Origin of the sequence: Amycolatopsis sp. NPDC051106, assembly GCF_040682775.1 — a bacterium.
Classification (GTDB): Bacteria; Actinomycetota; Actinomycetes; order Mycobacteriales; family Pseudonocardiaceae; genus Amycolatopsis.
Window position 1 is genome coordinate 1 of record NZ_JBFBBQ010000005.1, and the last position, 57008, is coordinate 57008.

The window sequence follows — 57008 nt, forward strand, 5'->3', positions numbered from 1 at the left end:
CCCGGGCCCGGGAACGCCGAAGGGCCCCGCACCTGCCGGTGCGGGGCCCTTCCGGTCGTAGTACTGCTACTTCTTCTTGGCGGCCGACGTGCGCTTGGCCGGAACCTTGGCGGCGGCGGGCTTCTTCGCCGCGGCGGTCTTCGTGGCGGCCGGCTTGGCGGCGGCCTTCGCCCGCGTGGTGGTGGCCTTCGCGGTGGTGGCCTTGGCCGCGGCGGTCTTCGCCGCGGCGGTCTTCGGGGCCGCCTTGGTGGCGGTGGCCTTCGCGGCCGGCTTCGCCGCGGTGGCACGGGTCCGGGACGTGGTGGCCGGCTTGGCCGCGGCGGCCCGCGTGGTGGTGCGGGTCGTGGTCGCCTTGGCCGGAGCGGCGGCGGCAGCGGTCTTCGTGGCGGTCGCGCGGGCCGCGGTGGCGCGCTTGACCGGGGTGGCCTTGGGCAGCTTCTTGGAGCCGGAGATGACGTCCTTGAAGGTGGTGCCGGCGCGGAACGCGGGCACGTTGGTCTTCTTGACCTTCACGGCCTCACCGGTGCGCGGGTTGCGAGCGGTACGCGCCGCGCGGGCCCGCTTCTCGAACACACCGAAGCCGGTGATGTTGACCTTTTCGCCCTTGTTGACCGTCCGGATGATGATGTCCACGAGACCGTCGACGGCCTGCGCAGCCACCTTCTTGTCGTCGCCCAGGCGCTCCGACAGCGCCTCGATCAGCTGGGCCTTGTTCGTCATTCCAGTCCTCCATAGTGGAACCAACAGTCAGGCCCATCTCGGCCGACGTCACACAGAGTATTACCAGGACGGCCGAAAATCCAAACAGGGGTGGCCGAAACTTCGTTGTGTCGCCGAAGAAGTCCGGGCTCGACGTCGCCGGCCTCAACCCTCCCCATTCGGCACGATCAGTCAATGATCGGGCGCTGACCTGCGCACTTGCCGGGAAAATGAGCGGCATGTCCATATAGGACAGGGCCGGGACGGGCTTTCCAGTCGCTCAGTTGTTCGACCATGACGACGCGAAAAACCCAAGCGGCTCAACGGAGAACCTCGCTGCTCGGCCGGCGCCGATCCGCGCACCCCTCGTCGACCGGCTTGGCGTGAGGCCGCGAGCAGAGCCGGCGCGGCTGCGTCAGCCGGTCCGGCGGACGATCGCGGCCGGCCGAAGAGCCACGCTCGACGAAGCCACGCCGTTCCCGCACCGCCGGCCGGCAGCCGTCCCAAGTGGACTTCACCGACCTGACCCGGGGCGGTCGAGATGCCGGGCGCCGGCACGCCGAAGCGCGCCGCCCGGTGCGCGACGCTGCCCGGCGGGGGCGGTCCGGACCCGGGCGGTCAGGCGGGCACCGGCTCGGACGGCGACCCGGTCCCGGACGGCACGTTCCGCGCCGTCGAACCCGGCGGGCACGGGGTGGCTTCGACGGCCGTCCACCGGGCCGCCGCCCTCCTGGTGACCGGCGGCGACCTCGTCCCCGCTGACGCGGCGACGTGCCCGGCGCGCGGGCATCTCCCGGCGGATCGGCAGGTCCTCCCTACCGTCCGGATAGGACGTTCCGCCGGCCGGCCGGATCGTCGTGCTGGTGGTGAATACCGGTTCGACCGGCGCGCCCGACAATTCTCCGAGGCGGGTTCCCTGTTTCCGATACTGGCGAGGAGATATCTCCCCAAACCGACCGGTATGGATATACTCCGCGGGGGAGCGGCACATTCGTGCGCTCGGTCACCGCCACCGGTTTACTGGTATATACCGTTTCAAGGAGCAGGAATGGCCCAGAAGGTCCTCGTCGAGATGCTCGACGACATCGACGGAACGCCCGCCGCCCACACCGTCCCGTTCACCCTCGACGGCGTCATGTACGAGATCGACCTCTCCGACGAAAACGCCGCCGCCCTGCGCGACGAACTCGCCCGCTACATCGCCGCCGGCCGCCGCACCGGCGGGCGCAAGGTCCGCGTCGCGACCGGCCAGTCGACGACGACCAGCACGAGTGACCGCGAGCGCAACCAGCAGATCCGCGCCTGGGCGAACGCGAACGGCTACGAGGTCTCCGAGCGCGGCCGGCTGTCGTCCGAGGTGATCGCCGCGTTCGAAGCCGCTCAGGCCGCCGAGGCCGCGGCGCCGGCACCGGCCGCGCGCAAGCGTGCCCCGCGCAAGAAGGTCGCCGCCGTCAAGAAGTAGCCATGGTGACGGCAGATCACTGGGGAGAGATCACCGCGGTCGTTCCGTCGGCCCGTCGGCGGCGAAGAAACCCACCTTCGTCGCCGACGGCTGCTTCTCCGCCCGTCCGGCCGGACGAGCCCCTGAACCGCACCACCATCGTCCACCGGCCCCGAGGCACCCGAGGCGTCCCTGCCGGGCTTCTCGCCCGAGTGAAGCCCCTTGAGCCGCGAGTGGGATCTTCGTCTTCCAGCGCACCAAAAAGCCCGCCTGACCTGGGTCAGACGGGCTTGGGTGGTAACTGCTGGTACCCCCGATGGGATTCGAACCCACGCTACCGGCGTGAGAGGCCGGCGTCCTAGGCCGCTAGACGACGGGGGCTTAGGATCTTCCCTGGTTTCCCAAGGGCTTTTCAGTTTTTCTTGCTGGAGAGAACTTACCAGAGGCGATTTCTCGCTCTGCAGGGGGGTTACTCTCCGCAGCTGGGGTACCAGGACTCGAACCTAGACTAACTGGACCAGAACCAGTCGTGCTGCCAATTACACCATACCCCAGTGAGGTACCCACCGACCCGATCAGGCCCGGCCGGTTCAGCACCGCACGAGGAGAAATACTAGAGCACGCCGTTCCGGACGGTGAACGCGGGGGTGCCACTTCCGCGCTGGGCGGGGACACCGATCGTCGCGTACTCCGAAACCAGCAGCTCAGGCAGCTCGGCCAGACCGGCCACCCGGTGGACGCCCTCGGGCACGCGCTCGCCGATGTCGTCGCGGTCGAGCCAGACCGCGCCGAGGCCGGCGTCGCGGGCGCCGATCGCGTCCGTGTCCAGTTTGTCGCCGACGTGAACGGCCTGGGCGGGTGCGCAGCCCAGGCCGAGGCAGACCGTGTGGAACATCACCGGATCGGGTTTGGCCACCCCGAGTTCCCCGGCGATGGCGACGTGGTCGAAGAACGGCGCCAGTCCCAGGTCGGCGATTTTCTTCCGCTGGTGACCACCCGACGCGTTGGTCACGGCGGCCAGCATCAGGCCGGCGGCGCGCAGCCATTCCAGGCAGTCGAGGACGTCGCCGAACAGCTGCCACGAATGGTCGAGCAGCTCTCTTCGGCGCCGTTCGAACGAGCTCACCTGCTCGTCGTCGGCGAGGATGCCGAGCTCCGCGAGGAAGCAGCCGGTGCGCCGCTGGTGCATCGTCGCGTAGTCGAGGTCGCCGGCGACGACGAGCGCGACGTGCTCTTCGGTGATCAGGTCCCACAACGGCCACAGGTCGCCCCGGCCGGTCAGGATGTGGAGGCTGCGGCGGATCGCGGCGGTGCAGTCGATCAGGGTGTCGTCGATGTCCAGGCACACCAGCCGCAGCTCCGGCGGCGCCCAAGGTTCGGACGCCGCCTCGGCGGGGACGGTTCGCGACGGGGTCCGGGGTGCCAGGGCGAAATCCACCCAGTGAGGCTAGGGCAACCGCAGCGTTCGCGACGCTGCCAAAGAGGTGATTGCCGCGCCCCCGTTCCGGCGCACCGGCTCTACTCCCAGTTGGCGAGCCGTCTTCCTTCGGTTATCCGACCAATGCGCGGCGAAGACGTCCCAACGAGACATCGCGGCCGAGCAGTTCCATCGATTCGTACAGCGGAGGGGAAACCGTCCGTCCGGTCACGGCGACCCGGACCGGCGCGAAAGCCTTGCGGGGCTTGAGACCCAGACCGTCCACAAGGGCGTCCTTGAGCGCCTGCTCGATGGCTTCGGTCTCCCACGACGGCAGCGCCTCGAGCGCGGCGACCGCCGCGGCGAGCACCGGCTGCGCGGCTTCGCCGAGGTTCTTCGCCGCGGCGTCCTCCTCGGGCGCGAACGCGTCTTCCGCAACGAAGAGGAACCGCACCATCGGGGCCGCGTCCGAAAGCACCGTGACGCGTTCCTGAACCAGCGGCGCGATCGCGTCCAGCCGGGTCAGCTGGTCCTCGCCCGGCGATTCCGGAAGGACACCCGCGGTGACGAGGTAGGGCGTGACGCGCTTCACGAACTCGGTCGCGGGCAATGCCCGCACGTGGGTGCCGTTGATCGCTTCGGCCTTTTTGAGGTCGAAGCGCGCCGGGTTGGCGCTGACCTTGGTGACGTCGAAGGCGGCGACCATTTCCTCGACGCTGAAGACGTCGCGGTCGTCGGCGATCGACCAGCCGAGCAGGGCCAGGTAGTTGAGCAGGCCCTCGCGGATGAAGCCGCGGTCGCGGTAGTTGAAGAGGTTCGACGAAGGGTCGCGTTTGGACAGTTTCTTGTTGCCCTCGCCCATGACGTACGGCAAATGGCCGAACTGCGGCGTGAACCCCGCGACGCCGACGCGCTCCAGCGCGGCGTAGAGCGCGATCTGCCGGGGCGTCGACGGCAGCAGGTCCTCGCCGCGCAGGACGTGCGTGATCTTCATCAGCGCGTCGTCGACCGGGTTGGTCAGCGTGTACAGCGGCTCACCGTTGGCGCGGACCAGCACCGGGTCCGGGATGGTGTTCACCGGGAAGGTGATGTCCCCGCGCACCAAGTCGGTCCAGCCGAGGTCGGTGTCCGGCATGCGCAGCCGCAGCACCGGCGCGCGTCCCTCGGCGCGGTAGGCGGCGCGCTGCTCGTCGGTGAGGTCGCGGTCGAAGTTGTCGTAGCCGAGCTTCGGGTCCAGGCCGGCGGCCTTGCGCCGCGCCTCGACCTCCTCGTTGGTGGAGAACGCCTCGTACAGCTCGCCCGCCTCGAGCAGCTTCGCGGCGACGTCAGCGTAGATCGCGCGCCGCTCGCTCTGGCGGTACGGCCCGTACTCGCCGCCGACCTCGGGACCCTCGTCCCAGTCGATGCCGAGCCAGCGCAGCCCGTCGAGCAGCTGCTCGTAGGACTCCTGCGAGTCGCGGGCGGTGTCGGTGTCTTCGATCCGGAACACCAGTTGCCCCTGGTTGTGCCGGGCGAAGGCCCAGTTGAACAGCGCCGTGCGGATCAGCCCCACGTGCGGGGTGCCGGTCGGCGAAGGACAGAAGCGCGCGCGAACCACCGATGTCTCACTCATAGCCCGATCAGCGTATCCGCCGCCACATCGCTTGACGCCGGGGACTGGGCGGGTGCATCCTCGGCTTATTCAACAGGCGATGAATAGATGGGGAGATGGTGGAGATGACCGAGCGCACGAGCTGCGTCGTCATCGGTGGCGGGCCGGCCGGAATGGTCACGGGGCTCCTGCTGGCCCGGGCCGGCGTCGAGGTGACGGTGCTGGAGAAGCACGCCGACTTCCTGCGGGACTTCCGCGGCGACACCGTCCACCCGTCGACGCTCACGCTGCTGGACGAGCTGGGTCTCGGCGAGAAGTTCCACGCGCTGCCGCACAGCGAGCTGACCGCGGCCGGGTTCCCCCAGGAAAACGGCGAGATGATGAAGCTCGCCGACTTCACCCGGTTGAAGGTCGCCCACCCGTACATCGCGATGGTGCCGCAGTGGGACTTCCTCGACCTGCTCGCCGAAAGCGCCCGCAAGGAGCCGACGTTCGTCCAGCGGATGGAGACCGAGTGCACCGGCCTGGTCCGCGAACACGGGCGGGTCGCCGGCGTCACCTACCGCACGACCGCCGGGGAGACCGGGGAAATCCGTGCCGACCTGGTGATCGCCGCAGACGGCCGCTGGTCGCTGGCCCGCCGCGAAGCCGGTCTGGTGCCCCGCGAATACGACTGCCCGTTCGACGTCTGGTGGTTCCGGCTGTCGCGGAAGGAGGGCGACGTCGCCACGATGCTCCTGCCGAAGATGCGGGACCGCCGCTTCGCCGTGCCGCTCCCCCGGCCCGACTTCTTCCAGGTCGCCTACCTCGGCCCGAAGGGTGATGATCTGCGCAAGCAGGGCATCGAGGCGTTCCGCGACAACGTCACGCAGATCTGCCCGGAGTTCACCGACCGGGTGCACGAGCTCGAGACGATGGACGACGTCAAGTTCCTCGACGTGCGGCTCAACCTGCTGCGCAAGTGGCACGTCGACGGGCTGCTGTGCATCGGCGACGCGGCGCACGCGATGTCGCCGATCGGCGGGGTCGGCATCAACCTGGCGGTGCAGGACGCGGTCGCAGCGGCGACGCTGCTGGCCGAGCCGCTGCGCCGAGGCCGTCCCACGGACGCGGATCTCGCGAAGGTGCGCTCCCGGCGGCTCGCGCCGACGCTGCTGGTGCAGGGGCTGCAGCGGCTGCTGCACCGCGGCGTGATGCGCGCGGTGATGGCGGGCAAGCGCAACGGCCCGCCGGCGCCGATGATCAAGCTGTGGAGCCGGTTCCCGGTGCTGTCCTACATCCCGGCGCGGCTGCTGGGCCTGGGCCTGCGTCCGGAGCACGCCCCGGCCTACGCCCGGCGTCCGATGGAGCCGGTCCAGCGGTGAAGCCTCTGAAGGCCACCATGAGGGCATCCAGTTCCCTCATGGTGGCCTTCAGAGCACGTCAGATGTTTTCGACCGGGTTGGTCAGGGTGCCGATGCCTTCGATGGTGATCGAGACGCTCTGGCCGCCCTCGATCGGGCCGACGCCCTCGGGCGTGCCGGTCAGGATGACGTCGCCGGGCAGCAGCGTCATCACGCCGGAGACGAACTCGACCAGCTCGGGGATCTTGTGGACCAGGTCGGACGTGCGGCCGTCCTGCTTGAGCTCGCCGTCCACCTCGGCCCGCAGCGCCAGGTCGGACGCGTCGAGCGACGTCTCGATCCACGGCCCGAGCGGGCAGAACGTGTCGAAGCCCTTCGCGCGGCCCCACTGGCCGTCGGACTTCTGGAGGTCGCGCGCGCTGACGTCGTTGGCCACGGTGTAGCCGAGGATGGCGCTCGCGGCGCGGGCGGCGGGCACGTTCTTCACCGGCTGCCCGATGACGATGGCCAGCTCGCCCTCGAAGTCGACGCGGCCGATGCCGGACGGACGCCGGATCGGCGCGTTCGGCCCGACGACCGTGGTCGACGGCTTGAGGAACAGCATCGGGGCGCTGGGCACCTCGTTGCCGAACTCGGCCGCGTGCTTGGCGTAGTTCCGGCCGACGGCGATCACCTTCGACGGCAGGATCGGCGCGAGCAGCCGGACGTCGGCCAGCGGCCACCGCTTGCCGGTGAAGTTGGGCTGGCCGAACGGGTGCTCGGCGATTTCCAGGACCTGGGCGTCGTCGCCGTCCCCTTCGACCGAAGCGAACGCGACACCACCGGGATGAGCAATACGGGCTAGGCGCACGCGGTCAGTCTACGTCTGCCCACCCAACGGCTTTCGGGGGTTCCGGGTGGCGGAGCCCCCGGCCCGGGCCGAAGGCCCGGATGTCACTGTGCCTTTCGGGGGTTCCGGGTGGCGGAGCCCCCGGCCCGGGCCGGGGGCCCGGATGTCACTGTGCCGGGGCCACGGTGCTGCTCTTGTGCACGAGCGCGTCACAGAGGGCCAGCCAGCTGGCCTCGACGATGTTCCCGTGCACCCCGACCGTGGTCCACTCGCGCTCGCCGTCGGTGCTCTCGACCAGCACGCGCGTCACGGCGTCGGTGCCCGGGTGGCCCTGGAGGATGCGGACCTTGTAGTCGGCGAGCTCCACACTGTCCAACCAGGACAGGTGCGGGCTCAGCGCCTTCCGCAGGGCGGCGTCGAGCGCGTGCACCGGGCCGATGCCCTCGGCGGTGGCGATGACGCGCTGGCCGCCGACGTGCACCTTGACCGTCGCCTCGGACACGACCTCGGCGTCGGCGCGGTGGTCGAGCACGACCCGGTAGGACTCGAGCTCGAACGGCGCCTCGGCGGGCACGTCGGCCTCCTGGCGCAGCAGGAGCTCGAGGGAGGCGTCGGCGGCCTCGAAGGACCAGCCCTCCGCCTCGAGGCGCTTGACCTTCGTGATGGCGCTCGTCAGCGCCTCGGGCCGGCCGGCAAGGTCGACCCCGAGCTCACGTCCCTTGAGCTCGAGGCTGGCCCTGCCGGCCATCTCGGTGACCAGTACCCGCATGTCATTGCCGACGGAAGACGGATCGATGTGGTTGTACAGCAACGGATCCACCTTGATCGCGCTCGCGTGCAGTCCCGCCTTGTGAGCGAAAGCCGACGCCCCTACGTAAGCCTGGTGGGTGTAGGGGGCGAGGTTGGCGATTTCGGCAAGGGCATGGGAGACCCGGGTGAGCTCGGCGGCACCTCCGGTCGGGAGGACCTCCATGCCGAGCTTGGTCACCAGGTTTCCCGTCACGGCGAAGAGGTCGGCGTTGCCGGCCCGCTCCCCGTAACCGTTGGCGGTGCACTGAACGTGCGTCACGCCGGCCTGCACCGCGGCGACGGAGTTCGCCACGGCGCAGGAAGTGTCGTCCTGACAGTGGATCCCGAGGCGGAATCCCGTCTTTTCCTTGATGGTCCGGACCGTCTCGGCGAGACCCAGCGGCAGCTGCCCGCCGTTGGTGTCGCAGAGGACGAGAACGTCGGCGCCCGCGTTTCCGGCGGCGTCGAGGATCCTCAGCGAAGTCTCGGGTGAGTAGGCGTAGCCGTCGAAGAAGTGCTCGGCGTCGAGGAAGACCCGCCGGCCTTCCTTGACCAGGAACGCGACGGTGTCGCGGACCATGGCGCAGGCTTCGTCGACGTCGACCCGCAGGGCGCGTTCGATGTGCCGCAGGTCGGACTTCGCGACGAGGGTGATGACGGGAGCTTCGCTGTCGAGCAGTGCCCGGACCTGCGGATCGGCGTCGGCGGTGGTGCCGGCCTTGCGAGTGGCGCCGAAAGCCACGAGGGCCGCGTGCTCGAGCTTGAGTTCGCCTTTCGCGGCGCGGGCGAAGAACTCCGTGTCCTTGGGCAGCGCGCCCGGCCAGCCACCCTCGATGAACCCGACGCCGAGCTCGTCCAGCAGCCGCGCGACGGCCAGCTTGTCCTGCACGGAGTAGGAGATGCCCTCGCGCTGCGCACCGTCGCGCAGGGTCGTGTCGTAGAGGTGGAAGGCATCGCCGAGCGGGGTATCGGCGGGCTCCTGGCGGGTCACGGTGGTCTCCTAGTGCAGCGCTTCAAGCGTTTCGGGCAACAAAAAAACCTCCCGCAAGGGTGCGAGAGGTTGCGCGCCGGGGGCTCTTGTGGAGCTATCGTCCGGCGCGCTCGATGATAATGATCGCGAAGCTGGTCACGGTCGCATCATGCCACAGGGTTTCGGTGGAAGTCCACAACCTGGGTCAAGCTCCCACCATCCGGGAACACGACTCACCGCCCGCGACGCCAGGAATGAGTCATTCACTGCGCCGGGCGCCAGGAATGAGTCATTCACCGCGTCCGGAGCGCGTGCACGAAAAAGCCCCGCACCACCAGGGTGCGGGGCTCCTCCGTGAAGCGGAAAGCGGTCTCAGCCCGCCGTGCGCACGTTGGACGACACGAGGGCCGCCAGCCGGTCGCCGATCGCCGTCGTCGCGCCCGGCGACGCCTGGTCGCGCGTGGCCAGATCGAACGCCACCGAAGCCTCGATCCGCCGCGCCGCTTCCTTCTGGCCCAGGTGGTCCAGTAGCAGCGCCACCGAAAGGACCGCCGCCGTCGGGTCCGCGAGCCCCTGGCCCGCGATGTCCGGCGCCGAACCGTGGACCGGCTCGAACATGCTCGGGTTGCGGCGGGTCATGTCCAGGTTGCCGCTCGCCGCGAGGCCGATGCCGCCGGTCACCGCCGCCGCGAGGTCGGTGAGGATGTCGCCGAACAGGTTGTCCGTCACGATCACGTCGAACCGGGACGGGTCGGTCACCAGGTGGATGGTCGCCGCGTCCACATGGGAGTAGGCGACCGTCACGTCCGGGTGCTCCAGCGAGACCTCTTCGACGATCCGCGACCACAGCGAACCGGCGAACGACAGCACGTTGGTCTTGTGCACCAGCGTCAGGTGCTTGCGCGGGCGGGCCTCGGCGCGGCTGAACGCGTCCGCGACCACGCGCCGGACGCCGTACGCCGTGTTGGTGCTGACCTCCGTCGCGATCTCGTGCTCGGTGTCCTTGCGGATCAAGCCACCCGTGCCCGCGTAAGGGCCTTCGGTCCCTTCGCGCACGACGACCATGTCGACGTCGCCGGCGTCGGCCAGCGGTCCCCGGACACCCGGGTACAGCCGCGCCGGGCGCAGGTTGACGTGGTGGTCCATTTCGAACCGCAGACGCAGCAGCAGACCGCGCTCGAGGATGCCGCTCGGCACCGTCGGGTCGCCGACCGCGCCCAGCAGGATCGCGTCGTGCTGGCGGAGTTCGCCGAGCACCGACTCCGGGAGCAGCTCACCGGTCGCGTGCCACCGCGCGGCGCCGAGGTCGTAGTTCGTGATCTCCGCCGTCGGTACTACTTCACCGAGCACCTTCAGCGCCTCGGAGACCACCTCGGGCCCGATCCCGTCTCCTGGGATCACCGCGAGCCGCATCCACACACCTCCGTCGACGAGGCCACCGGATGCACCGATGGCCCACCGCAACAAAACGCCAGCAGCCGGAAGGTTACCGGCCGTAGACAAACGGCCGTAGCCGCACCACCCTTATGCCGCATCCTCCCGCAGGGTGAGACACCCGATCGGGTTAACAAGAACGGGGCGCCCCCGGCGGAAATCCGCCGGGAACGCCCCTGTTCCTGCACTGATCGATCTTGCCGGGGACTAGCGGTGACCAGCCCCGATCGGCTGACGGTCGGTGCCCGGCCGAGCTCCCTGGGCGGCGTCCACCTTCACCACGTTCGCCCGGTTGCCCGCGGCGTTGTGGTGCTCGATGACGAACAAACCGAGAGCCTTGTCCGCCGCGGCCGAAGCCGCGTTCCGGTTCACGACCAGCGCCGTTCCCGGCTTCGCGACGTAGCCCAGCGCGGCGTCGCCGCCGCCCTGCACCGAGTAGCCCGGCGCGAGCGCGTCGAACGAAAGCGGCGTGCCGACGTAGTCGATCAGCCCGTTCGTCGTGCCCGGCGCGACGTAGAAACCGCTCACGCCCACCGTGTAGGAGATGCGGTGGCTGTCGGCGGTCGCGTCGATGCCCAGCGCCGCCAGGGAAACCGGCAGCGTCACCACGTTCGTGTCGAACACGTTCGTGTCGACGTCGCCGAGCTGCCCGTTGACGGCCTGGACGTCCACCTGCGGGAAGCCCGGGGTCAGCGCGACCGTGACGGCCAGCAGCACGTCCGTGGACGTCGCCTTGGTCACGTAGGTCTCGAAGTCCGGCGTCCCGTCCCCGGTGGTGTCGATGTCGACGAACGGCGAGGTGTTGCTGCCGATGTTCGCCCAGTCGCCCCACGTGGACAGGCCGAACGCGAGGATCGCGTTCTCCGGCTCACCCTGGTCCTTCGCCAGCGGCGCGGTGGAAGCCGCCCCGATGTAGCGGAGGTCGCCGCCCTTCGCGGTCTTGTTCACCGTGCAGTCGGTGACCACGTCCGCGTCGCACTCGGGCAGCTGCGGGGACTCCGCCTGCAGCTCGAGCACGCTGATCAGCGAGCGGTACCGCTGCGCGCCGGAGCCCTGGTCGACACCCTTGCCGGTCAGGTTCAGCACGGCCTGGGTGGCGTCCGGGGCGAACTTCACCGACTGCGGCGTCGAAATCGTCGACACCGGCTTGGGTGCGGCGTACACCGAAACCCGCAGCGGCACCTTGGCGCCACTGGTCGGGGTGAAGGCGACGCGCCCGGATGCGTCGGCGACGAACTGCCGCGCCAGGCCGGCCTGGGTGGCCTGCATGGTCGGGTCCATGACCTTGCGCAGCGCCTTCGGGTCGGTGATCTTCAGCGTCACCTTGACCTTGGCGGTGCCGCGCGGGGTCAGCTTCACCGACGGCTTGTCCACTGTGTACTCGACACCCGGCAGCGCGTTGACCGCCTGGTAGGCCACGGTGTACTCGGCCGGCGTGACGCCCTTGTTGACCAGCTTGATCGTCTTCGACAGCGTCACCGGCCCGGAAGCCTCGACCGTGCCGAAGCTGACGCTGACCGCGCCCGGGTCGTCCTGGACGTAGGCCAGCACCTGGTTGTCCAGCGCAGCCTTGGCGTCGATCCGGCCGCTGCCGACGCGCTGCGGCGCGTAGGTGTGGCCCGCGCCGTCACCGACGTCGTGGCCGGCGGTGTCGATGACCGAGGCCTTGACCTCCTCGACCGACCAGTCCGGGTGCGACTGGCGGACCAGCGCCGTGATGCCCGCGGTGTGCGGGGCGGCCATCGACGTGCCCGAGAGCACGGTCCGGCCGTTGCCGCTGCCGCGGAACGCCGAGGTGATCGTGTCACCGGGGGCGGCGACGTCCGGCTTGAGGGCCGGGCCGCGGGTGCCGCGCGAGGTGAACGAGCTCGGGGTGTCCACGATCGTCTTGTCGTAGGTCTGGATCGAGGCGCGCCCGGCGCCGTAGAGCCGGACCTGCAGCGTGCCCGCGGTCAGCGCCGCGCGCAGCGTCTTCGTCGCGGAACCGGTGAACTGGAACATCGGGATCGCCGCGTTGCCCGCGATGCCCGCGCTGAAGTGTTCCAAAGTGGACGACAGCAGCGCGCCCTTCGCCCCGGCCGCCTGGGCGTTGTTCGCCCGGGCCGCCGAACCGCAGGCGCGGGTCGAGTCGTTGTCGTCCCACTCCAGCCAGACGAACTTGCCGGCGGCCTTCGCCTTGTCCGCCGCGGAGTACGGCGCGCAGCCCGCGGCGTTCGCCGCCGAGAGGGCCACGACGGGCGCGGTCACGTCGAGGGTGTCGTAGCCGGTGTAGTTCTGGCTGTACTGCCCGGTTTTCTGGCCCGCGGCGTTCGCGGGGGCCTTGGCCTCGGCGGCGTCGCGCAGGATGCCCGCGTCGCGCGTGCTGGCGACGGTGAGCGCCTCCGGGGTGTTGCCCGGCGAGCCGGCGATGTCGTTGATGTCGCCGCCGTTGCCCGCGGAGATCACCGGGAGGACGTTGTTCGCGGCGAGCTTGCGCACGAACAGCGAGTCCGGGTCGTCCGGCGCGCCGAAGTCGGAGCCCAGCGACAGGTTGACGATGTCGAGGTGGTCGGTGAAGTCGCCGTCGCCGTCCGGGTCGAGCGCCCAGTCCAGCGCCTGCGAGGTGACGTTCGTCGAGCCCGCGCAGCCGAAGACCTTGATGGCGTAGAGCAGCGACTTCGGCGCCGTGCCCGGGCCGATCTGCATCGCGTCGACCTTCTTGGCGTCGAGCTTCTTGTAGTCGCCCTTGAAGGTCTTGCCGTCGGCGGTGACGCCGAAGCCGCCGATGGTGCCGGCCACGTGCGTGCCGTGCTCACCGCAGGCGAGGGGGTTCGGGTCCGGCGCCGGGGTGGTCTTGCCGGCCGTCGCGGCGTCGTAGTCGTCACCGACGAGGTCGGTGCCGCCGACGACCTTCGCGCTCGGGAAGAGCGGGGTCGGCTTGGTCCGGTCGACGCCGTTGTACGCGGCCTTCGTGCCGGGGCCGCCGAAGTCGGCGTGGGTGTAGTCGATGCCGTCGTCGATCACGCCGACGCGGACGTTGTCGCCGAACTTGCCGGTCTGCTGCCACGCGGCGAGCGTGTTGGTCAGCTGCTCGGCGCTGGCGTTGGTGCGGGTCTTCGGCACGACCGTGCGCACCGAAACGACGTCCGCGCGCTTCGCGACTTCGCGCAGCTTCGCGGCGTCAGCGGTGACGACGACGCCGGGGACGGCGTTGGCGGTCTGCGTGACGACCTGCGGCTGGGCGTCGGCCGAGCGCAGCTGGCCGAGGACCGAGTCCACGGCGGCGGCGGTGTCGGCCTTCGCGGCGCGGGCGGCCCGCTTCGCCTGGTCCTTGCCCTGCGGCTGCGCGGCGGTGAACGCGTCGACGGCGGGCTTCTTGGCCAGCTCGACGAACGCGGTGACGCGGCCCTGCGCGGCACCCAGCCGCGGCGAGAGCTTGCCCTGCAGCTTCGCGTCGTCGATCTTCGCCGGTGCCACGCCGTCGGCGAGCGGTGCGTCGGCGGCGGTGGCGGCCGGCGCCCCCAGCGCGGCCGCCAGCACGACGGCGAAGAACGCCGTCGTGACGCGAGCGGGTAAGCGGGATCTGCTCATGAGTCGGCCCCTTACTCGAGGTCTGGACCCGAACCTGCCTGCCGCTCCTAGCACCCCCGACGGTGAAGCACGGCGACCGCGCCGTGCCCTCGACGACGCGTGGTTCGACCTCGCGGAGAGAACCTAATGCCCCAAAACACCTACTTACGTAGGCAAAGGACTCCGTTATCCAGATGTGATTGCGCGCGAAGGCCCCCTCACCGCGGACGGCGAGGGGGCCTTCGTGGTGCTTCGCGTCAGTTGAAGTCGACGGCGCGGATCGTGTGCGCCCCGACCGAAGCGCCGATGGGCTCCAGCAGGTGGGCGTCGATGTGGCGGTCGACGCGAAGGAGCATCACGGCGTCGGAACCGTCGGTCGTCTGGCTGATCTGCGCGGCCTCGATGTTGATGCCGGCCTCGCCGAGCAGCGTCCCGACCCGGCCCATCACGCCCGGGCGGTCGCCGTACTCGACCAGCAGGACCGTGCCCTCGGCGCGCAGGTCGAAACCGCGGCCGTTGACCTCGACCAGCTTCTCGACCTCGTCCTTGCCGGTGACCGAACCCGACACGGTCAGCACCGAGCCGTCGGCGTGCACCGCGCGCACCGTGACCAGGCTGCGGAACTTCGGGCTCTCCGACTCGGTGACCAGCTCGACCTGCACGCCCAGCTTCTCCGCCAGCTGCGGCGCGTTGACGAACGTGACCTGGTCCTCGACCACGCCGGTGAACACCCCGCGCAGCGCGGCCAGCTGCAGCACGCCGGTGTCCTCGCTGGTCAGCTCGCCCTTGACCTGCACGGTCACCGAGTTGGGCGCCGTCGGGTTCAGGGCGGTGAGCAGCTGGCCGAGCTTCTGCGTCAGCGTCAGGTACGGGCGGACGTGCTCGCCCACCGCGCCGCCGCCGGAGACGTTCACCGCGTCCGGCACGAAGTCGCCGCGCAGCGCCAGCAGCACGGACCTCGCGACGTCGGTGCCCGCGCGGTCCTGCGCCTCGGCCGTCGACGCGCCGAGGTGCGGCGTCACGACGACGTTCTCCAGCTCGAACAGCGGGCTGGACGTGGTCGGCTCGGTGACGAAGACGTCGATGCCGGCACCGCCGACGTGACCCGAGCGCAGCGCGTCGGCCAGGTCCTCTTCGACGATCAGCCCGCCGCGGGCGGCGTTCACGATGATGACGCCCGGCTTGGTCTTCTTCAGCGCCTCGGCGTCGATGAGGCCCTTGGTCTCCGGCGTCTTCGGCAGGTGGATGGAGATGGCGTCGGCGCGCGACAGGAGCTCGTCGAGGGTGACGAGCTCGATGCCGAGCTGGCCCGCGCGCGCGGCCGAAACGTAGGGGTCGTAGGCGATGATCTTGGTGTCGAACGCGGCGAGGCGCTGGGCGAACAGCTGGCCGATCTTGCCGAGCCCGACCACGCCGACGGTCTTGCCCTGCAGCTCCACACCCGAGAACGAGCTGCGCTTCCACTCGCCGGCACGCAGGCTCTGGCTGGCGGCCGGGACCCGGCGCGCGACCGACAGCAGCAGCGCGACGGCGTGCTCCGCGGCGGAGACGATGTTCGACGTCGGCGCGTTGACGACCAGGACGCCGCGCTCGGTGGCGGCGGGCACCTCGACGTTGTCCAGGCCGACACCCGCGCGGGCGACGACCTTGAGCTGCGTCGTGGCGCCGAGGACCTCGGCGTCGACCTTCGTGGCTGAGCGGACCAGCAGCGCGTCGGCGCTCTTCACCGCCTCCAGCAGCGCGGATCGATCCGTACCGTCGACGTGCCGGACCTCCACCTCGTCACCGAACACACTCAGCACGGAGGGGGCGAGCTTCTCCGCGATGAGGACGACGGGTTTGCTGGGCTTGCTCACGATGCGGCTCCCACTATCTGGTCACTTCCAGGACGCTGTGTGTCGACAAACGGTCTGTGCACGTCGTTGTGCCCCGGTCGAGGCGGAGTTTAACCCGCTGGACCGCCCCCTGGCTTCCCACGGTGTTAACTCACTCGTAATCCCTCGAAAACAAGAGCCAGGAGGCGGTGCATGCCTCCCGGGCCGGGCAGGTGGCCCCCCGCCCAGGATGCCGCGTGCAGCAAGAGAAGAAGCTCGTCGGTGGTGACGTCTTCGCGCAGTGCGCCTTCGGTTTTCGCACGTTCCACCAGATGGGATCCCGCCTCCCGCATTTCGTGGCACGACGCGTACAACCGGGATGATTCGTCGCTGAGCGCGTCGGCCGTGAGCTCCACCAGACCGCGGAACGTGCGCGTGGCGTCGCCGAGCCCGGCCAGCCAGGCCTGCAGCGCGGCCAGCGGCTCGGGGTGGGTGAGCAGTTCGCGCGCTCGCTCGGCCTGCGCGTCGAACCGGGTGCGCAGCAGGGTTTCGAGCAGTGCGTCGCGGGTCGGGAAGTGCCGGTAGAGCGTGCCGATGCCGACCCCGGCGCGGCGCGCGATGTCTTCCAGCGACGCCTCGACGCCGTGTTCGGCGAAGGCGCGCTGCGCCTCCTCGAGGAGGCGCTCGTAGTTGCGGCGGGCGTCCGCGCGCATCGGCTTGACTTCGGTCATCTCCCTTCCGACCTTACCGGGTAGCCAATCGGAGGCTGCCTCCGTATATTAACCGGAGGCAGCCTCACTTTACTGGAGGGAACAAGAATGACCCTGGTCGAAGACACACGGGCCCGGCTCGGCGCGATCGGCGCCTGGCTGCCGAGCGCGCCCCTGCAACCGCCCCCGGACGTCGAGCGGGCGGCCACCCGCCGGCTCGCCGACGCCGGCTACCGCTCGGTGTGGAGCGGCGAAGGACCCGGCACCCGGGAGGTGTTCGCCCACTTCGGCGACCTCCTGGCCTCGGTGCCGGACGTCGTGCTCGGCACCGGCATCGCCAACGTCTGGGCCCGCCCCGGGCGGACCGCCGAAAAGGGCGGGGCGACCCTCGCCCACGCCCATCCCGGCCGGTTCGTGCTCGGCGTCGGCATCGGGCACGCGTTCCAGGCGGCGAAGCACGGCGAGGAGTACCGGCCACTGGAGCGCATGCGGGACTATCTGTCCGAAATGGACGCGACGGCGGCGGAAAATCCGGCGCCGGTGGCGTTTCCCCGCGTACTGGCCGCCGTCGGGCCGCGGATGCTCGAGCTCGCCCGCGACCACGCCGACGGCGCCCACCCGTTCGCCCAGCCGGTCACGCACACGCCCTACGCCCGCGAGATCCTCGGGCCGGACAAGCTCTTGATCGCCCAGCAGACCGTGGTCCCCGGCAGCCGGGAAGACGCTCGCGCGCACGTCCGGCGCACGGTCGCCCAGCTGCGCGAGAACCAGGTGAAGGCGTATCTCGCGGGCTGGCGACGGCTCGGCTACACGCCCGCCGACATCGACGGCCCGAGCGACCGGTTCGTCGACGACCTCGTCCTGTGGGGTGACGCCGGGACCATCGCGAAACGGCTGACCGAGCTCCTCGACGCAGGCGCCGACCACGTCCTGCTGACGCCGTGGGCGCCGTCGTTCGAATCCACTGTGGACATATTGGCCGAGCTGGCGCCGGCGGTGACCCGATGAGCGTCGGGATCTGGCGGTTCTTCGACGGCGACCCGGTCGGCATCCTGCGCGAGACGGCCGCCGAGGTGGAGGAGCTCGGCTTCGCCGCGATCTGGTTCGGCGAGTACGCCGGGCGGGAGGCGTTCACGCAGGCGGCACTGCTCCTGGCGGCGACGTCGAAGCTGACGATCGCCACCGGGGTCGCGCGGTTCGACCAGCGCTCCCCGCTCGCCGCGGAGGGCGCCGTCCGCGCGCTGGGCGAGGCCTACCCGGGCCGGTTCATCGCCGGGCTGGGCGGGCACCGGCCGGGTGCGCGGCCGCTGGCGGCGATCCGCGAATACCTCGACGGGATGGACTCGGCCGAACTGCCCGGACTGCCCCCGCCGGCACCGCGGCCGCGCCGGGTGCTCGCGGCACTGGGGCCGAAGCTGCTGGACCTGGCGGCCGAGCGGGCCGACGGCGCCCACCCGTACTTCGTCCCGCCGGAGCACACGGCGCTGGCCCGCGAACGGCTCGGGCCGGGCAAGTACCTGGCGGTCGAGCAGGCGGTGGTTCTCGACGCTTCTCCTTCGGCCGCCCGGGAGCACGTCGACCTGTACGTCCGGCAGGCCCCGCACCACCAGGCGAACCTGCGCCGGCTCGGCTTCACGGAGGAGGACCTGGCCGACGGCGGCAGCGACCGCCTGGTCGACGCCCTCGTCGCGACCGGCGAACAGGCGGCGGCGGACCGGATCCGGGCTCACCTCGACGCGGGCGCCGACCACGTCTGCGTGCAGGTCCTGGCCCGAACAGAGAACTCCTACCGCCGCCTGGCCGACCTCCTCCCGTAACTCGCGTGATCAGAACCGGATCTCGCGTGATCGGGGCCGGAACTCGCGAGTTACGGCCCCCATCACGCGAGTTCCGCCTTCGATCACGCGAGTTCCGTCGGGAATCACGCGTGATGCCCCTCCAATCACGCGTGAAGCCCGTGGGATCACGCCAGATGCCCCTTACCGCACACCGGCGTAGGGTGACGGGACGCGGTGAGGGCCGCGTCCCGTCCGCGGAAAGGGCCGAGCCCACCCCCGCAGTACCGCACCACCAGCTCCGCACCTTCTTTCCTGCCCGGTGCCGGCGGACCACGGGCGACGAGGGAAGGAGGCACCATGGGCACGCTGCCCGCGAAACCCAGCCTGGACCAGCTCCGCAAGCGTGCGAAGGATCTCGCACGCGCTGAAGGCGTCAAGCTCTCCGAAGCGCAGTTCCGGATCGCCCGCGACCACGGTTTCCCGAGCTGGCCGAAACTCCGGGCGTACGTCCGGCGCGTCACGGAACACGGCGAAAACCTGCAGCACCCGTACCACCAGGACGTCCACTACTACGCCGAACGCGCGCTCGGCCTGCTCGCCTCGGCCGAGGACGGGACACCGGGCGCGCGCGAGCCGTTCGAGCGCTGGGGCCAGCCGCTGACCCGGGACGGCGCGCTCGTGGTCGTCGCCCGTGAGCACGGTTTCGTTTCCTGGCGCACCCTCCGCGAGCACATCGAGTCGCTTGTGGACAGTGGGGAGCCGTTCGCGCGGGCGTACCGCGCGGTCGAAGCCCGGGACCCCGACGCGCTGGAAGCGCTGCTGACGGAGTTCCCGGGGCTCGTCACCGCCCGCGGCACCAACGGCAACGACCTGCTCGGCATGGCCGGCGCGACCTGCGACGAGCGGCTCAGCCGGATCCTGCTCGACCACGGCGCCGACCCGGCCCGCGGCAACGTCCACGGCTGGACCCCGCTGCACCAGGCCGCGTACAAGAACCTGCCGCTCCTGCTCGACCAGCTGCTCGACGCCGGCGCCCCGATCGACGTCTCCGCTCGGGGCGACGGCGGCACTCCCCTGGTCGTCGCGCTGTTCTGGGGTCACCGCGAGGCCGCGGAGAAGCTGGCGCCGCACGGCCGGGCGCCCGGCAACCTGCGCGTCGCGGCCGGGCTCGGCGACGCGGACCTGCTTGACGAACTCCTGCGACCTGGGCACCCCGCGGCCGGCGCACACCGGGGTTTTTACCGCCCGCACAGCGGTTTCCCGGCCTGGCACCCGAAAGACGACCCGGCCGAGGTCAAGAACGAAGCCCTGGCCTGGGCGGCCCGCAACGACCGCGTCGACGCGCTGAAAACCCTCGTCGCCCGGGGCGCCGACCCGGACGCCGACGTCTACCGCGGCACCGCCCTCGCCTGGGCGGCGGCGACGGGCCGGGTCGCCGCGATCCGGACGCTCCTCGCTCTCGGCGCCGACGTGAACCACGTCGGCACGTTCGGCGGCCCGAACCACGGCGAAGGCGTCACGGCCCTGCACCTCGCCGCGCAGTCCGGGCACCTCGACGCGGTCCGCGTCCTCGTCGAGAACGGCGCCGACCTCGCGGCCCGGGACGCGATCTTCCACAGCACGCCGGAGAAGTGGGCCGACGTGTGCGAGCAGCCGGCCGCCCGGGACCTCCTCCGAACCCTGTAGACAACCGGAGTCTGTAGTCCGTATCTTCGGAGACGGACTACAGACTCCGGTTTGCCACTGGGAGGATTCATGACCACACCCCGCGACGTGTTCGACGCGCTGTCCGACGGCATCAGTGAAGGACGGTTCGGCGAGCTTTCCGCGCTCTACGCCGAGGACACCGTCGTCGAGCATCCGCAGGCCGTGCCCCGGCCGACCCGGCTGGCCGGCCGTGACGCGCTCCACGAAAGGTTCACCGGCGTCCTCGCCGGGGCGGTGCGGCTCAAGCGCAAGAACGTCGTCGTCCACGAGACGACGGATCCCGAGGTGATCGTCGCCGAATACGACTACGACGCCGAGTCCGTCGAAACCGGCCGGACGACCACGACAGCCAACATCCAGGTGCTGCGAATCCGCGACGGCCTCATCGTCCATTCCCGCGACTACCACGACTACCTGCGGCTCGCGGCGATCCGCGACGGCGTCGACCTGCTCGTGAAGGCCTATGAGCAGGCGCCACCGCGCGAGCTTTCGCCGGTCACCCCGGAAACCGACGGGACGGTGTTCGAAAAGCTGGTGCACGGCGTGGCGGGCGGCCGCTGGGACGAACTTCCGGACCTGTACGCGGAAGAAACGCACGTGACGCACCCGTTCCTGCCGGGCTCCGCGGTGATCCGGACGCGCGACGAAACCCGCGAGCACTTCGCGGCGGGCAAGGCGCTGAACCCGGGGTTCGCGGTCGCGGACCTGGTCACCTACCAGGGCACGGATCCGGAGGTGCTGATCGGCGAGTTCGCCTACCAGGGCGAGTACGGCGGACGGCCGGTGCGGATCGCCAACATCTTCTCGATGCGCGTGCGCGACGGCCTGATCGTCGAGTCCCGTGACTACGGCGACCACCTCGGCATCGCGGGCGACACCGGTCAGATCCCCGCGCTGGCGGCGAAGCTTTAGGCCTCCGCGAGGTCCTCGGGCAGGTCGAACTCGCCGTCGCGGACGCCCTTCACGAACGCGTCCCACTCCCCCGGCGTGAAGACGAGGATGACGCCGTCCGGCTTCGACGACTGCCGCATCGCGGTGTAGGTGACGCCGTCGGTGTGCTCGATGAAGGCGTACTCGACGCAGTCGTCGAGGGTGACACCCTCGGGCTCGGCCCGGATCCACTCGGCCTTCGTGAAGTCGAGGTGGTGCCGGATGTGCGCCTTGTCGTCGACCGGCTGCTCACTCATGTCGCCAGCGTAGCGAAACGACCACCGAACGCACTGAAGGGGACGCCCCGAGCGGGCGTCCCCTTCAGCGTCTTGCCGGCTAAGACTCAGGCGGTCTCGGTGATCGGCCGGTCCACCCACGACATCAGGTCGCGCAGCTTCTTGCCGGTCGCCTCGATCGGGTGCTGGTTGCCCTGCTCCTCGAGCTTGGTGAAGTTCGGCCGGCCGGCCTCGTCCTCGGCGACCCATTCGCGGGCGAACGTGCCGTCCTGGATCTCGCCGAGGATCTTCTTCATCTCTTCCTTGACCGCCGGCGAGATGACGCGCGGGCCGCGGGTCAGGTCGCCGTACTCGGCGGTGTCGGAGATCGAGTAGCGCTGGCGCGCGATGCCGCCCTCGTACATGAGGTCGACGATCAGCTTCAGCTCGTGCAGCACCTCGAAGTAGGCGATCTCCGGGGCGTAGCCGGCCTCGGTGAGCACCTCGAACCCGGTCTGCACCAGCGCGGACGCGCCACCGCAGAGCACGGCCTGCTCGCCGAAGAGGTCGGTCTCGGTCTCCTCGGTGAACGTCGTCTTGATGACGCCGGCGCGGGCGCCACCGATGGCGGCGGCGTAGGAGAGGGCGAGCGCCTGGGCGTTGCCGGAAGCGTCCTGCTCGACCGCGATGAGCGCCGGGACGCCCTTGCCGTCGACGAACTGGCGGCGGACCAGGTGGCCCGGGCCCTTCGGGGCGACCATCGCGACGTCGACGTTGGCCGGCGGCTTGATCAGGTCGTAGCGGATGTTGAAGCCGTGCCCGAAGAAGATCGCGTCGCCGTCCTTGAGGTTCGGCGCGATGTCCTGCTCGTAGATGAAGCGCTGCTTCGTGTCCGGCGCCAGGATCATGATCAGGTCGGCCTCGGCGGACGCCTCGGCCGGGGTGAGCACACGCAGGCCCTGCTCCTCGGCCTTCGCCCGCGACTTGGACCCCTCGGGCAGGCCGATGCGGACGTCGACGCCGGAGTCGCGCAGGCTCAGCGAGTGGGCGTGGCCCTGGCTGCCGTAGCCGATGACAGCGACCTTGCGCCCCTGGATGATCGAGAGGTCGGCGTCGTCGTCGTAGAAGATTTCCACTGCCATGGGGGTTACTGCTTCCTTTCCTGACTTACGAAGTTTTCTAGCGCGGCGAGGTTGCGGTGATCGAGCGAGCGCCGCGACCCACCGCGACCATGCCGGACTGCACGAGCTCGCGGATGCCATAAGGCTCCAGCATCCGCAGCAACGCACCGATCTTGTCGGACGTCCCGGTGGCCTCGACGGTGAGTGCCTCCGGAGAGACGTCCACCACCTTGGCCCGGAAGAGCTGGACGGTTTCGAGGACCTGGCTGCGCACGGTGTTGTCGGCGCGAACCTTCACGAGCAGCAGTTCTCGCTGCACGGCGGTCGACTGCTCCAGCTCGACGATCTTGATCACGTTGACCAGCTTGTTGAGCTGTTTGGTCACCTGTTCGAGCGGTAGCTCTTCCACGGCGACCACGATCGTCATGCGGGACACCTCGGGGTTTTCCGTGGGCCCGACGGCGAGGGACTCGATGTTGAACCCGCGGCGGGAGAACAGGCCCGAGACGCGCGCGAGCACACCGGGCTTGTTCTCGACCAGCACACTCAGCGTGTGGACGCTCATCTCAGCGCTCACCCTCCCCGGCGGCTTCCGCGGCGGCCTCGGTCGTCTCGACCGAAACCTCGTCGTCGTCGAACAGCGGCCGGATGCCCCGGACCGCCATGATCTCGTCGTTGCCGGTGCCCGCGGCGACCATCGGCCACACCTGCGCATCCTTCCCCACGACGAAGTCGATCACGACGGGGCGGTCGTTGATCTCCATCGCGCGGCGGATGGTGGCGTCGACGTCTTCCTTCGTCTCGCAGCGCAGCCCGGCGCAGCCCAGCGCTTCGGCCAGCAGCACGAAGTCCGGGATGCGGTGCTTGTGCGTGCCGAGGTCGGTGTTGGAGTACCGCTCCGAGTAGAAGAGGTTCTGCCACTGCCGGACCATGCCCAGGTTGCCGTTGTTGATGACGGCGACCTTGATCGGCGCGCCCTCGATGGCGCAGGTGGCCAGCTCCTGGTTGGTCATCTGGAAGCAGCCGTCGCCGTCGATCGCCCACACCGGGGTGTCCGGGACGCCGAACTTCGCACCCATCGCGGCGGGCACCGCGTAGCCCATGGTGCCGAGGCCGCCGGAGTTGATCCAGGTGCGCGGGTTCTCGTACTTGACGAACTGCGCGGCCCACATCTGGTGCTGGCCGACACCGGCGGCGTACACCGCGTCGGGGCCGACGAGCTGGCCGATCCGCTCGATGACGTACTGCGGCGACAGCGAACCGTCGTCCGGCCACTCGTAACCGGCCGGGTAGGTCTTGCGCCAGTCGTCGAGCAGCGTCCACCAGTCGGCGAGGTCGGGCTTGCCGCCGTGCTCGAACTCCGTCGTCACCGAAGTGATCAGCTCGCTGATGATCTCCTTGCAGTCGCCCACGATCGGGACGTCGGCCTTGCGGTTCTTGGAGATCTCGGCCGGGTCGATGTCGGCGTGCACGATCGCGGCGTCCGGCGCGAAGGACGACAGCTGGCCGGTGACGCGGTCGTCGAACCGGGCGCCGAGCGCGATGAGCAGGTCGGCGCGCTGCATCGCGGCGACGGCGGCGACCGTGCCGTGCATGCCCGGCATGCCGAGGTGCTGCGGGTGCGAGTCGGGGAAAGCGCCGCGCGCCATCAGCGTCGTGACGACCGGGATGCCGGTCTGCTCGGCGAGCTGCTTCAGCTGCTCGTGCGCCTCCGCCTTGATGACGCCGCCACCGACGTAGAGCACCGGCCGGCGCGACTTCGCGATGAGCTTCGCGGCTTCGCGGACCTGCTTGCCGTGCGGGCGCAGCGTCGGGCGGTAGCCCGGGAGCCGCAGCTCGGTCGGCCAGGAGAACGAGGTCATCTCCTGCAGCACGTCCTTGGGGATGTCCACCAGGACCGGGCCGGGGCGGCCCGTGGACGCCAGGTGGAACGCCTCGGCGATGGTCCGCGGGATGTCCGCGGGGTCGGTGACGAGGAAGTTGTGCTTGGTGATCGGCATGGTGATGCCGCAGATGTCGGCTTCCTGGAAGGCGTCGGTGCCGATCAGCGACCGGGACTGCTGCCCGGTGATGGCGACGACCGGGACGGAGTCCATGTTCGCGTCGGCCAGGGGGGTGACGAGGTTGGTCGCGCCCGGGCCCGAGGTCGCCATGCAGACGCCGACCTTGCCGGTGGCCTGCGCGTAGCCGGTGGCGGCGTGGCCCGCGCCCTGCTCGTGGCGGACCAGGATGTGGCGGACCTTCGTCGAGTCCAGCAGCGGGTCGTAGGCGGGCAGGATGGTGCCGCCCGGAATGCCGAAGACCACCTCGGCGCCGACCGCCTCGAGCGAGCGCACGAGCGACTGGGCGCCGGTGACGCGCACCGGGGTTCCCGCCGGTGGCGCCGGCTTCGGACGTGCTCCGGGCGTTCCGGGCGTCGGCCCGGGTTTCGCGTCGCTGCGCGACGTGGCACTGGTCATCGGTTCTGCCTCGTGGGTCTCGGTGTCACTCGTTCGGGTCTTTTTTGAGCTCTATCGGTGCGGTGGGGCGGGGAATCTCTTCCCTAGGGCAACAAAAAACCCTCGCCGACCGTAAGGTCGCACGAGGGTTCGCGCGTCGACGCAGCGGAAAGTCTTCCCTAAGCGTCGACGCGCTTGGGAAGTACGAGGCCGGTCAGCGGTGTCACGACGCTGACGCTAGTCCGAAGGTCTCTCGAGTGTCAACTCTGCGGGATGGTGAGTCCAGATCGTGGACACCCGAGCGGCGCACGTCACCCGCGTCCGACCCGGGTCCCGGCCGGTCCGCGGGGCGGTGCACCATTTCGGGGTGGCCGAAAAAGAGCAGGACGAAGGCCGGAAGGCCGTCTTCCGGATCCCCCGCACGTCGTTCATGGCGATCGCCCTCCTGACGATCTGCGTGACGCCGATCGCGCTCGGGGAGATCCCGTACCTGCAGTGGCTCTACGTCTTCCCGATCGCGCTCGCGGTGTTCGTGATCCGGACCCGCACGATCGCGACGCGCGAGGGGCTGGCGACCCGCACGATGTTCGGCCACCGCGACGTGCCGTGGTCGGCGCTCAAGGGACTGGCGATCACCAAGAAGTCGCGCGTGCAGGCGGTCCTCCGGGACGACACGAAGGTGCCGCTGCCCACGGTGCGGACCCGGCACCTGCCGGTGCTTTCGCTGGTCAGCGAGGGTCTTGTCGCCGACCCGAGCGGACTGCTGGACGCCGACGACATCAAGCCCGCCAAGCCGGAGACGTCGCCCAGCGAGTAACCCCTCGGCGCACCCACTCGGAGCAAAGGCTAAATTGGTAGGACCAGTTTCGCCGGAGCGTCCCGGACCTCCGCCTGGCCCACCATTCCGACCTGGGAGTTCGCCGTGCCGCCTCTCCGTTCCCGGACCACCACCCACGGCCGCAACGCGGCGGGCGCCCGCTCGCTCTGGCGCGCCACCGGCATGACCGACAGCGACTTCGGCAAGCCGATCGTGGCGATCGCCAACTCCTACACGCAGTTCGTGCCCGGCCACGTGCACCTGAAGGACCTCGGCGAGATCGTCGCGGGCGCGGTCAAGGAAGCCGGTGGCGTCGCGCGCGAGTTCCACACCATCGCCGTCGACGACGGTATCGCCATGGGCCACTCCGGCATGCTCTACTCGCTGCCCTCGCGCGAGATCATCGCCGACTCGGTCGAGTACATGGTCAACGCGCACCAGGCCGACGCGCTGGTGTGCATCTCCAACTGCGACAAGATCACCCCGGGCATGCTCAACGCCGCGATGCGGCTCAACATCCCGGTCGTGTTCGTCTCCGGCGGGCCGATGGAGGCCGGCAAGGCCGTCGTCGTGGGCGGGGTCGCGCAGGCGCCGACCGACCTGATCACGGCGATCGCCGCGTCGGCGAGCACCGAGGTCGACGACGAAGGCCTCGACGTCGTCGAGCGCTCGGCCTGCCCGACCTGCGGCTCGTGCTCCGGCATGTTCACCGCGAACTCGATGAACTGCCTCACCGAGGCGCTGGGCCTGTCCCTGCCGGGCAACGGTTCCACGCTGGCGACGCACGCCGCGCGCCGCGCGCTGTTCGAGGAAGCCGGCCGCACGGTCGTCGAGCTGTGCCGGAAGTGGTACGAGCAGGACGACGACTCGGTCCTGCCGCGCTCGATCGCGTCGAAGGCGGCGTTCGAGAACGCGATGGCCCTCGACATGGCGATGGGCGGCTCGACGAACACGGTGCTGCACATCCTCGCCGCCGCCCAGGAAGGCGAGATCGACTTCACGATCGCCGACATCGACGCGATCGGCCGCCGTGTGCCGTGCCTGTCGAAGGTGGCGCCGAACTCCGACTACCACATGGAGGACGTCCACCGGGCCGGCGGAATCCCGGCGATCCTCGGCGAGCTGTACCGCGGCGGGTTGCTGAACACCGACGTCCGGTCGGTGCACTCCCCCGACCTCGACTCGTGGCTGAACGAGTGGGACATCCGGGCGAAGGCTCCGTCGGAGAAGGCGGTCGAGCTGTTCCACGCGGCGCCGGGCGGGGTCCGCACGACGCAGGCGTTCTCGACGGAGAACCGCTGGTCGTCGCTGGACACGGACGCGGCGGGCGGGTGCATCCGCGACGTCGAGCACGCGTACACGAAGGACGGCGGCCTGGCGATCCTGCGCGGCAACCTCGCCGAGAACGGCGCGGTGATCAAGGCCGCGGGCATCGACGAGGAGCTGTGGCACTTCGAGGGCCCGGCGCGGGTGCTGGAGAGCCAGGAGGAGGCCGTGTCGGCGATCCTCAAGAAGGAGATCCAGCCGGGCGAGGTCCTGGTGATCCGCTACGAGGGTCCGGCGGGCGGTCCGGGCATGCAGGAGATGCTGCACCCGACGGCGTTCCTCAAGGGTTCCGGCCTGGGCAAGAAGTGCGCCCTGATCACGGACGGCCGTTTCTCGGGCGGTTCCTCGGGCATCTCGGTGGGCCACATCTCGCCGGAGGCGGCGGCGGGCGGCCTGATCGGCCTGGTCGAGAACGGCGACCGGATTCTCCTGGACATCCACGAGCGCCGGCTGGAGCTGCTGGTGGACCCGGAGGTGCTGGCCGAGCGGCGGTCGAAGATGGAGGCGTCCGAGCGGCCGTGGCAGCCGAAGGAGCGCCAGCGCCCGGTGACGGCGGCCCTGCGCGCGTACGCCCGGATGGCGACGTCGGCGGACACCGGCGCGGTCCGCGACGTGAACAAGTAAGCCTGGCTCAAGCCGCGAAGGCCGTCCCGTTCTCCGGGGCGGCCTTCACGGTGTCCAGGCCGGTCACCGCGTCAAAACGATGACCACCACCGCGGCCGCGGCCGCCAGCAACAGCGAAACCAGCCCCAGCGGCAACGGCCGTTTCCGCCACGGCGTGTTCCGCTCCAGCGAAATCGGCCCGGAACCGGTGAACAGCAGGCTCAACGCCGAAGCCGCCAGCAGCAGCTCGAACTCGAAGCCCTGCCCCTGGCCCTCGAAGAACCCGCCGTGGAACTTCGCGTAGACGGCGTTGGCCATGACCCCGAGCAGCCCGGCCGCGGCCAGCGGCGTGAACAGCCCGACGACCACCAGCACGCCGCCGCCGAGCTCGACGATCCCGGTGATCCACGACAGCAACGTCGTCTGCTTGTGGTAGCCGAACGTCTCCAGCACCCGCGCGAAGCCGCCGATGCCCGGCCCGCCGAACAGGCCGAACAGGTGCTGCAGGCCGTGCGCGCCCATGGTCGCGCCGAGTGCCACGCGCAGGATCAGCAGGCCGAGCCCGAGCCCGCCTTGCCGCGGCGCGTCGTCGGGCCCGTCGTCCTCGACGTCCGGCAGGAGGCTGGTCGGCTGCTGCGAAAAGTCGTCTCCACTGCTCACGCGCGAAGAGTAGGGGATGCGGGCTGACCTGGCGAGAGACCGCGCCGCGCGTCAGTACTCCCCGTGCACGAGGTTGTCCGGCAGCTCCCCGCCGGCGTACCGCGCGATCTCGGCCGCGGCGACGGCGTACGACCGCGCCCGCACCCCGCGCACGGCCCCGCCGACGTGCGGCGTCAGCAGCAGCCCGGGCGCCTGCCACAGCGGGTGCCCGGGCGGCGGCGGCTCGGGATCGGTGACGTCGAGCGCGGCGCGCAGCCGACGTGTGGTCAGTTCGGCGACCAGGGCGCCGGTGTCCACGACGGCGCCGCGGGCGACGTTGACCAGCACCGCGCCGTCCCGCATCTCGGCGAGGAACTCCGCGTCGACCATCCCGCGGGTGCGCGAGGTCAGCGGCACCATCAGCACGACGACGTCGTGCAGGCCGAGCAGCGACGGCAGCTCCCGCACGCCGTGGACGCCGTCCCGCGCGGTCATCCCGACCATGGTGCACCGCGCGTCGAACGGCTCGAGCCGCCGCCGCAGGTGCTGCCCCAGGTCGCCGGCGCCGATGACGAGGACGCGCTTGCCCTGCAGCGTGTCGGTGCTCTGCCGTTCCCACCGGCCTTCGCGCTGCGCCGCGCCGAAGACGTCCAGTTTCCGGTACATCGAGAGCAGCGCGGCGACCACCCACTCGGCGGTGCTCCCGCCGTGCGCGCCCCGGCAGGTGGAAAGCAGGACGCCGTCGGGCACCTTGCCGACCCAGTCCTCGGCGCCGGCGGACAGCAGCTGGATCAGCTTCAGGTTCGGCAGCGTGCGCCACAGCTCCTCGCCCGGCGGGTGCTTGCCGGGGATGAGCACTTCGGCTTTCGCGGCCTCGGGCGGCATCTGCTCGCCCCACTGGTGGCGGACGGGCAGGACCCGCGGCACCTCGGCGAGCACGGTCAGGCCCTCGTCGTCGGGCACCAGCACGGTCAGCGTCATGATCCTCACCGTAATCGAGGAGTACTCACCCATGGTTCACGCACCGGCCCCTAGGCTCGGGGATCATGCGAACCCGGTACCGGTCGGCCCTGCTGGCGATCCTGGCCTGCGGCGTCCTGCTGCCCGCCGGGTGCGCGCGGTTCGACGACACCGCGGCGGGCCAGACCTTCAGCCCCGCGCCCGTGCCCAGCCCCGAGTCGCCGCCCGAGGTCCAGGGCCCCGGCGCGGACTCCGGCGGCGACGGCAAGCAGGCGCGGCCCGGTCAGTCGGCCACGCCCGTGCCGCCGCCGCAGGGCTGCAAGGACTTCGACCCGGCGGTGATCGCGACGTGCCTGGACACCGTCGCCGCGGTCGCCGGCCTGCCGGGCGACGGGGCGACGCCGAGCGCCCTCGCGGGCGAGCGCAAGAGCGGCCGCGTGCTGCTGGCGACGGCGGGCAAGGACGCGACGGACTTCGCGAAGCTCGACGTCCAGGCGGCCGGCGACGGCGGCCTGACAGGCCTCGCGCTTTCGCCTTCGTACGTCGAGGACCAGCTCGTGTTCGCCTACGTGACGACGGCGACGGACAACCGCGTCGTGCGCTTCGCCAAAGGCCAGGCGGCCAAGCCGGTGCTCACCGGGATCCCGAAGGGCGCGACCGGCAACCGCGGCACGATCAGCGCCGACAACCGCGGCGCGCTGCTCGTCGCCACCGGCGACGCGGGTAACTCGAACGCCGCCGCCGACCCGAACTCCCTGGCCGGGAAAGTGCTGCGGATCGACACGTCCGGCAAGGCCGCGGCCGGCAACCCGAACGGCGCGCTGGCCGTGGCGGCCGGGCTGCACGCGCCGGGAGGGCTGTGCGCCTCCGCCGACGGCGGCCGCGTCTGGGTCACCGACCGGCTCGCCGACAAGGACGCCCTCTACCGGGTGCAGGCCGGGCAGCCGCTGACGACGCCGGCGTGGACGTGGCCGGACAAGCCGGGGGTCGCGGGCTGCGCGGACTTCGTCGACTCGATCGGCTTCGTGGAGGTGGCGGCTTCCGTGGCCGCCAACCTGCAGAACGTCCCCGTGTCGAAGGAGGGCGCGGTGACCGGGAAGCCCCAGATCTCCCTCGACGGCAAGACCGGCAAGCCGCCGGAGACGTTCGGGCGGCTCGCCGGGATGAGCATGATCAACCCCCAGCTCGCGGTGGCCGGCACGGTCAACAAGGACGGCGGCACGCCCGTGTCGAGCGACGACCGCGTCGTGCTGATCACGCCGGCGACCTCCGGCGGCGGCAACGGCAAGGACTGACAGCTTCTCCCGGACCTGGCTATGACAGGGGCTTCAGCTCCACCCGTCGTCCCTCTGCCGACGACGTCAGCCCGGCCTCCGCGAGCTGCAGCCCGCGTGCCGCCGAGAAGAAGTCGTAGCGGTGTTGCCGCCCGGCGACGACGTCTCGGACGAACTCCTCCCACTGCGCCTTGAAGCCGTTGTCGAACTCGGCGTTGTCCGGCACCTCCTGCCACTGATCGCGGAAGGGCTCGGTGGCGGGCAGGTCCGGGTTCCACACGGGCTTCGGCGTCGCCGAGCGGTGCTGGACGCGGCAGCGTCGCAGGCCGGCGACGGCGCTGCCCTCGGTGCCGTCGACCTGGAACTCGACCAGCTCGTCGCGGAAGACCCGCGTCGACCACGACGAGTTGATCTGCGCGATCGCCCCCGATTCGAGTTCGAAGATGCCGTATGCGGCGTCGTCGGCTGTCGCCGCGTACGCGTCACCCTGCTCGTCCCAGCGGCGCGGGATGTGCGTGACCGCCTTCGCGGTCACCGCGCGGACCGCGCCGAAGAGGTTCTCCAGCACGTAGTTCCAGTGGCAGAACATGTCGAGCACGATCCCGCCGCCGTCCTCGGCGCGGTAGTTCCAGCTCGGCCGCTGCGCCTCCTGCCAGTCGCCCTCGAAGACCCAGTAGCCGAACTCGCCGCGCACCGACAGGATCCGGCCGAAGAACCCGCCGTCGACCAGGCGACGCAGCTTCCGCAGCCCGGGCAGGAAGAGCTTGTCGTGGACGACGCCGTGACAGATCCCGGCGTCGCGCGCGAGGCCGGCCAGCTCCAGCGCGGCGGGCAGCGTCTCGGCCAGCGGCTTCTCGGCGTAGACGTGCTTGCCCGCGGCGATCGCCGCCCGCACCGACGGCTCGCGCGCCGAGGTCAGCTGCGCGTCGAAGTAGATCCGCACGTCGTCCAGCGCCGAATCGACGTCGGTCGTCCACGCGGTCAGGCCGTGCCGGTCGGCGATTTCCTTGAGTTTCGCCGCGTTGCGCCCGGCGAGAATCGGTTCGAGCTGCACGCGGGAGCCGTCGGGCAGCTCGACGCCGCCCTGCTCGCGGATGGCCAGCACCGACCGGAGCAGGTGCTGCCGGTAGCCCATCCGGCCGGTGACCCCGTTGAGCAGCACTCCGATGGCGGTCTGGTTCATCGCTGCCGGCCTTCCTGGTGGAGGGGTTCCCCGCCGGGCGGCGAGGGGACACCCGGGATGTCGTATTCCGCGCGACGCCCGCACATGCCGTAGCCGTCGGGGTTCGACGGCGTCGCGACCCGGACGCCCGCCTGGTCGAGGTGGCTCCCGTCGCCGTCGGCGAGGGCCTTGAGGTGCGCGCCGGTCAGTTCGGCGGCCTTCAGGGCCCCGGCCTGCCAGCGCGGTACCCAGTCTCCGATTTTCGGCGACACCAGCGCGACGGCCGCCCGGTGGAAAGACCTCAGCGGCTCCGGATCGCCGTTCAGCAGCGCTTCGCGCAGCGGCAGGTAGCCGCGAACCGCCAGGTCACGACGTCTTTTGGCGGCCTCGTCGGTTTTCGGCAACGCGGCGGCCTCGGCGTAGGTCCCCGCGTCCGCGAGCACGTCGGGCGGGAAGGTGAACACGGCGTCGCCCGCCTCGGGCAGGCCGCTGTTCTGCATGAGGACGGTGACGCGCAGGCCGCCGCCCTGCACCATCCGGTGGACGGTCCCCGGCGCGAACCACGCGATCATGCCGGCTTCGAGCGGCGTCTCCGCGTACCCGCCGGTGCTCAGCGTCTGGACGGCGCCTCGCCCGGCCGTGACGACGTAGGCCTCGGTGCAGGCGAGGTGGACGTGCGGGCTACCGCCGAGGACACCATCTTCGGCTTCCCATTCGTAGGCGCGTAAGTGCGAAATTCCGATTCCACCTGGAAGCGTGAATTCGTTCATGACCATCCGTGCCTGTCGAGGTAGTCGGTCACCTGATCGCGGTCCCACGCACCGTCCGCGACGACGACCCGGTAGCGGTACGTGAAGCTTTCCCCCGGCGGGAGGGCGAATTCCTCGAAGAACGCCCACGAGAAGGCCACCATGGGCGTGTCCTTGCTTCGGACGAACCAGTGGGACTCGTGGATGGCGTCGTCGTTTTCCGGTGCGTGCGCGAAGACGAGCGTCGAATGCGCGTCGACGTCGTCGTGTTCGCCGACGAAGGCCAGCCACGGCGCCTGCGCGCCCATCATGTCGTCGCCGCCGAGACCACCGGGCCCGAAGACGCGGCCGCCACCGAAGTCACGCGGACCTCGCCAGTGCAGGCCGGTGTACCCGGCTTGTTCGCGCCCGGCGGTGGTCGGGCTGCCGAACACGAGCGGCGCGTCGCGGACGTTGGTCAGCTCGATGCCCCAGTCGATCGCCCAGGCGCCCTCGCCGGGTTCGACGGAGTGGACGGCGATGTCACGCCGTTCGCGCGCCCACTCGTCGCCGCGGTGGGTCACCCAGGTGAGCCGTTCGGTGAAGGTCAGCCGGTCACCTTCGACGGTGAACCCGGCGAACTCGTCGTGGCGCATCGAGCCGATGCGGTCGGGCAGCTCCTGGTACCAGCGGCCGGGGACGTAGGTGTGGCCGCCCCAGAAGTTCTGGCCGGACAGGTGGCTCGAGGTCATCTGCAGGCCCTTGTGCCACCGGTGGTCGGCGGGCCGGTACCCGCTGACGCGCCGGCCGCGCAGCGTGCGCAACGGGTGGGTGTAGGGCTTGGGCGACTCGTAGACGACGGCGTCGGGCTTGTACACATAGGACATCAGCGCGACCCCGCCGGCCTCGACGGTCACGCGGTCGCCGTGCCGGTGGGTGACGGTGATCGCGGCGCTCATCCCGCGGTCACCCCGGCCATCCCCCGGTAGAACGGATCCCCCGGCACGATCTCCCCGCGGCGCACGGTCCGCCCGGTGGAGGCGGCTTTGTAGAGAGCGGCGACGAACTCCAGCACCCGCCGTCCATCCCGCCCACTGCACGGCGGCCGCTGTCCGGCCCGATAGGCATCCAGGACGGGCGCCAACGCGGCGGCGTGCGAGCTGCCGACGTCCTCGGCCGGCCCGGCCGGTATTCCGGCAACGTGCGGCGCGGGGGTGTACCGCCAGTTTTCGGCGACGTGGCCGTAGAGGTGCGTGAGCTCGACGGTGGCGCGCTCGCAGTCGACCCGGATCCGGCTCACTTCGTCGGGCGAAAGGACACTGTTGACGACGGTGGCCAGCGCCCCGGACCCGAACCGGACGAGCGCTGTGGAGACGTCCTCGGTCTCGACGTCGTGCACGAGCCGCCCGGTCATCGCCTGGACTTCGGCCCACTCGCCGTCGCCGCCTTCGTCATCGGCGAGCAGGTGGAGCAGCAGATCCATCTGGTGGATGCCGTGGCCCATGGCGGGCCCACCGCCTTCGGTCGCCCACCGCCCCCGCCACGGGACCGCGTAGTAGGCGGCGTCGCGGTACCAGGTGGTCTGACAATGCGCGACGAGCGGACGCCCGAGTTCCCCCTTCGCGAGCAGTTCCCGAAAATGGGCGACGGCGGACCCGGACCGCTGCTGGTAGACGAAGGAGACATACGGGCCGCCCTCGAGTTCGGCGGAGGTCATCTCGTCGTATTCGGCCAGCGAACGACAAGGCGGCTTCTCACACCAGGCCCAGGCTCCGCTCTCGAGGACCTTCTTGGTCTGTTCGACGTGCAGCCCGGGCGGAGTACAGATCGAGACGAGGTCGGGTTCCTGCGCGGCGAGCAGGGAGTCGAGGTCCGGGTAAGGCTCGGCGTGGTCGGTGGTCGCACAAAAAGCGAGCGCCCGGCCTTCATCGACATCGGCGGCGGCCACGAGATCGACATCGTCGTGGTGGGCTTGGTAAGCAGCGCGGTGACTGGCGGCAATGGCCCCGGTCCCGACCACGGCGACCCGCAAACGCTTTCCCCGAGCCACCCGGCCTCCCTCCTCACCAGCTTCGGCGACGTCTCCGCGAGCGCCGACCAAAGCGCGTCCGCACGTCGCTGGCCCCGCGCGGCTCCTTCGCCGGCGCATCCCTTCCGCCGTGTGGGCCCTTCCGCGACACCGCCGGCGCCTCCCACCGGCCGCCCGCAGCCTCCTGCGGCTCGCCCTCCGACCGTCTCAGAAAGCGCTTTCTCGCGCAACGGCCGCCATCGATGTCAACGATGTCACCGCAGGCGCACAACCGGAACGGACGACTGAGCCACGACCACCCGCGCGTCCCCCGCCGGATCGGCTGGAAGCACGGCGCCCCGGGCAGCTCCACCGGCGGCCCGCAGCCACCTCAACCGGTACCGGGGTTGCCGAGAGCCGGGTCAGCGGCTCTTGCTGCGGGGCTCACGTTTCCGCGGCTGCCGGCTCTCGGCCCGCGCCGCTCGGATGTCCAGGAAAGCGGCCACGCACGACACGAGCGCGGCCAGCAGCCCGAGGAACCGGCCGAAACCGGGCCCGATGGCGATGCCGGCGGCGTCGAAGATGCCGCGCTGGTCTGCGTCGAACTCCCAGTCCAGCGTGAACCACCCGACGACCATCAGCAGCAGCGACGCCACGGCGACCACCAGCCACAGGTGCGGCAGGCCGCTGACCCGGGCTTTCCGGATTCGCCCGAAGAAGACCACGACCAGCCCGGCCAGCAGCAGCGGCAGCGGCGGGCACCACGCGAAGAAGCTCGAGTGCCAGGCGTCGCGGACGACGTCACTGTGCTCCAACTGCGAGAGGATGTCTTCGATGTCCGGCTTGTTGGTGCTCAGCGTGGTCCACGGCAGGAACATCGAGCCCAGCGCGAGCAGCCCGGCCGCCAGGCCGAGCCACTCGCGCCAGGTGACGCTTTTGACGGAGAAGGACAACGGTCAGGAACCGACGCGCTCGATGATCAGCTCGCGGACCCGCTTGGCGTCGGCCTGCCCCTTGGTCGCCTTCATGACCGCACCGACGATCGCGCCCGCCGCGGCGACCTTGCCGCCGCGGATCTTGTCCGCGACGTCCGGCTGCCCAGCCAGGGCCTCGTCGATCGCCGCGAGCAGCGCCGAGTCGTCCGAGACGACCTTCAGCCCCCGCTTCTCGACGACCTCGCGCGGCTCGCCCTCACCGGCGAGCACGCCCTGGACGACCTCCTTCGCGAGCTTGTTCGTCAGCTCGCCGGAGGAAACCAGCCCGATGACCTCGGCCACCTGCTTCGGCGTGATCGTCAGGTCGGCCAGCTCGACCTCGCGGGTGTTCGCCTCCTGCGCCAGGGTGTTGACCCACCAGCCGCGGGCTTCGTCCGGCGACGCGCCGGCCTCGACCGTGGCCGCGACGAGGTCGACAGCACCGACGTTCAGCAGGTCACGCAGGGCTTCGTCGGAAAGCGACCACTCGGCCTGGATCCGCTTCCGCCGCTCGGACGGCATCTCCGGCAGCGTGCCGCGCAGCTGTTCGACCCACTCGCGGGACGGCGCGATCGGGACCAGGTCGGGCTCCGGGAAGTACCGGTAGTCCTCCGCGGTCTCCTTCGTCCGGCCGGACGACGTGGTGCCGTCGGCCTCCTGGAAGTGCCGTGTCTCCTGCTTGATCGAACCGCCCTCGGCGAGGATCGCCGCCTGCCGCGTCATCTCGTAGCGAACGGCCCGTTCGACGCTGCGCAGCGAGTTGACGTTCTTCGTCTCGGTGCGGGTGCCGAACTCGGTCGCGTCCTTCGCCATCAGCGAAACGTTCGCGTCGCACCGCAGCGAGCCCTGGTCCATGCGGACATCGGACACGTCGAGCGCGCGCAGCAGGTCGCGCAGCGCGCTCACGTAGGCGCGAGCGACCTCGGGAGCCCGCTCGCCGGTGCCCTCGATCGGCTTGGTGACGATTTCGATCAGCGGAACGCCGGCCCGGTTGTAGTCGAGCAGCGAGTGCTCGGCACCGTGGATCCGGCCGGTGGCGCCGCCGACGTGCAGCGACTTGCCGGTGTCCTCCTCCATGTGCGCGCGCTCGATCTCCACGCGCACGACCTCGCCGTCGTCGAGCGTGACGTCGAGGTAGCCGTTGAAGGCGATCGGCTCGTCGTACTGCGACGTCTGGAAGTTCTTCGGCATGTCCGGGTAGAAGTAGTTCTTCCGGGCGAACCTGCACCACTCGGCGATCTCGCAGTTCAGCGCGAGACCGATCCGGATCGCGCCCTCGACGGCCTTCCCGTTGAGCGCCGGCAGCGCGCCGGGCAGGCCGAGGCAGGTCGGGCAGACCTTCGTGTTCGGCTCGCCGCCGAACTCGTTGGCGCAGCCGCAGAACATCTTGGTGTTGGTGTTGAGCTCGACGTGGACTTCGAGCCCGAGCACCGGGTCGAAGCGTTCGATGACGTCGGCGTAGTCCATCAACTCGGCCACGGCAGTCACTTCGTTCCTCCCAGCTCCGGGACCTTGTGGATGAGCGCTCCACCGGCGGCGGCGTCACGGGCGGCCTCGTAGGCGGCGCCGACCCGGTAGAGCCGGTCGTCGGCGAGCGCCGGGGCCATGATCTGCAGGCCGACCGGCAGGCCGTCCTCGTCGGACAGCCCGCTCGGCACGCTCATCGCGGCGTTGCCCGCCAGGTTCGACGGGATCGTGCACAGGTCGGCGAGGTACATCGCCATCGGGTCGTCCACGCGCTCGCCGATCTTGAACGCCGTCGTCGGCGTCGTGGGCGAAACGAGGACATCGACCTTTTCGAAGGCGGCGTCGAAGTCACGCGTGATCAGCGTGCGCACCTTCTGCGCCGAGCCGTAGTAGGCGTCGTAGTAGCCGGACGACAACGCGTAGGTCCCCAGCATGATGCGCCGCTTGACCTCGGCTCCGAAGCCCTTCTCGCGAGTCAGCGACATGACCTCTTCGGCGCTGTGCGTGCCGTCGTCGGCGACGCGCAGGCCGTACCGCATGGCGTCGAACCGCGCGAGGTTCGAGGAGCACTCGCTCGGCGCGATCAGGTAGTACGCGGGCAGCGCGTAGACGAAGTTCGGGCAAGACACCTCGACGACCTCGGCACCGAGCGCGCGCAGCTGCTCGACCGCGGCCTGGAACGACCGCTCGACACCCGGCTGGTAGCCGTCGCCGCCGAACTCCTTCACGACGCCGACCTTGACGCCCTTCAGGTCACCCGTCATGCCCTGCCGAGCCGCGGCGACCACCGGCGGCACCGGCGCGTCGATGGAGGTCGAGTCCAGCGGGTCGTGCCCGGCGATGACCTCGTGCAGCAGGGCGGCGTCGAGCACCGTCCGCGCACAGGGCCCGGCCTGGTCGAGCGACGACGAAAAAGCGACGAGGCCGTAGCGCGACACCCCGCCGTAGGTCGGCTTGACCCCGACGGTGCCGGTGACGGACCCGGGCTGCCGGATCGACCCACCGGTGTCGGTCCCGATGGCGATGGCGGCCTCGAACGCCGCGATCGACGCCGACGAGCCACCGCCCGACCCGCCCGGGATGCGGGCGTGGTCCCACGGGTTGTGCGTCGGGCCGTACGCCGAGTTCTCGGTCGACGAGCCCATGGCGAACTCGTCCATGTTCGTCTTGCCGAGAATCACGACACCGGCCTCGCGCAGCTTGCGCGTCACGGTCGCGTCGTACGGCGGGATCCAGCCTTCGAGCGTTTTCGAACCACAGGTCGTCGGCACGCCCTCGGTGGTCAGGACGTCCTTGAGCGCGAGCGGCACGCCGGCCAGCGCCGAGGCGGGCGAGTTCCCCCCGGCGATGCCCTCGTCGACGGCCTTGGCCGCGGCCAGCGCGCCCTCGGTGTCGACGTGCAGGAACGCGTGGATGTGGTCGTCGACCTCGGCGATCCGGTCCAGGTGGGCCTGGGTGACCTCGACCGCGGACACCTCGCGCGTGTGGATCTTCTCCGCCAGCTCCGCGGCGGTCAGCTTGATGAGCTCGGTCACTGCTCTTCCCCCAGAATCCGCGGCACCCGGAAGCGGCCGTCCTCGGCGGCCGGCGCACCGGCCAGCGCCTGCTGCTGCGTGAGCCCGGGACGGACGACGTCCTGCCGGAAGACGTTCGTCAGCGGCACGGCGTGCGAGGTCGGCGGCACGTCGTCGGCGGCGACCTCGCTCACCTTGGCCACCGAGTCCAGGATCTGGTCGAGCTGACCGGCGAAGACGTCGAGCTCGTCATCGGTCACGGCCAGCCTGGCCAGCTTCGCGAGGTGCGCGACCTCGTCTCGGGAAATGTTGGGCACGCGGGTGACTCCCGGGTTGTGCTGTGCGGGTTGTCTCGGAAGCTGCAAGTCTATGGTGACGACGTCGGACGACTCGACTGGGTTACGCCCGGCGCAGGCCGGGTGCCGTCCGGCGACGCTCGACTCCCGCCCGGCGGACAGCAGGCCCACGGACCGGGTGGGTCTGTCACAATCGGCGACCGGCATCGAGCGTCCCACGGCAAGGCTGGGACGCCAGAGGTGAGAGGGGCGCGTGGTGTCGTTCCTGATCCGGGTCCTCCTTCCGGACAGCCCGGGGACCCTCGGCGCGGTCGCCACGGCGCTCGGCACGGTAGGCGCCGACATCCTCAGCGTGGACGTCGTCGAGCGCGGCACCGGAGTGGCGGTGGACGACCTCGTGGTCGAGCTCCCGTCCGGCCGGCTGCCCGACGCGCTCATCACGGCGGCCGAGAGTGTCGAAGGCGTCGAGGTGGACGCGGTCCGCCCCTACGCGGGCGTGCTGGACACGCACCGCGAGCTCGAACTCGTCGAAGAAATCGCCGCGCAGCCGAAGTCGGGCCTCGACATCCTGGCCGAGGGCGTGCCCCGCATCGTGCGCGCCGGCTGGGCGATGATCGTCGAACACGCCGAGACCGGCGCCCTCCGGCTGGCGTCGTCGAGCGCCGCCCCGGAGACGCCGATCACCGACCTGCCCTGGCTGCCGCTCGAGCGTGCGACGGTGCTCGACGGCGAAGAGGCCTGGATCCCGGAGACGTGGAAGGAACTGGGCACCGAGCTGGCGGCCACGCCGCTCGGCAAACCGGGCAAGGCACTGCTCGTCGCCCGCCCCGGCGGCCCGGCCTTCCGGGCGGCCGAGGTCGCCCGGCTCGCCCACCTCGCCGGGATCGTCGCGGTCGTCCTGGACGGCTAACCCCGCACGTCGTCGAAAAGGGGACGAGCCCGAGTGGGCTCGTCTCCTTTTCGACGAATGCCAGGGTCAGACGTCGATCTGGTAGGCGATCAGGCTGATGTGGGGGAACGGCCGCCAGTCCCGTTCGGCCAGGCGCGCGAACCCGAGACGCTCGTAGAGCCGGTGAGCGGAGTGCATCCGGTCGAGACTGCTGAGCACCACCTTGGGGACGCCCAGCTCCCGCGCACGGTCGAGCACGGCCCGCGTCAAGGCTTCGCCGACACCGCGACCACGTGCTGACGGCGCCACCGCGAGCATCCGGAACTCCAGCTCTCCCGGACGCGAAATCTCGGCGTATGGAGACCCCGGCTGCACGACGGTCACGGTCCCGAGCACCTCCCCCGCCGCATCGACGGCGACGAGCACCTCGGCCAGCTCGGCCCGGCTCGCGACGTCACGCAGCTTCGCGTCATAACCGACGTCGTCGGCCAAGTGACCATCGACGTCGTAGGCCCGAACCGTGACCTCGCCCGCCGCGGCGTACTCCTCGGGCCGCGGTGGCCGGATTTCGACATCACCCATCCGTCTCCCCAGACTCTTCTTCGGCGGTCTCGTCGCCGGCCGGCAGCGCCACCTCCTGCGCCGCCTCGGGCCCCCGCTCCAGCAGCACGCGGAAGCCTGCTTCGTCGAGCACCGGCACCTTGAGCTGCACGGCCTTGTCGTATTTCGAGCCAGGCGAGTCCCCGACGACGACGAACGACGTCTTCTTCGAGACCGACCCGGCGGCCTTGCCGCCACGGGCCATGATGACCTCCTTGGCTTCGTCGCGGGAGAAGCCGTCGAGCGACCCCGTCACCACGATCGACAGGCCTTCGAGGTTGCGCGGGACGGAATCGTCGCGTTCCTCCTCCATCCGCACGCCGGCGCGTCGCCACTTTTCGACGATCTCGCGGTGCCAGCCGACCTCGAACCACTCCCGCGTCGCGCGCGCGATGGTCGGGCCGACGCCGTCGACGTCCGCCAGCTCTTCCTCGGTCGCCTGCTCGATGGCTTCGATCGAGCCGAACTCGCGGGCCAGCGCCTGCGCCGCCGTCGGCCCCACGTGCCGAATCGACAAAGCGACCAGCACCTTCCACAGTGGCCGGTCCTTCGCCACGTCGAGGTTGGCGAGCAGCTTTCGCGCGTTCGCCGACAACTCGCCGGCCTTCGTGCGGAACAGCTCGACCTCGGCGAGGCTGTCCTCGTTCAGGTCGAAGACGTCACCCTCGTCGGCGACCACTCGCGCGTCGAGCAGCGCGACCGCGGCCTCGTACCCGAGGACCTCGATGTCGAAGGCGCCGCGCCCGGCCAAGCTGAAGAGGCGCTCACGCAGCTGCGCTCGGCAGAACCGGCTGTTCGGGCAGCGGATGTCCTTGTCGCCTTCCTTCTGGTAGGCGAGCTCGGTACCGCATTCCGGGCAATGGGTGGGCATGACGAACTCGCGTTCGTCGCCGGTGCGCGCGTCCACCACCGGCCCGAGGACCTCGGGGATGACGTCGCCGGCCTTCCGGATGACGATCCGGTCGCCGATGAGCACGCCCTTGCGCTTGACCTCCTCCTGGTTGTGGAGGGTGGCCCGCGCGACGGTCGACCCCGCGACCTTGACCGGCTCGGTGACCGCGAACGGCGTCACCCGTCCGGTCCGCCCGACGTTGACCTGGATGTCCAGCAGCGTCGTGATCGCTTCTTCCGGCGGGTACTTGTAGGCGATCGCCCACCGCGGCGCGCGCGACGTCGTGCCCAGCCGCCGCTGCAGCGCCACCCGGTCGACCTTGATGACCACGCCGTCGATTTCGTGCTCGGCGTCGTGCCGGTGCTCACCCCAGTAGGTGATGTGCTCGGTGAGCTCCTCGGCGGACGTCAGGACCTTGCTGTGGGGCGACACCGGCAGCCCCCACGCGGCCAGCGCGTCGTACGCCTCCGACTGACGCTGCGGTTCGAAGCCCTCGCGCTTGCCGAGGCCGTGGCAGATCAGCCGCAGCCGGCGCTCGCGCGTGATCTTCGGGTCCTTCTGCCGCAGCGACCCGGCCGCGGTGTTGCGCGGATTCGCGTAGGGCGGCTTGCCCGCTTCGACCATCTTCGCGTTCAGCTCGAGGAAGTCCTCGACGCGGAAGTAGACCTCGCCGCGCACCTCGACCAGGGCGGGAACCGGGAACTGGTCGGTGCTCGCGAGCGTCTCCGGCACCTGGTCGAGCGTGCGCATGTTCAGCGTCACGTCTTCTCCCGTGCGGCCGTCACCCCGGGTGAGCGCCCGGGTGAGGTGGCCGTTTTCGTACAGGAGGTTGATCGCGAGTCCGTCGATCTTCAGCTCGGCGAGGAACTCGGTGTGCCCGACCTCCTTCTCGACGCGCTCCACCCAGACGAGGAACTCGTCCTCGTCGAAGACGTTGTCGAGGCTGAGCATGCGCTCGAGGTGGTCGTACGCGGTGAACTCGGTCGAGAACGTGCCCCCGACGCGCTGGCTCGGCGATTCGGGGGTGACCAGCGCCGGGTGCTGCTCCTCGATCCGCTCCAGCTCACCGAGCAGCTCGTCGAACTGCCCGTCGGAGATGATCGGCGAGTCCAGGACGTAGTAGCGGAACTGGTGGTTGCGCAGTTCCTCCGCGAGGGCGCCGTGGCGCTCGCGCACGTCGGCCGGGACGTCGGTGACGTCCTCCGCGGTGATCTGCTCCTGGGGGAGTTCGGTGCTGCTCACAGGTGGTGAGCCTAGTCGGCGGCACCGACAATTTCGTCCGGTCCGGCGTCCAGCCCGCGGACCAGTTCACGGAACTCCAGAAGGGTGATCGCGCCCGCCGGTTCGGCCGCCGCGGTCTCCACGCGCCGTAGTCGTTCGGCGGCGAGCCGTTCACCCAATGTCGCGTCGAGCGGCAAGAACGTCATGGTCTGCCGGGCGGCCTCGTCGAGGCCTTCGAAGCCCGGGTGGAAGACGGCGACGTCGACCACGCGCTCGTCCTCGTCGACCTGCGCGACGACCCGGACGTCGGCCAGCGCGATCCGGTGCTCCCCGAGGGTGACGGTGACCTCCGTCGGATCGGGCACGGGCGGGACCGAGTCGTGGTACTCCCAGATCGCGTCTTCCGGCGGCGCGGCGGCCCGCCACGCGTCGGTGAACGGACGCAGCTCCGGGTCCTCCTGGCCGGTCACGACCAGGGCGTAGATCGCCCGACGACCACGTTCGAGCGAAAAGTGCAGCCGTGGGTGCAGCGCCTCGACGAGCTGGCAGAGCTCGTGCTCGACCCGGTGCGGCTCACCTTCGCCGAGGGCAGCGCTGACCATCGGGAGCAGGTCGTACCAACTGCGCCAGAACGCCTCCGCGGCCGCCGCCGGGTCCTCCGGCACGTGCTGCTCGGGCCACGCGGTGCGCGGGTCGGGCGGATCGGCGTCGGTGCTCTTGCGGCGGAACAGGCGCATGGCTACAGGTGGTCCTCGTTCGGTCGGCTACCCCGCCACGCTACTGGCCGGGCCGGGTGGACGTCGGCGAGTCGCCGGATTCCGTCACCAGCCTTCCGGGGGCTCCACGAAGGCCTTACCGAGATCACGCGTCAGCGCCAGGACGCGCCGCATCCAGTCGGGTGTGGCACCGGCGAGACCACAGGCCGGGGTCGGCACCGCGCGTTCGGCGAGAACGCTGCGGTTGAAGCCGAGCCGGTCGGCCAGCCGGAACGCCGGCTCACCGATGTCCTTCAGGCTTGGCGGCGACGCGGGCTCCGTCGTCGGCACCGCGCCCAGGAACAGCGTCGCCCCGCCGTCCCAGACTTCGCCGATTTCGTCGAGGAACGCGGCGGACGCGCCACCGAGCGCGGCGAGGTCGAAGGCCAAAGCGTCGGCACCGGCTTCGCGCAGCAGGCCGAGCGGCGGCTTCGCGGCGCAGCAGTGCAGGATCACCGGCTGCCCTGTGATCGCCTTCGCGCCGTCGATCACCGTCGAGAGCAGGTCACGTGCCTCCGGCTCCGGCACAGCGGCGACGTTCCCGTAGCCGGACGGCGTCGACAGGCCGCCGGCCAGCACCGCGGGCAGCGACGGCTCGTCGAACTGGACGACCACGGGTGCGCCGGTCCTGGCCTGAACCTCTGCGACATGCCCGGCGAGGCCGTCCAGCAGGGAGGCCGTGAAGTCCCGCAAGGCGCCATGGTCGGTGAGCACTCGGTGACCTCGGGGCAGCTCGATCCCGGCACCGAGGGTCCACGGGCCGGCCAGCTGGACCTTGAAGACCGGCGGGGTGGCTCCGGCCTTCTCCCGCGCTTCCTGCAAAGCGTCGAGATCCCAGCGGAGCAGGTCGACGGCTCGGCGGTGCTCGTGTCCCGGCCGCGGGGCGACGCGGTAGCCGCTCGGCACGACGTCGACGGCCAGGTCGACCAGCAGCGCGGCGGTCCGGCCGAGCATGTCGGCACCGACGCCGCGGGCCGGCAGTTCCGGCAGGTGCGGGAAGTCCGGGAGCTCGCCGAACACGATCGCCGCCGCCTCCGCGGCGTCCGTGCCCGGCATCGAGCCGATCGCCGTCGCGGCACCGCTGGGCCAAACTCGCTCATTCACGACCACCGATTCTGGTCGACCACCTGATGGCAGCGCCGACCGGGCCGCCCGGAGACAGACATACGCCGCATTTGCCTTTACCGGCACCGTGGCGGGGCCCGCGCGGATAAGCTCACCCGCCATGACGAGTTCGCCACCGCAACCGGGCTGGTATCCCGACGCGCGGGATGCCCGTCTGCACCGTTGGTGGGACGGCCGGGCCTGGACAGCCAACACGCGACCGGCCGACCAGGCACCACCACCGAGCGACTCCGAGCTGATCGAGCTAGACATCGAGCGGTCCCACGACCCGGCACGGGTCCAAGACCAGGTCAATCGCGCGACCCGCGGCCGCGGTGCCGCGCACGCCGGTGGCGGGACGCTGTTCACCGAGCCGGTCCTGGTGGTCAACCAGCGCGCGAAGCTGATCGAGATGGCCAACGAGTTCGGCGTCTTCGACCAGCACGGCAATCGGCTCGGCGGAGTCGTCCAGGTCGGGCAAAGCACGTTGAAGAAGGCGATCCGCCTCCTGACCAACTACGACCAGTTCCTGACCCACAAGTTCGAGGTCCGGGACGCCAACCACAGCACCGTGCTCAAGGTGACCCGGCCCGCCAAGGTCTTCAAGTCGCGGTTCCTCGTCACCCGGGCCGACGAGACCCCGATCGGCGAGATCGTCCAGGAGAACGTCTTCGGGAAGATCCGCTTCGGCTTCGTCGTCGACGGCCACTCGGTGGGCGGCATCTTCGCCGAGAACTGGCGTGCCTGGAACTTCTCGATCCGCGACCACGCCGGCACCGAGGTCGCCCGGGTGACCAAGACGTGGGGCGGGTTCCTCAAAGCCGCCTTCACCACCGCCGACAACTACGTCGTCGAGATCCCCCGCCCCCTGCCTGATCCGCTCGCCAGCATGGTCGTCGCCGCGGCCCTCACGATCGACACCGCCCTGAAGCAAGACACCAACTGAGCAAGTGACCGGTGTCTCAGCTTCTCCCGGTGGACAGCGCGCCCGGCACGGCTCAGGGTGAATGGAGGCCGGGACATCGCAGTCTCGCCGGGACGGAGGTCACCGTGGAACCGTTGCCGGAAAGCAGCGACAGGAACTGGACCGAGCCCGGAATCTACGAGGTCTCGGCCGGTGTCTACCGGATCCCGTTGCCCCTGCCCAACGACGCTCTGCGCGCGGTCAACGTCTACGCGGTCACCGACGGCGAGAAGCTGGTCCTGGTCGACTCGGGCTGGGCGTTGAGCGTGGCGCGGCAACAGCTCGCGGACGCGCTCGGCGGCATCGGCGCGGAGCTCGCCGATGTCAGCGAGTTCCTGGTGACCCACGTGCACCGCGACCACTATTCGCAGGCTGTGGTCCTTCGTCGCGAATTCGGCTCGAAGATCGCCCTGGGCCAGGACGAGGAGCCATCGCTGAAGGCCTCCGGCAACCCTGACCGGATGCCGATGGAAGCTCAGATCGATCTGCTGGCCCAGGCCGGCGCCCGCGAAGTCGTCGAAGCCCTCGCCCGCGATTTCGGTACAGACCGGCGGCACACGGAGGCCGATCTCTGGGAAGCACCCGACGAGTGGCTGACTCCGGGACGGCGATCGATCCTGCCCGGCCGCGAGTTCGACGTCGTGGCCACTCCCGGTCACACGACCGGCCATGTCGTGTTCGTCGACGACACCGCCGATCTGCTGTTCTCCGGTGATCACGTGCTGCCGCACATCACGCCTTCGATCGGATTCCAGCCCGTGCCGGCCGAGTTGCCGCTCAACGACTTCATGGACTCGCTGCGCCTGGTGCGCGCGATGCCCGACCGCCGCATGCTGCCCGCCCACGGTCCGGTGTCCGAAAGCGTGCACACGCGGGTCGACGAACTGCTGGAACACCATCGGCAACGCCTCGAGACGATCGGTTCTCAGATCACAGCCGGCGCGAGCACCGCATTCGAGGCCGCACATCGGATCGGCTGGACCCGCCGCAACCGCAAACTGTCCGATATGGACTCGTTCAACCAGACGCTCGCCGTCCTGGAGACAGCGGCACATCTCGACCTGCTGGTATCGCAGGGCAAACTGGCCTCCCAGGTCGTCGACGGCGTCCGCCACTACACGGCACCCTGAGCGACCTCGCGGCCAGCACCGCGGGTAGTCACGTCGTCGCTGTCACGACGCTCGGCCAGCCTCCTGCATACTGGGTGAAATGGAAGTCATCAGGCGTGCCAGAGCGAGGGACATCGAGGCGCTCGTGCGCCTGTTCGGCGCACCGGGCGAGCCGCTGGCGGCCGCACTCCAAGAACTCATGACCACCCCGCACGTCACGCTGGTCGTCGCCGAGGACGACAACGGCGTCGCCGGTACCGCGCAGCTGACGGTGTTCCGAGGACTCGCCTGGGACGGCGCGACCCGCGGCTTGCTCGAGGGCATCCGCGCCGCGCGGCGTGGCGTCACCAGCGCACTCCTGACGTGGGGCATCGACGAAGCTCGTCGACGGGGCTGCAGCCGCCTCCACCTCGATTCCGGCCTGGCGCGCGTCGACCTGCGGGACTTCTACGCGCGCTTCGGCTTCGAGCAGAGCTATCAAGGGTTCACCCGAGCCCTGTGATACTGGCGCCGTGAACGACTACATCATCCGTAGGGCACGGCGCGAGGACATCGGCGCGATAGTGCGCATGCTGGCGGACGACCAGCTCGGCGCGGCCCGTGACGATCCCCGTGACCTCGGGCCCTACCTGCACGCTTTCGAGCAGATCGACGCAGATCCGAACCAGCTTCTGATCGTCGTGGTCTCCGAAGATGAACCGGTCGGGACATTGCAGCTGACGATCATTCCCGGCCTCGCCCGGCGCGGCGCCCTCCGCGGTCAGGTCGAGGCCGTCCGGATCCGGGCCGACCACCGCGGCTCGGGGCTCGGTGCCGACCTCATGCGCTGGGCGATCGACGAGTCGCGACGACGAGGATGTGCGCTCGTACAGCTCACGTCGGACGTCTCGAGGGCCGACGCACACCGGTTCTACGAGCGGCTCGGCTTCGTTCCGAGCCACACCGGCTTCAAGCTCAAGCTCTGAACTCTCACAGCATTGGCGTCCAACGATTTCTGGTTCATCCACATAGGACATAAGCTCGATCAGCCTCCTTCCGGAATCGGTGACGCACACGTCCGCGCACGCGAACCATCGCGAATCAATTCGCGTACGTCAAGTCACAGAGGGCGCGAACGGACCGTTCGCTCCCCTTTACCACCCATTCTTCTGAATCTCGGTGACATTTCCCGCGAGGCCTCGTACGGTCGAGCCCATGACACCTTCGCAACCGCTTCGCAAACTCGTCCCGCCCGGAGACTCCTCGACCATCTACGACAAGCTCCCATTCGTACTGAACACGGTCCGCGCTGACCCGGATGTGTTGCAACGCATGAAAGACGATCAGCTCGTCGAGTTGATCCGCGTCACCGATGCCGAGATTTCCAAGCTGCAAGCCCTTCAGCTACGGGCAATCGCGGACCTCAGCGTGCGCCGGAGACGGGCGCCCAGTACGGCTTCCGAGGTGGCGTTGGCACTGTCCATCACGGAACACCGAGCAGGCGCCATAGTTTCGGCGGCGAACGCGCTGATCGCCCGGCTCCCCCGCATGCTCAACCTCATGGACGACGGCCGGCTCGACCTCTATCGCGCCATGAAGGTCACCGATGCGACGGCATGGCTGTCCAGAGATCACGTACGCGTCGTCGATGCGACGCTCGAGGACCGCGTTCCGGGGCGGAATGCCACTCAGGTCCGCCGAGCTGCGGCCTACGCGGCCGCGAAAGTAGATCCGGAGGGTGCCGCGCAGCGCACCGAACGGAGCCTCGTCGAACGGCGGTTGGCGATGCACCACCAAGACACCGGCGTGACCAGTCTTTCGATCAACAACGCGCCGACCGAGAAAGCGACAGCGGCCTACGCCCGTATCGACCGGGCCGCTCGGGCGTTGAAGACTCCGGACGAGTCTCGGACGCTGGACCAGCTTCGAGCGGACATCGCCATGGACCTGCTGCTCAGCGGCATGGGCGGCCCGAGCGAGCGCACCGAAGTGTTCCTGCACGTCGACCTGGCGACGTACCTCGGCGTGAACGACTCCCCGGCCATCCTGGCCGGACGCGGGCCCATCGCGGCGTCAGTGGCCCGGCGCATCATCAGCGGCTCCGACACAACGCTCCGGCGAGTCCTCACCGATCCGCGTAGCGGCCAAGCGATCGAGCTGTCACCGACGCGGTATCCGCTGGACCCAGCGCACGACGAGTTCGTCCGGGTCCGGGATCGCGAGTGCCGGCAGCCCGGATGCACACGTCCTGCGCAGAACTGCGGGGTCGAGGCGACCCGGGCGCAAGGCGAGCCCGCAGAAGCCGCGGATCAGCCGGTCACGTACTGCTCGCGGCATCGCAAGCTGAAGGGCCAACCCGGTTGGAACTACGAAGTCACACCTGATGGCACGGTGCACGTCGCGACACCGGCGGGCCGGGCGCACTCGACGACACCGCCATCGATGCACGCCGGCCGAAGACGGACGAACCGCAGCCGCAAGAAGCCACGGCAATGACCGACGATCAGCGCGTGCCCGAGATCTTCGCGCTGCCCAGGACGATGTCCCCACCCTCGGCATCCGGCCGGTAGAGCACGACGACCTGGCCCGGGGCCACCCCGCGTAGCGGCTCGCGCAGATGCACCGTCATGGTGTCGGAGTCCACGTCGGCGACCGCGTCGACAATGCCTCCGTGGGCCCTGACCTGCACCACGCATTCGGTCGGCTCGGTCAACGGCTTACCGCTGGGCCAGATCGCGCGGTCGGCCTCGATCGTGTTGATCCCGAGTCCGGCGGCGGAACCGACCTTGACGGAACCGGAAACCGGTTCGAGGGACAGGACATATCGAGGACGGCCGTCAGGCGCCGGAGCTTCGATCCCGAGCCCCTTGCGCTGTCCGACGGTGAATCCGTGCACCCCGGTGTGCCGGCCGAGCACTGCGCCGGTCTCCGCGTCCACGAGTTCGCCGGGACGCTGCCCCAGCCGGTTCTCCAAGAACTTCTTGGTGTCACCGTCCGGGATGAAGCAGATGTCGTGGCTGTCCGGCTTGTTGGCGACGGACAATCCGCGGCGCTCTGCCTCCGCGCGCACATCGGTCTTCCAAGAGCCACCCAGAGGGAACATGGCGTGGCTGAGCTGCTCCGAGGTGAGGGAGGCGAGCACGTAGGACTGATCCTTGCCGCTGTCGGCACTACGACGTAGCTCGGGCACGCCAGCCTCCACGGAGAGGCGTGCGTAGTGTCCCGTCGCGACGGCGTCGAAGCCAAGCGCCATCGCCTTCTCGAGAAGAGCCTCGAACTTGATCTTCTCGTTGCAGGTGACGCACGGATTCGGTGTGCGTCCGGCGGCGTATTCCCCGACGAAGGTCTCGACGACCTCTTCGGTGAAGCGTTCCGCGAAATCCCAGATGTAGAACGGGATTCCGAGGATGTCGGCAGCCCGCCGGGCATCATGTGAGTCTTCGATCGTGCAGCAACCGCGTGACCCGGTCCGCAAGGTGCCGGGCTTGGCCGACAGCGCCAGGTGCACACCGACGACGTCGTGCCCGGCGTCGACCGCGCGCGCGGCGGCGACCGCCGAGTCCACTCCTCCGCTCATCGCGGCCAAAACCCGCATTGCGTTACACCTCTTGCTTCTGGGTCTGCTTGCGCATTCCGGCCAGGCCTGCCTGCCGGGCGCGCGTGACGACTCCGCCGATCTCGGCGGCGACCGCCTCGACGTCTGCGGCAGTGGATGTGTGACCGAGGGAGAAACGGAGAGAACCCCGAGCCGCCGCGGGGTCGGCGCCCATGGCGAGCAGCACATGGCTCGGCTGGGCGACGCCGGCTGTGCATGCGGACCCCGTCGAGCATTCGATGCCCTTGGCGTCGAGCAGCATCAGCAGGCTGTCGCCGGCGCAACCGGGAAATGTGAAGTGAGCATGGCTGGGCAGCCGCTCGCCGTCTCCGCCGTTGAGGATGGCGTCGGGTACTTCGCGCTGGATGACTTCGATGAGTCCATCGCGGAGCTCCTCCACGCGCTTTGCGTAATCGGCTCGGGTCTCGACGCTGGCTCGGACAGCGGCCGCGAACCCGACGATCGCCGGGACGTCGAGGGTGCCGGAGCGAACGCTGCGTTCCTGGCCTCCGCCGTGCAGAAGGGGCACGCACGTCACGTCACGGCCGAGCAGGAGCGCGCCCACGCCGAAGGGACCACCGAGCTTGTGTCCGGTCAGGGTGAGTGCGGCGGCGCCGCTGGCCGCGAAGTCGACCGGGACGGCGCCGACGGCCTGTACCGCGTCGGTGTGGAGCGGGATGTCGAACTCGGCGCTGACCGCGGCCAGCTCGGCGATCGGATTGATCGTCCCGACCTCGTTGTTGGCCCACATCACCGTCACCAACGCCACGGTGTCGGGATCCGCGGCAATGGCGGCGCGGAGGGTGTCGGGCGAGATGCGGCCCTGGCTGTCGACTTCCAGCAGCGTGATCTCGGCGCCGCAGTGGGATTCGAGCCATTCGACCGTGTCGAGGACAGCGTGGTGCTCCGCGGCGCCGACCAGGATGCGGCGACGCTGCTCCTGCTCGTCGTGGCGGGCCCAGAAGATGCCCTTGAGCGCGAGGTTGTCGCTCTCGGTGCCGCCGCCGGTGAAGATCACCTCGGAAGGCCGGGCGCCGAGGGCGTCGGCGATGGTTTCGCGGGCTTCCTCGACCATCCGCCGGGCGCGGCGGCCCGAGGAATGCAACGCGGAGGCGTTGCCCACGTTGGACAGCGCCTCGGTCATCGCCGCTACGGCTTCGGGCAACATCGGAGTGGTCGCCGCGTGGTCGAGATAGGTCATCGCTCCATCAGGGTAGTCCGCTCCACCGCGTGACGAAGCCCACCCTGGCCCTCGAAGTGGGCTGTCACACCTTCGACGGCCAGCGTCCGGTCAGCCGGGCCCCCAGCAGCGCGAGGGCCACCAAGGCCATCGTGAGCAGGGCCATCGCCGGCGACGGAGCGAAAACCGACCCCACCACGCCGAGCAGGACACCGCCCAGGCCGATGAGCAGCGCGGAGCCCACCCAGTCGCCCAGCTGCATCGCCGAGGTGTTGAAGCCGCGCTCACCCTCGGGTGAATAGCGGAGCAGAAGGACGGAGATCGCCGGCATCGCGATTCCCATACCGGCGCCCCCGACCGCGCAGGCTACGAAAGCGGTCCAGGCGGGGAACCAGGGCTGGGAGACGAGACCGAAACAAGCCAAACCTGCCGCGACCAGCAAGAACCCGGTGCGAAGCGATGCCTCCCTGGACCAGTTGAGGAACCGGCCCTGCACTGCCGAGGCCGCTGACCAACCCAACGCCGTGATGGTCAGCGGTAGCCCGGCCATGGCGGGGCTGTAGCCGTGGACCGCGCTCATCGTCAGAGGCAGGTACGCCTCCATCCCGGCGTACGCGCCGGCAATCAGGGCGCGGGATGCGACGACTGTCGGGAGGCCGGGACGGGATGACAGCGTCCCGGTCGGGAGCAGCGTCCGGAGGGCGTAACCCAGGGCGATAAGCCCGGCCGTGCCGTAGGCAAGGGCCAGGAGGGAGTGATGCTGGGCCGCCCATGTCAACGCCGCGACGCCTAGGGCCGCGACGATCGCCTGGATCACGCCCGCGCGGCGGCCGTTGGCGGAAGGGATGTGCGCAGGGAGGCGTCGGATGACCACCACCAACATCGCCACGCCGATGACCACCAGCGGGACGAGACCGAGGAAGACCCAGCGCCAGCCGATGCTGACCGTCACCACGCCGGCCAAGGACGGTCCGAGCACCGCCGGCAGGACCCAGGCGGCCGCGTTCGCCGCGTAGATCACCGGGCGCTCCTGGTCGGTGAACGTCAGCGCGATCAGGAGCGAGACCGAAACCAGGAGCAGTCCCGAACCGAAGCCTTGCAGGGCGCGACCGAGGAGGAACGTGAGCATCCCGCTCGCCGTCCCTGCGACGACCAGGCCCACCGCGAATAACACCGGTCCCGCCAGCAACGCCGGAGCCGGGCCGCGGCGGTCGCCGATCCGGCCCGACAGCACCGTCGCGACCACGCTGGAGATGAGGAAGATCGTGAATGGCCACGAGTACAGCGACAACCCGTGGAGGTCGGCCACCAGGGTCGGCATCGCCGTCGCGACGCCCATGTTCTCGAACGCGACCAACGTGACCACGAGCAGCAGCGCGATCGTGGTCAGGCGGTGTTCCGCGGTCCACAGCACGCTGCGGCGACGAGGTGCGGAGTCGAGCGTCGAGGCCATGATCGGCAGCGTGCAACCTCCAGCCCGCTGGAGGTCAAGCCGGTTCAGGCCGTGCGACGCGCCACTGGCTCCACCCGCAGGTCGTGGGCGAGCGCGGCGGCCTCGCCGCGGGAGGTCACGTCCAGCTTGTCGAGGATGTTGCGGACGTGGAACTTCACCGTGTGCTCGCTGAGCTGCAACTGCTCGGCGATCTGCCGGTTGCGCAAACCCTGCGAGATCCCCGTCAGGACTTCGACCTCGCGCGGGTTGAGCCGGTCGAGCGGACGCAGCTCCGGTGGTTCGGCGACGCCGAGCGGGAGGACCGCGCTGACCGTCGTGCCCCAGCCAGGCACCGCGTCGACCTCCCAGCGGCCGCCGAGGGCGGTGAGCCGATCGGTCAGGCCGCGGGCCGGGATCGCGTCGGTGACTTCGGGGCTGTCGTCGCGGACCGTAATCCGCAGCACCGGGCCGTCGAGTCGCCACGACGCCCGCAGGCGCGTGGTCGCCGGCCGGTCCAAAGCGGCGAGCACCAGCCCCCGGGTCATCGTCCGCGCCGTGTGGGCGATGTCCTGCGGGAGCGACGCGTCGCCGACCGGGTCGACCAGGTCGACGTCGACCTCGGTGTGCCGGACCAGGTCGGCGAGCTGAGTCCTCAGCAGGGCGAAGGCCACGCCCGCGCGTTCCTCGGACAGGGCTTGGTCGCGGTCGACGACGCCCTTCAGTTCGAGCAGCGCGTCGCTGGCCAGGTCGGTCGCCGTGCGGCGGGCGACGGCGTCGGAGAGGCGCCCCGAGCGCAGCACCGCCAGGAGCGTGGTCAGCGTCGCCGCGTGGGTCTGGCCGAGGTCGGTGATCGCCTGGGCTCGCGCGGTGGCCGCCGCGAGGTTGCCGGCCAGGACGTCCGGGCCCGGGTCGATCGCGCGCTGGCCCGCGTCGGTGCCGAGGATGTGCCACAGCTGCGCGGCCAGTCCCAGCTCGGCCGCCGGCAGCTCCGTGTCCTCCGGCACGACGGCGAGCACGGCACCCTTGCCGACCGCCGGCATCGCCGAAAGAAGGACGAGACGGCGCTCGACGCCGCCCAGCACGCCGTCGACCACCAGGGCCTTGCCCGGCTCGCTGCGGTCGACCAGCCGTTGCAGCTCGACGCTCGTCACAGCGTCGGCGATCGCCTGGTCGCCGACGACCTTGAGCGGGCTGCGCGGACAGTCCCCGGTCTGCATGGCGACCGCGCGGTGCGGGATCAGCTTCGCCAGCTCGGCGGAGAACTGGAGCAACAGGTGCGGCCGCGGTGCCGACAGCAACCGTTCGACGACGTCGAGCACGTGTCGCGGATCCGACCAGGAAGCGTCCATGCGTCCAAGGTAGGCGCGCCCGGACTGCGTCCACCCTGCTCGTCCGGCTAGTGAACACTGCTCGTCCGGGTGGTTCGGCGGAATAGCCGCACGAGTTGACTCCTTGGAGAGGACATTCGAAGTCACAAAACCCGAGGAGCGCAGCGAACACCATGCGAGCGATCACCTTCTCCGCCTACGGCGGGCCGGACGTCCTGCAGCTGTCCGAGGTTCCGGTGCCGGAACCCGGCCCGGGACAGGTGCGGCTGGCCATCCGCGCCGCCGGGATCAACCCGATCGACTGGAAGATCCGCAACGGCTTCATGCAGCAGAACTTCCAGGTCTCCTTCCCGCACATCCCCGGCCTCGAGGTGGCCGGGGTCGTCGACGCCGTCGGCGAGGGCGCGGACTTCGCCGTCGGTGACGAGGTGTTCGGCTGGTCCGAGACCGGCGCGTACGCCGAATACGCGCTGGCGAAGACGCTCGCGCCGAAGCCTGCCGGCGTTTCGTGGGCGGACGCCGCGGCCTTGCCGGTCGCCGGCGAAACGGCGCTTCGCGTCCTCGGGCTACTCGAGATCCGCGAAGGCGAAACGCTGCTGGTCCACGGGGCCAGCGGCACCGTCGGCCGGTTCGCCGTGCAGGTCGCCGTAGCCAAGGGACTGACCGTCATCGGCACCGCCGGCAACCGGAATCTCGACGACCTGAAGGCGCTGGGCATCGTGCCGGTGGGCTACGGCGACGGCTGGCTGGACCGGGTCCGCGAGGCCGCGTCCGGGCCGGTGGACGCCGTCTTCGACGCAGCCGGACACGGCGTGCTGCCGGGCTCGGTCGAGCTGCGGGGCACCAAGGACCGGATCGTCACCATCGCCGATGGTGCCGCTTTCGAGCTCGACATTCCGTTCTCGAGCGGAGGCGAGCAGTCGCGTGAAGTCCTGACCGGGATCGCCGGCTGGGTGACCGACCGCGGGGTCCGCGTCGCCCAGGGCAAGAGCTACCCGCTCGCCGAGGCCGCCGCCGCGCAGATCGAGAGCGAGGACGGGCACCCCGGCGGGAAGCTCACGCTCGCCATCGGCTGAACGAACCCGGCACAAGAGTCCGAGCGCGCCAGCGTCGGCGGCAAACGCCGTGGGCTGAGCGGGTCCACGCGAACCGCGGCCCGGACGCCGCGAACTCGGTGCCCGAATTCGGGCGAACGGCCCTGTCATCGGATCACGATGACAGGGCCGGGCTCACAAGACCGCGAACACCTCGCGATCCGGGCCCTGTCGCCGGATCGCGGCGACAGGGCCGGGTCACTTCGCGGGAGGCGAAGCCAGGGGGACCGGCTGAGGACGCGAGGTCCGCCGCCGCTGCTGGGCCGGGATCTGCACCGTCCCCAGCGCCGAATGCACCGCAGCCTCGGCGAGAGCCGCCAGCTCACGACGGTTCCCCGCGCGGCCCGGGGCGATCTCCGGGCAGATGTGGATCTCGAGCACCAGCCCCCGCAGCGCCGCGACCCGGCGGATCGACGCGATCAGCGACTCCGGGCCGATGAATGCCGGGCGGCTGGTCTCGCGGCCGTCCGCGAGGCGGTACCTCAGTGCGATCGGGCGGACCGGGACACCGCCGTCGATGGCCGCCTGGAACGTCGCCGTCGTGAAGCGGCCCGATGCCAGGCCGCACCACGTCGTCCCTTCGGGGGTGACGCTCACCAGCGAGCCCGTCCGCAGGGCGTCGGCCAGTGACGCCATCGTGGCCGGCAGCGTCGTCAGCCGCTCGCGGTCGAGGAAGATGCTGCCGCCGCGGCGGACCAGGCCGCCCAGCACCGGCCAGCTCGCGATCTCCTTCTTGGCCAGCGCGCGCATCGGGCGAAGCGCGTTGATCGCGACGATGTCCAACCACGAGATGTGGTTGTTGACCACCAGCGCACCACGGCCCGCGGGCGCGGTGAGGAAGTCCTCGCCGCCCCGGACGTCCAACCGGACGCCGAACGCCCGCAGCACGCCGCCGAAGATCAGCCGGATCCGGCGCTCGCGGCCCCACGACACCAGCAGCAAGGGCGCCGACAGCAAGGCCGAAAGAACGACGAAGATCGCCGCGGTGACACGCAGAGCGCGCCGCGGGAACCCGACCACCGGGTCACCGTCGGTCAGGCAGCCGTCGCCGCACGGCGAGGCCGGCATCCAGGCGTGGCTCATGCCTGGACCCCGAGGAAGAACTTCAGGTACCGCTCGTCGACGTTGTGCAGGTCCAGCACGACGAAGAAGTCCGCGACACCGAAGTCCGCGTCGAGCGCGGGCGGGCCGTAGGCCTTGGCGCCGAGCCGGACGTAGCCCTTGATCAGCGGCGGCAGGATCGAACGATCGGGACGTTCGATCTCCGACGCGTCCCACGGGATCAGCGGCGAGACGCGCGTGGCCTCGTCCGAGTAGTGCTTGGTGCGCAGGACGTCCCAGACGCCGGCGGCGAACGACCCGCCGTCCACCAGCGGGACCGACGCGCAGCCGGCCAGGTAGCGGTGGCCGGACAGCAGCATGTAGCGGGCGATCCCGGCCCAGACCAGGCTGACGACGGCGCCGCTGCGGTGGTCCGGGTGCACGCACGACCGCCCGGTTTCGACCAGGGACGGCCGCAGCCCGTCGAGCGCGCTCAGGTCGAACTCGCTGTCGGCGTAGAGCTTCCCGGCCTGCGCTGCGCGGTCCGGCGGCAGCATCCGGTAGGTGCCGACGATTTCGTTCGTGTTGTCGTCGCGGACCACGAGGTGGTCGCAGAACTCGTCGAACTCGTCGACATCGAGACCGGCGACCGGCGAGTGCAGCCGAGCGCCCATCTCCTCGGCGAAAACCCGGTGCCGGAGCTTCTGCGCGGCGACCACTTCGTCGTTCGCGTGGGCGACGAGAAGGGAATACCGAGGAGTGTCCGCGGGGAGGTCGGCACCCGCCTGATCAGTGCTGACGAGGAGCTGTGACGTCGTCATGGTCAAGGTTTACCCGCGCGGAGGAAACCGCGGAGAGTGCCATCCGATGACCGATTGGTGCACGTTCAGTTAATGGCGGGTTCTCAGGCTTTTCTCAGGTCCCGGAAACGCGCGAAGGGCCTTCCGGGTGGTCCCGGAAGGCCCTTCGAACAGGCAATCAGCCCTTGCGCTTCTCGACCGCTTCGGTCAGCTGCGGCGCGACGTTGAAGAGGTCGCCGACGATGCCGAAGTCGGCGATCTCGAAGATCGGCGCCTCCGGGTCCTTGTTGACGGCGATGATCGTCTTCGACGTCTGCATGCCGGCGCGGTGCTGGATCGCGCCGGAGATGCCGAGCGCGATGTACAGCTGCGGCGACACGGTCTTGCCGGTCTGGCCCACCTGGAACTGCGCCGGGTAGTAGCCGGAGTCGACAGCGGCACGCGACGCGCCGACAGCCGCGCCGAGCGAGTCGGCCAGCTTC

Annotated in this window: 50 protein-coding genes and 2 tRNA genes (1 of these 52 running past the window's edge); 16 read left to right on the forward strand and 36 right to left on the reverse strand. The window is 70.3% G+C overall.

Features of this window, described 5'->3' with window-relative positions:
- Positions 1–66 precede the first annotated feature (66 nt).
- Positions 67–720 carry an HU family DNA-binding protein gene (locus AB0M83_RS05710; RefSeq protein WP_364512986.1) on the reverse strand — a complete coding sequence of 218 codons (654 nt, stop codon included), beginning with the start codon at positions 718–720 and terminating at the stop codon, positions 67–69.
- Positions 721–1747: 1027 nt separating this feature from the next.
- Here AB0M83_RS05710 and AB0M83_RS05715 point away from each other — a divergent pair.
- On the forward strand, positions 1748–2161 hold the full coding sequence (locus tag AB0M83_RS05715; RefSeq protein WP_364512989.1) for an Lsr2 family protein: 414 nt from the start codon (positions 1748–1750) through the stop codon (positions 2159–2161).
- Between the two features lie 284 nt (positions 2162–2445).
- Here the strand turns inward: AB0M83_RS05715 and AB0M83_RS05720 are convergent.
- The 4 genes from AB0M83_RS05720 to gltX form a co-directional block, all read right to left on the reverse strand.
- Positions 2446–2521: transfer RNA gene (locus AB0M83_RS05720), tRNA-Glu, on the reverse strand.
- A 101-nt stretch (positions 2522–2622) separates the two neighbouring features.
- Positions 2623–2694 (reverse strand) — tRNA-Gln (locus AB0M83_RS05725).
- A gap of 59 nt (positions 2695–2753) precedes the next feature.
- The gene (locus AB0M83_RS05730) at positions 2754–3488 is read right to left on the reverse strand and encodes an HAD family hydrolase (protein ID WP_364513471.1); all 735 of its coding nucleotides are present in this window, start codon (positions 3486–3488) and stop codon (positions 2754–2756) included.
- Between the two features lie 202 nt (positions 3489–3690).
- On the reverse strand, positions 3691–5169 hold the full coding sequence (gene gltX, locus AB0M83_RS05735) for a glutamate--tRNA ligase (protein WP_364512992.1): 1479 nt from the start codon (positions 5167–5169) through the stop codon (positions 3691–3693).
- A gap of 95 nt (positions 5170–5264) precedes the next feature.
- Between gltX and AB0M83_RS05740 the strand changes: the two genes are divergently transcribed.
- The gene (locus tag AB0M83_RS05740; RefSeq protein ID WP_364512995.1) at positions 5265–6512 is read left to right on the forward strand and encodes an FAD-dependent oxidoreductase; all 1248 of its coding nucleotides are present in this window, start codon (positions 5265–5267) and stop codon (positions 6510–6512) included.
- A 58-nt stretch (positions 6513–6570) separates the two neighbouring features.
- Here AB0M83_RS05740 and AB0M83_RS05745 read toward each other — a convergent pair whose 3' ends face one another.
- The 6 genes from AB0M83_RS05745 to AB0M83_RS05770 all read right to left on the reverse strand — a co-directional run bounded on the left by AB0M83_RS05745 (position 6571) and on the right by AB0M83_RS05770 (position 16607).
- A complete protein-coding gene (locus tag AB0M83_RS05745) occupies positions 6571–7341 on the reverse strand; it encodes a fumarylacetoacetate hydrolase family protein (RefSeq protein ID WP_364512998.1) in 771 nt (256 codons plus the stop codon).
- A 145-nt stretch (positions 7342–7486) separates the two neighbouring features.
- Positions 7487–9100: a citramalate synthase gene (gene cimA, locus AB0M83_RS05750; RefSeq protein ID WP_364513001.1), complete on the reverse strand. Its 1614-nt coding sequence runs from the start codon at positions 9098–9100 to the stop codon at positions 7487–7489.
- Positions 9101–9451: 351 nt separating this feature from the next.
- Positions 9452–10492, reverse strand: a complete 1041-nt coding sequence (locus tag AB0M83_RS05755; RefSeq protein WP_364513004.1) for a 3-isopropylmalate dehydrogenase — start codon at positions 10490–10492, stop codon at positions 9452–9454.
- A 228-nt stretch (positions 10493–10720) separates the two neighbouring features.
- Positions 10721–14083, reverse strand: coding sequence for a S8 family serine peptidase (locus AB0M83_RS05760; RefSeq protein WP_364513007.1), 3363 nt, complete (start codon positions 14081–14083; stop codon positions 10721–10723).
- A 236-nt stretch (positions 14084–14319) separates the two neighbouring features.
- On the reverse strand, positions 14320–15918 hold the full coding sequence (gene serA, locus AB0M83_RS05765; protein ID WP_364513010.1) for a phosphoglycerate dehydrogenase: 1599 nt from the start codon (positions 15916–15918) through the stop codon (positions 14320–14322).
- Positions 15919–16043: 125 nt separating this feature from the next.
- Positions 16044–16607 (reverse strand): helix-turn-helix domain-containing protein, encoded by a 564-nt coding sequence (locus AB0M83_RS05770; protein ID WP_364513012.1) that lies wholly within the window; start codon positions 16605–16607, stop codon positions 16044–16046.
- Positions 16608–16694: 87 nt separating this feature from the next.
- Between AB0M83_RS05770 and AB0M83_RS05775 the strand changes: the two genes are divergently transcribed.
- The 4 genes from AB0M83_RS05775 to AB0M83_RS05790 all read left to right on the forward strand — a co-directional run bounded on the left by AB0M83_RS05775 (position 16695) and on the right by AB0M83_RS05790 (position 20983).
- Complete coding sequence (locus AB0M83_RS05775) at positions 16695–17594, forward strand: TIGR03620 family F420-dependent LLM class oxidoreductase (RefSeq protein ID WP_364513015.1); 900 nt, start codon at positions 16695–16697, stop codon at positions 17592–17594.
- Positions 17591–18403 (forward strand): TIGR03620 family F420-dependent LLM class oxidoreductase, encoded by an 813-nt coding sequence (locus AB0M83_RS05780; RefSeq protein WP_364513018.1) that lies wholly within the window; start codon positions 17591–17593, stop codon positions 18401–18403. The genes AB0M83_RS05775 and AB0M83_RS05780 overlap by 4 nt, the downstream gene beginning before the upstream one ends.
- 318 nt (positions 18404–18721) lie before the next feature.
- Positions 18722–20050 carry an ankyrin repeat domain-containing protein gene (locus tag AB0M83_RS05785; RefSeq protein ID WP_364513021.1) on the forward strand — a complete coding sequence of 443 codons (1329 nt, stop codon included), beginning with the start codon at positions 18722–18724 and terminating at the stop codon, positions 20048–20050.
- Between the two features lie 69 nt (positions 20051–20119).
- Positions 20120–20983 carry a nuclear transport factor 2 family protein gene (locus AB0M83_RS05790; protein ID WP_364513024.1) on the forward strand — a complete coding sequence of 288 codons (864 nt, stop codon included), beginning with the start codon at positions 20120–20122 and terminating at the stop codon, positions 20981–20983.
- On the opposite strand, the gene AB0M83_RS05795 is transcribed toward AB0M83_RS05790, so the two are convergent.
- From AB0M83_RS05795 to AB0M83_RS05810, 4 genes are all read right to left on the reverse strand, one after another.
- Complete coding sequence (locus tag AB0M83_RS05795) at positions 20980–21258, reverse strand: DUF397 domain-containing protein (protein WP_155545093.1); 279 nt, start codon at positions 21256–21258, stop codon at positions 20980–20982. The genes AB0M83_RS05790 and AB0M83_RS05795 overlap by 4 nt on opposite strands.
- Before the next feature lie 86 nt (positions 21259–21344).
- Positions 21345–22358 carry a ketol-acid reductoisomerase gene (gene ilvC / locus AB0M83_RS05800; protein ID WP_013223583.1) on the reverse strand — a complete coding sequence of 338 codons (1014 nt, stop codon included), beginning with the start codon at positions 22356–22358 and terminating at the stop codon, positions 21345–21347.
- Positions 22359–22395: 37 nt separating this feature from the next.
- The gene (gene ilvN, locus AB0M83_RS05805) at positions 22396–22902 is read right to left on the reverse strand and encodes an acetolactate synthase small subunit (RefSeq protein ID WP_003080760.1); all 507 of its coding nucleotides are present in this window, start codon (positions 22900–22902) and stop codon (positions 22396–22398) included.
- A 1-nt stretch (position 22903) separates the two neighbouring features.
- Positions 22904–24796 (reverse strand): acetolactate synthase large subunit, encoded by a 1893-nt coding sequence (locus AB0M83_RS05810; protein ID WP_364513027.1) that lies wholly within the window; start codon positions 24794–24796, stop codon positions 22904–22906.
- 346 nt (positions 24797–25142) lie between these two features.
- On the opposite strand from AB0M83_RS05810, the gene AB0M83_RS05815 reads away from it, so the two are divergent.
- Positions 25143–25592: a PH domain-containing protein gene (locus tag AB0M83_RS05815; protein ID WP_364513030.1), complete on the forward strand. Its 450-nt coding sequence runs from the start codon at positions 25143–25145 to the stop codon at positions 25590–25592.
- Between the two features lie 105 nt (positions 25593–25697).
- A complete protein-coding gene (gene ilvD, locus AB0M83_RS05820) occupies positions 25698–27542 on the forward strand; it encodes a dihydroxy-acid dehydratase (protein ID WP_364513033.1) in 1845 nt (614 codons plus the stop codon).
- A gap of 63 nt (positions 27543–27605) precedes the next feature.
- On the opposite strand, the gene AB0M83_RS05825 is transcribed toward ilvD, so the two are convergent.
- Together AB0M83_RS05825 and AB0M83_RS05830 are read right to left on the reverse strand one after the other, a co-directional pair.
- Positions 27606–28181, reverse strand: coding sequence for a DoxX family membrane protein (locus AB0M83_RS05825; protein WP_364513036.1), 576 nt, complete (start codon positions 28179–28181; stop codon positions 27606–27608).
- Positions 28182–28232: 51 nt separating this feature from the next.
- Complete coding sequence (locus AB0M83_RS05830; RefSeq protein ID WP_364513039.1) at positions 28233–29141, reverse strand: NAD(P)-dependent oxidoreductase; 909 nt, start codon at positions 29139–29141, stop codon at positions 28233–28235.
- A 65-nt stretch (positions 29142–29206) separates the two neighbouring features.
- Here AB0M83_RS05830 and AB0M83_RS05835 point away from each other — a divergent pair, with 65 nt between their 5' ends.
- Positions 29207–30415, forward strand: coding sequence for a PQQ-dependent sugar dehydrogenase (locus tag AB0M83_RS05835; RefSeq protein ID WP_364513042.1), 1209 nt, complete (start codon positions 29207–29209; stop codon positions 30413–30415).
- Positions 30416–30434: 19 nt separating this feature from the next.
- On the opposite strand, the gene AB0M83_RS05840 is transcribed toward AB0M83_RS05835, so the two are convergent.
- The 8 genes from AB0M83_RS05840 to gatC all read right to left on the reverse strand — a co-directional run bounded on the left by AB0M83_RS05840 (position 30435) and on the right by gatC (position 38564).
- Positions 30435–31577 (reverse strand): Gfo/Idh/MocA family oxidoreductase, encoded by a 1143-nt coding sequence (locus AB0M83_RS05840; RefSeq protein WP_364513045.1) that lies wholly within the window; start codon positions 31575–31577, stop codon positions 30435–30437.
- A complete protein-coding gene (locus AB0M83_RS05845) occupies positions 31574–32326 on the reverse strand; it encodes a cupin (protein WP_364513048.1) in 753 nt (250 codons plus the stop codon). The genes AB0M83_RS05840 and AB0M83_RS05845 overlap by 4 nt, the downstream gene beginning before the upstream one ends.
- The gene (locus tag AB0M83_RS05850) at positions 32323–33243 is read right to left on the reverse strand and encodes a PmoA family protein (protein ID WP_364513051.1); all 921 of its coding nucleotides are present in this window, start codon (positions 33241–33243) and stop codon (positions 32323–32325) included. The genes AB0M83_RS05845 and AB0M83_RS05850 overlap by 4 nt, the downstream gene beginning before the upstream one ends.
- Positions 33240–34334, reverse strand: coding sequence for a Gfo/Idh/MocA family oxidoreductase (locus tag AB0M83_RS05855; RefSeq protein ID WP_364513054.1), 1095 nt, complete (start codon positions 34332–34334; stop codon positions 33240–33242). The genes AB0M83_RS05850 and AB0M83_RS05855 overlap by 4 nt, the downstream gene beginning before the upstream one ends.
- A 380-nt stretch (positions 34335–34714) precedes the next feature.
- Complete coding sequence (locus tag AB0M83_RS05860; RefSeq protein ID WP_364513056.1) at positions 34715–35245, reverse strand: hypothetical protein; 531 nt, start codon at positions 35243–35245, stop codon at positions 34715–34717.
- A gap of 3 nt (positions 35246–35248) precedes the next feature.
- On the reverse strand, positions 35249–36754 hold the full coding sequence (gene gatB / locus AB0M83_RS05865; protein WP_364513059.1) for an Asp-tRNA(Asn)/Glu-tRNA(Gln) amidotransferase subunit GatB: 1506 nt from the start codon (positions 36752–36754) through the stop codon (positions 35249–35251).
- Positions 36751–38268, reverse strand: coding sequence for an Asp-tRNA(Asn)/Glu-tRNA(Gln) amidotransferase subunit GatA (gene gatA, locus AB0M83_RS05870; RefSeq protein ID WP_364513062.1), 1518 nt, complete (start codon positions 38266–38268; stop codon positions 36751–36753). The genes gatB and gatA overlap by 4 nt, the downstream gene beginning before the upstream one ends.
- On the reverse strand, positions 38265–38564 hold the full coding sequence (gatC, locus tag AB0M83_RS05875; RefSeq protein ID WP_284743223.1) for an Asp-tRNA(Asn)/Glu-tRNA(Gln) amidotransferase subunit GatC: 300 nt from the start codon (positions 38562–38564) through the stop codon (positions 38265–38267). Before gatC ends, gatA begins: the two co-directional genes overlap by 4 nt.
- A 235-nt stretch (positions 38565–38799) precedes the next feature.
- Here gatC and AB0M83_RS05880 point away from each other — a divergent pair, with 235 nt between their 5' ends.
- Positions 38800–39453: an amino acid-binding protein gene (locus tag AB0M83_RS05880; RefSeq protein WP_364513474.1), complete on the forward strand. Its 654-nt coding sequence runs from the start codon at positions 38800–38802 to the stop codon at positions 39451–39453.
- Between the two features lie 66 nt (positions 39454–39519).
- Here AB0M83_RS05880 and AB0M83_RS05885 read toward each other — a convergent pair whose 3' ends face one another.
- The 4 genes from AB0M83_RS05885 to AB0M83_RS05900 all read right to left on the reverse strand — a co-directional run bounded on the left by AB0M83_RS05885 (position 39520) and on the right by AB0M83_RS05900 (position 44004).
- The gene (locus tag AB0M83_RS05885) at positions 39520–40014 is read right to left on the reverse strand and encodes a GNAT family N-acetyltransferase (RefSeq protein WP_364513066.1); all 495 of its coding nucleotides are present in this window, start codon (positions 40012–40014) and stop codon (positions 39520–39522) included.
- Entirely contained in the window at positions 40007–42166 is a 2160-nt protein-coding gene (ligA, locus tag AB0M83_RS05890) for an NAD-dependent DNA ligase LigA (RefSeq protein ID WP_364513068.1), read from the reverse strand. Before ligA ends, AB0M83_RS05885 begins: the two co-directional genes overlap by 8 nt.
- An 11-nt stretch (positions 42167–42177) precedes the next feature.
- Positions 42178–42882: a hypothetical protein gene (locus tag AB0M83_RS05895; RefSeq protein ID WP_364513071.1), complete on the reverse strand. Its 705-nt coding sequence runs from the start codon at positions 42880–42882 to the stop codon at positions 42178–42180.
- A gap of 84 nt (positions 42883–42966) precedes the next feature.
- Entirely contained in the window at positions 42967–44004 is a 1038-nt protein-coding gene (locus AB0M83_RS05900) for a methionine synthase (RefSeq protein ID WP_364513073.1), read from the reverse strand.
- Positions 44005–44125: 121 nt separating this feature from the next.
- Here AB0M83_RS05900 and AB0M83_RS05905 point away from each other — a divergent pair, with 121 nt between their 5' ends.
- From AB0M83_RS05905 to AB0M83_RS05925, 5 genes are all read left to right on the forward strand, one after another.
- Positions 44126–44950, forward strand: coding sequence for a phospholipid scramblase-related protein (locus AB0M83_RS05905; RefSeq protein ID WP_364513076.1), 825 nt, complete (start codon positions 44126–44128; stop codon positions 44948–44950).
- Positions 44951–45054: 104 nt separating this feature from the next.
- On the forward strand, positions 45055–46098 hold the full coding sequence (locus AB0M83_RS05910; protein WP_364513079.1) for an MBL fold metallo-hydrolase: 1044 nt from the start codon (positions 45055–45057) through the stop codon (positions 46096–46098).
- A 79-nt stretch (positions 46099–46177) separates the two neighbouring features.
- Positions 46178–46579: a GNAT family N-acetyltransferase gene (locus AB0M83_RS05915; protein WP_364513081.1), complete on the forward strand. Its 402-nt coding sequence runs from the start codon at positions 46178–46180 to the stop codon at positions 46577–46579.
- A gap of 10 nt (positions 46580–46589) precedes the next feature.
- On the forward strand, positions 46590–47042 hold the full coding sequence (locus AB0M83_RS05920; protein WP_364513084.1) for a GNAT family N-acetyltransferase: 453 nt from the start codon (positions 46590–46592) through the stop codon (positions 47040–47042).
- Positions 47043–47271: 229 nt separating this feature from the next.
- Positions 47272–48552, forward strand: coding sequence for a DUF222 domain-containing protein (locus AB0M83_RS05925; RefSeq protein ID WP_364513086.1), 1281 nt, complete (start codon positions 47272–47274; stop codon positions 48550–48552).
- 7 nt (positions 48553–48559) lie between these two features.
- Here the strand turns inward: AB0M83_RS05925 and mnmA are convergent, their stop codons facing one another.
- The 4 genes from mnmA to AB0M83_RS05945 form a co-directional block, all read right to left on the reverse strand.
- The gene (gene mnmA / locus AB0M83_RS05930; RefSeq protein ID WP_364513089.1) at positions 48560–49651 is read right to left on the reverse strand and encodes a tRNA 2-thiouridine(34) synthase MnmA; all 1092 of its coding nucleotides are present in this window, start codon (positions 49649–49651) and stop codon (positions 48560–48562) included.
- A gap of 4 nt (positions 49652–49655) precedes the next feature.
- The gene (locus AB0M83_RS05935; RefSeq protein WP_364513092.1) at positions 49656–50852 is read right to left on the reverse strand and encodes a cysteine desulfurase family protein; all 1197 of its coding nucleotides are present in this window, start codon (positions 50850–50852) and stop codon (positions 49656–49658) included.
- A gap of 64 nt (positions 50853–50916) precedes the next feature.
- Positions 50917–52284, reverse strand: coding sequence for an MFS transporter (locus AB0M83_RS05940; protein ID WP_364513095.1), 1368 nt, complete (start codon positions 52282–52284; stop codon positions 50917–50919).
- Between the two features lie 44 nt (positions 52285–52328).
- Positions 52329–53612: a response regulator transcription factor gene (locus AB0M83_RS05945; RefSeq protein WP_364513097.1), complete on the reverse strand. Its 1284-nt coding sequence runs from the start codon at positions 53610–53612 to the stop codon at positions 52329–52331.
- A 152-nt stretch (positions 53613–53764) separates the two neighbouring features.
- On the opposite strand from AB0M83_RS05945, the gene AB0M83_RS05950 reads away from it, so the two are divergent.
- A complete protein-coding gene (locus AB0M83_RS05950; protein ID WP_364513100.1) occupies positions 53765–54667 on the forward strand; it encodes an NADP-dependent oxidoreductase in 903 nt (300 codons plus the stop codon).
- Between the two features lie 216 nt (positions 54668–54883).
- Here the strand turns inward: AB0M83_RS05950 and AB0M83_RS05955 are convergent, their stop codons facing one another.
- From AB0M83_RS05955 to AB0M83_RS05965, 3 genes are all read right to left on the reverse strand, one after another.
- A complete protein-coding gene (locus tag AB0M83_RS05955) occupies positions 54884–55768 on the reverse strand; it encodes a lysophospholipid acyltransferase family protein (protein WP_364513103.1) in 885 nt (294 codons plus the stop codon).
- The gene (locus AB0M83_RS05960) at positions 55765–56547 is read right to left on the reverse strand and encodes a GNAT family N-acyltransferase (protein WP_364513106.1); all 783 of its coding nucleotides are present in this window, start codon (positions 56545–56547) and stop codon (positions 55765–55767) included. Before AB0M83_RS05960 ends, AB0M83_RS05955 begins: the two co-directional genes overlap by 4 nt.
- Positions 56548–56704: 157 nt before the next feature.
- Positions 56705–57008 carry the 3' end of an electron transfer flavoprotein subunit alpha/FixB family protein gene (locus AB0M83_RS05965; protein WP_364513109.1) on the reverse strand. It continues 656 nt past the right edge of the window, so only the last 304 of its 960 coding nucleotides appear in the window; its start codon lies off the right edge, out of view — the gene reads right to left on this strand; its stop codon occupies positions 56705–56707.

Bases quoted from the DNA above. Each gene is read 5' to 3' on its own strand.
- AB0M83_RS05740 (WP_364512995.1), top strand. From the start codon at position 5,265: ATGGTGGAGATGACCGAGCGCACGAGCTGCGTCGTCATCGGTGGCGGG.
- AB0M83_RS05915 (WP_364513081.1), top strand. From the start codon at position 46,178: ATGGAAGTCATCAGGCGTGCCAGAGCGAGGGACATCGAGGCGCTCGTG.
- AB0M83_RS05950 (WP_364513100.1), top strand. From the start codon at position 53,765: ATGCGAGCGATCACCTTCTCCGCCTACGGCGGGCCGGACGTCCTGCAG.
- AB0M83_RS05845 (WP_364513048.1), bottom strand. From the start codon at position 32,326: ATGAACGAATTCACGCTTCCAGGTGGAATCGGAATTTCGCACTTACGC.
- AB0M83_RS05945 (WP_364513097.1), bottom strand. From the start codon at position 53,612: ATGGACGCTTCCTGGTCGGATCCGCGACACGTGCTCGACGTCGTCGAA.
- AB0M83_RS05810 (WP_364513027.1), bottom strand. From the start codon at position 24,796: ATGACCAGTGCCACGTCGCGCAGCGACGCGAAACCCGGGCCGACGCCC.
- AB0M83_RS05905 (WP_364513076.1), top strand. From the start codon at position 44,126: ATGACGAGTTCGCCACCGCAACCGGGCTGGTATCCCGACGCGCGGGAT.
- AB0M83_RS05760 (WP_364513007.1), bottom strand. From the start codon at position 14,083: ATGAGCAGATCCCGCTTACCCGCTCGCGTCACGACGGCGTTCTTCGCC.
- AB0M83_RS05785 (WP_364513021.1), top strand. From the start codon at position 18,722: ATGGGCACGCTGCCCGCGAAACCCAGCCTGGACCAGCTCCGCAAGCGT.
- AB0M83_RS05935 (WP_364513092.1), bottom strand. From the start codon at position 50,852: ATGACCTATCTCGACCACGCGGCGACCACTCCGATGTTGCCCGAAGCC.
- AB0M83_RS05925 (WP_364513086.1), top strand. From the start codon at position 47,272: ATGACACCTTCGCAACCGCTTCGCAAACTCGTCCCGCCCGGAGACTCC.
- AB0M83_RS05790 (WP_364513024.1), top strand. From the start codon at position 20,120: ATGACCACACCCCGCGACGTGTTCGACGCGCTGTCCGACGGCATCAGT.
- AB0M83_RS05715 (WP_364512989.1), top strand. From the start codon at position 1,748: ATGGCCCAGAAGGTCCTCGTCGAGATGCTCGACGACATCGACGGAACG.
- AB0M83_RS05835 (WP_364513042.1), top strand. From the start codon at position 29,207: ATGCGAACCCGGTACCGGTCGGCCCTGCTGGCGATCCTGGCCTGCGGC.
- AB0M83_RS05770 (WP_364513012.1), bottom strand. From the start codon at position 16,607: ATGACCGAAGTCAAGCCGATGCGCGCGGACGCCCGCCGCAACTACGAG.
- ilvN (WP_003080760.1), bottom strand. From the start codon at position 22,902: ATGAGCGTCCACACGCTGAGTGTGCTGGTCGAGAACAAGCCCGGTGTG.
- AB0M83_RS05955 (WP_364513103.1), bottom strand. From the start codon at position 55,768: ATGAGCCACGCCTGGATGCCGGCCTCGCCGTGCGGCGACGGCTGCCTG.
- AB0M83_RS05710 (WP_364512986.1), bottom strand. From the start codon at position 720: ATGACGAACAAGGCCCAGCTGATCGAGGCGCTGTCGGAGCGCCTGGGC.
- AB0M83_RS05795 (WP_155545093.1), bottom strand. From the start codon at position 21,258: ATGAGTGAGCAGCCGGTCGACGACAAGGCGCACATCCGGCACCACCTC.
- AB0M83_RS05885 (WP_364513066.1), bottom strand. From the start codon at position 40,014: ATGGGTGATGTCGAAATCCGGCCACCGCGGCCCGAGGAGTACGCCGCG.
- AB0M83_RS05830 (WP_364513039.1), bottom strand. From the start codon at position 29,141: ATGACGCTGACCGTGCTGGTGCCCGACGACGAGGGCCTGACCGTGCTC.
- AB0M83_RS05940 (WP_364513095.1), bottom strand. From the start codon at position 52,284: ATGGCCTCGACGCTCGACTCCGCACCTCGTCGCCGCAGCGTGCTGTGG.
- AB0M83_RS05960 (WP_364513106.1), bottom strand. From the start codon at position 56,547: ATGACGACGTCACAGCTCCTCGTCAGCACTGATCAGGCGGGTGCCGAC.
- AB0M83_RS05895 (WP_364513071.1), bottom strand. From the start codon at position 42,882: ATGCGCCTGTTCCGCCGCAAGAGCACCGACGCCGATCCGCCCGACCCG.
- AB0M83_RS05775 (WP_364513015.1), top strand. From the start codon at position 16,695: ATGACCCTGGTCGAAGACACACGGGCCCGGCTCGGCGCGATCGGCGCC.
- AB0M83_RS05840 (WP_364513045.1), bottom strand. From the start codon at position 31,577: ATGAACCAGACCGCCATCGGAGTGCTGCTCAACGGGGTCACCGGCCGG.
- ilvC (WP_013223583.1), bottom strand. From the start codon at position 22,358: ATGGCAGTGGAAATCTTCTACGACGACGACGCCGACCTCTCGATCATC.
- AB0M83_RS05755 (WP_364513004.1), bottom strand. From the start codon at position 10,492: ATGCGGCTCGCGGTGATCCCAGGAGACGGGATCGGGCCCGAGGTGGTC.
- AB0M83_RS05850 (WP_364513051.1), bottom strand. From the start codon at position 33,243: ATGAGCGCCGCGATCACCGTCACCCACCGGCACGGCGACCGCGTGACC.
- AB0M83_RS05780 (WP_364513018.1), top strand. From the start codon at position 17,591: ATGAGCGTCGGGATCTGGCGGTTCTTCGACGGCGACCCGGTCGGCATC.
- mnmA (WP_364513089.1), bottom strand. From the start codon at position 49,651: ATGCGGGTTTTGGCCGCGATGAGCGGAGGAGTGGACTCGGCGGTCGCC.
- gltX (WP_364512992.1), bottom strand. From the start codon at position 5,169: ATGAGTGAGACATCGGTGGTTCGCGCGCGCTTCTGTCCTTCGCCGACC.